Source organism: Roseateles sp. GW821-FHT09H10, assembly GCF_059415865.1.
This window is the reverse complement of record NZ_JBWKOB010000001.1, coordinates 1,009,837-1,065,197: the sequence shown is the minus strand read 5'-3', so window position 1 is coordinate 1,065,197 and position 55,361 is coordinate 1,009,837. Positions and strand designations below refer to the sequence as shown.

General features: G+C 67.7%; 56 protein-coding genes (2 of these 56 only partly in view). 26 read left to right on the top strand and 30 right to left on the bottom strand.

What is annotated here, in order from left to right; translation table 11 throughout:
- From ilvC to AC07OY_RS04915, 3 genes are all read right to left on the bottom strand, one after another.
- Positions 1-498, bottom strand: the start of a protein-coding gene (gene ilvC / locus AC07OY_RS04925; protein ID WP_495041408.1) for a ketol-acid reductoisomerase. It extends 519 nt beyond the left edge of the window; 498 of the gene's 1,017 nt are visible here — the first part of the coding sequence; the start codon lies at positions 496-498; its stop codon lies off the left edge, out of view.
- A gap of 50 nt (positions 499-548) precedes the next feature.
- Positions 549-1,040 (bottom strand): acetolactate synthase small subunit, encoded by a 492-nt coding sequence (gene ilvN / locus AC07OY_RS04920; RefSeq protein WP_310261914.1) that lies wholly within the window; start codon positions 1,038-1,040, stop codon positions 549-551.
- 165 nt (positions 1,041-1,205) lie between these two features.
- Positions 1,206-2,993 (bottom strand): acetolactate synthase 3 catalytic subunit, encoded by a 1,788-nt coding sequence (locus AC07OY_RS04915; protein ID WP_495041407.1) that lies wholly within the window; start codon positions 2,991-2,993, stop codon positions 1,206-1,208.
- 229 nt (positions 2,994-3,222) lie between these two features.
- On the opposite strand from AC07OY_RS04915, the gene AC07OY_RS04910 reads away from it, so the two are divergent.
- The 7 genes from AC07OY_RS04910 to AC07OY_RS04880 all read left to right on the top strand — a co-directional run bounded on the left by AC07OY_RS04910 (position 3,223) and on the right by AC07OY_RS04880 (position 7,434).
- Positions 3,223-3,789: an RNA polymerase sigma factor gene (locus AC07OY_RS04910; RefSeq protein WP_495041406.1), complete on the top strand. Its 567-nt coding sequence runs from the start codon at positions 3,223-3,225 to the stop codon at positions 3,787-3,789.
- The gene (locus AC07OY_RS04905) at positions 3,786-4,256 is read left to right on the top strand and encodes a DUF3619 family protein (protein ID WP_495041405.1); all 471 of its coding nucleotides are present in this window, start codon (positions 3,786-3,788) and stop codon (positions 4,254-4,256) included. The genes AC07OY_RS04910 and AC07OY_RS04905 overlap by 4 nt, the downstream gene beginning before the upstream one ends.
- 181 nt (positions 4,257-4,437) lie before the next feature.
- Entirely contained in the window at positions 4,438-5,082 is a 645-nt protein-coding gene (locus AC07OY_RS04900; RefSeq protein ID WP_495041404.1) for a DUF3106 domain-containing protein, read from the top strand.
- Positions 5,079-5,582 (top strand): RDD family protein, encoded by a 504-nt coding sequence (locus tag AC07OY_RS04895; RefSeq protein ID WP_495041403.1) that lies wholly within the window; start codon positions 5,079-5,081, stop codon positions 5,580-5,582. The genes AC07OY_RS04900 and AC07OY_RS04895 overlap by 4 nt, the downstream gene beginning before the upstream one ends.
- Positions 5,579-5,956 (top strand): diacylglycerol kinase, encoded by a 378-nt coding sequence (locus tag AC07OY_RS04890; RefSeq protein ID WP_495041402.1) that lies wholly within the window; start codon positions 5,579-5,581, stop codon positions 5,954-5,956. The genes AC07OY_RS04895 and AC07OY_RS04890 overlap by 4 nt, the downstream gene beginning before the upstream one ends.
- An 18-nt stretch (positions 5,957-5,974) precedes the next feature.
- Positions 5,975-6,757 carry an AraC family transcriptional regulator gene (locus AC07OY_RS04885; protein ID WP_495041401.1) on the top strand — a complete coding sequence of 261 codons (783 nt, stop codon included), beginning with the start codon at positions 5,975-5,977 and terminating at the stop codon, positions 6,755-6,757.
- A gap of 65 nt (positions 6,758-6,822) precedes the next feature.
- Positions 6,823-7,434, top strand: a complete 612-nt coding sequence (locus AC07OY_RS04880; protein WP_495041400.1) for a LysE family translocator — start codon at positions 6,823-6,825, stop codon at positions 7,432-7,434.
- Here the strand turns inward: AC07OY_RS04880 and AC07OY_RS04875 are convergent.
- Both AC07OY_RS04875 and AC07OY_RS04870 read right to left on the bottom strand, forming a co-directional pair.
- On the bottom strand, positions 7,431-7,769 hold the full coding sequence (locus AC07OY_RS04875) for a P-II family nitrogen regulator (protein ID WP_056198291.1): 339 nt from the start codon (positions 7,767-7,769) through the stop codon (positions 7,431-7,433). The genes AC07OY_RS04880 and AC07OY_RS04875 overlap by 4 nt on opposite strands.
- Positions 7,770-7,802: 33 nt before the next feature.
- Complete coding sequence (locus tag AC07OY_RS04870) at positions 7,803-9,806, bottom strand: NAD(+) synthase (RefSeq protein WP_495041399.1); 2,004 nt, start codon at positions 9,804-9,806, stop codon at positions 7,803-7,805.
- Positions 9,807-9,860: 54 nt separating this feature from the next.
- Between AC07OY_RS04870 and AC07OY_RS04865 the strand changes: the two genes are divergently transcribed.
- Entirely contained in the window at positions 9,861-11,021 is a 1,161-nt protein-coding gene (locus AC07OY_RS04865) for a GNAT family N-acetyltransferase (RefSeq protein WP_495041398.1), read from the top strand.
- Positions 11,022-11,039: 18 nt separating this feature from the next.
- Here AC07OY_RS04865 and ppa read toward each other — a convergent pair whose 3' ends face one another.
- On the bottom strand, positions 11,040-11,570 hold the full coding sequence (ppa, locus tag AC07OY_RS04860; RefSeq protein ID WP_495041397.1) for an inorganic diphosphatase: 531 nt from the start codon (positions 11,568-11,570) through the stop codon (positions 11,040-11,042).
- A gap of 163 nt (positions 11,571-11,733) precedes the next feature.
- On the opposite strand from ppa, the gene AC07OY_RS04855 reads away from it, so the two are divergent.
- The gene (locus AC07OY_RS04855) at positions 11,734-13,896 is read left to right on the top strand and encodes a sodium-translocating pyrophosphatase (protein ID WP_495041396.1); all 2,163 of its coding nucleotides are present in this window, start codon (positions 11,734-11,736) and stop codon (positions 13,894-13,896) included.
- 94 nt (positions 13,897-13,990) lie between these two features.
- Entirely contained in the window at positions 13,991-14,833 is an 843-nt protein-coding gene (locus AC07OY_RS04850; RefSeq protein WP_495041395.1) for a hypothetical protein, read from the top strand.
- Positions 14,834-14,849: 16 nt separating this feature from the next.
- On the opposite strand, the gene AC07OY_RS04845 is transcribed toward AC07OY_RS04850, so the two are convergent.
- The 3 genes from AC07OY_RS04845 to AC07OY_RS04835 are packed head-to-tail and all read right to left on the bottom strand — an operon-like array spanning position 14,850 to position 18,589.
- Positions 14,850-15,287 carry a hypothetical protein gene (locus tag AC07OY_RS04845; RefSeq protein WP_495041394.1) on the bottom strand — a complete coding sequence of 146 codons (438 nt, stop codon included), beginning with the start codon at positions 15,285-15,287 and terminating at the stop codon, positions 14,850-14,852.
- 45 nt (positions 15,288-15,332) lie between these two features.
- On the bottom strand, positions 15,333-18,032 hold the full coding sequence (locus AC07OY_RS04840) for a protein kinase domain-containing protein (RefSeq protein ID WP_495041393.1): 2,700 nt from the start codon (positions 18,030-18,032) through the stop codon (positions 15,333-15,335).
- 2 nt (positions 18,033-18,034) lie between these two features.
- Positions 18,035-18,589: an ECF-type sigma factor gene (locus tag AC07OY_RS04835; protein WP_495041392.1), complete on the bottom strand. Its 555-nt coding sequence runs from the start codon at positions 18,587-18,589 to the stop codon at positions 18,035-18,037.
- A gap of 223 nt (positions 18,590-18,812) precedes the next feature.
- Here AC07OY_RS04835 and AC07OY_RS04830 point away from each other — a divergent pair, with 223 nt between their 5' ends.
- Entirely contained in the window at positions 18,813-19,325 is a 513-nt protein-coding gene (locus tag AC07OY_RS04830; protein WP_495041391.1) for a diguanylate cyclase, read from the top strand.
- Between the two features lie 87 nt (positions 19,326-19,412).
- On the opposite strand, the gene AC07OY_RS04825 is transcribed toward AC07OY_RS04830, so the two are convergent.
- The 6 genes from AC07OY_RS04825 to AC07OY_RS04800 form a co-directional block, all read right to left on the bottom strand.
- Positions 19,413-20,108, bottom strand: a complete 696-nt coding sequence (locus AC07OY_RS04825; protein WP_495041977.1) for an ABC transporter ATP-binding protein — start codon at positions 20,106-20,108, stop codon at positions 19,413-19,415.
- 94 nt (positions 20,109-20,202) lie between these two features.
- On the bottom strand, positions 20,203-20,982 hold the full coding sequence (locus AC07OY_RS04820; RefSeq protein WP_495041390.1) for an ABC transporter ATP-binding protein: 780 nt from the start codon (positions 20,980-20,982) through the stop codon (positions 20,203-20,205).
- Positions 20,979-22,277, bottom strand: coding sequence for a branched-chain amino acid ABC transporter permease (locus tag AC07OY_RS04815; protein ID WP_495041389.1), 1,299 nt, complete (start codon positions 22,275-22,277; stop codon positions 20,979-20,981). The genes AC07OY_RS04820 and AC07OY_RS04815 overlap by 4 nt, the downstream gene beginning before the upstream one ends.
- Positions 22,277-23,239 carry a branched-chain amino acid ABC transporter permease gene (locus tag AC07OY_RS04810; protein ID WP_495041976.1) on the bottom strand — a complete coding sequence of 321 codons (963 nt, stop codon included), beginning with the start codon at positions 23,237-23,239 and terminating at the stop codon, positions 22,277-22,279. The genes AC07OY_RS04815 and AC07OY_RS04810 overlap by 1 nt, the downstream gene beginning before the upstream one ends.
- Before the next feature lie 134 nt (positions 23,240-23,373).
- Positions 23,374-24,621, bottom strand: coding sequence for a branched-chain amino acid ABC transporter substrate-binding protein (locus tag AC07OY_RS04805; RefSeq protein WP_495041388.1), 1,248 nt, complete (start codon positions 24,619-24,621; stop codon positions 23,374-23,376).
- 84 nt (positions 24,622-24,705) lie between these two features.
- Positions 24,706-26,352: a 3-(methylthio)propionyl-CoA ligase gene (locus AC07OY_RS04800; RefSeq protein WP_495041387.1), complete on the bottom strand. Its 1,647-nt coding sequence runs from the start codon at positions 26,350-26,352 to the stop codon at positions 24,706-24,708.
- Between the two features lie 134 nt (positions 26,353-26,486).
- Between AC07OY_RS04800 and AC07OY_RS04795 the strand changes: the two genes are divergently transcribed.
- From AC07OY_RS04795 to AC07OY_RS04770, 6 genes are all read left to right on the top strand, one after another.
- Positions 26,487-27,935: a protein adenylyltransferase SelO gene (locus AC07OY_RS04795; protein ID WP_495041386.1), complete on the top strand. Its 1,449-nt coding sequence runs from the start codon at positions 26,487-26,489 to the stop codon at positions 27,933-27,935.
- The gene (gene msrB / locus AC07OY_RS04790) at positions 27,932-28,351 is read left to right on the top strand and encodes a peptide-methionine (R)-S-oxide reductase MsrB (protein ID WP_495041385.1); all 420 of its coding nucleotides are present in this window, start codon (positions 27,932-27,934) and stop codon (positions 28,349-28,351) included. The genes AC07OY_RS04795 and msrB overlap by 4 nt, the downstream gene beginning before the upstream one ends.
- Before the next feature lie 56 nt (positions 28,352-28,407).
- On the top strand, positions 28,408-29,040 hold the full coding sequence (locus AC07OY_RS04785; protein WP_495041384.1) for a septation protein A: 633 nt from the start codon (positions 28,408-28,410) through the stop codon (positions 29,038-29,040).
- Positions 29,041-29,042: 2 nt separating this feature from the next.
- The gene (locus AC07OY_RS04780) at positions 29,043-29,300 is read left to right on the top strand and encodes a BolA family protein (protein WP_495041383.1); all 258 of its coding nucleotides are present in this window, start codon (positions 29,043-29,045) and stop codon (positions 29,298-29,300) included.
- 74 nt (positions 29,301-29,374) lie between these two features.
- Positions 29,375-30,178: a peptidylprolyl isomerase gene (locus tag AC07OY_RS04775; protein WP_495041382.1), complete on the top strand. Its 804-nt coding sequence runs from the start codon at positions 29,375-29,377 to the stop codon at positions 30,176-30,178.
- Between the two features lie 70 nt (positions 30,179-30,248).
- A complete protein-coding gene (locus tag AC07OY_RS04770; protein WP_495041381.1) occupies positions 30,249-31,478 on the top strand; it encodes a cystathionine gamma-synthase family protein in 1,230 nt (409 codons plus the stop codon).
- Here the strand turns inward: AC07OY_RS04770 and AC07OY_RS04765 are convergent.
- Complete coding sequence (locus AC07OY_RS04765; RefSeq protein ID WP_495041380.1) at positions 31,475-32,146, bottom strand: ABC transporter ATP-binding protein; 672 nt, start codon at positions 32,144-32,146, stop codon at positions 31,475-31,477. The two genes, AC07OY_RS04770 and AC07OY_RS04765, sit on opposite strands and share 4 nt — an antisense overlap.
- A gap of 49 nt (positions 32,147-32,195) precedes the next feature.
- Here AC07OY_RS04765 and AC07OY_RS04760 point away from each other — a divergent pair, with 49 nt between their 5' ends.
- A complete protein-coding gene (locus AC07OY_RS04760; protein WP_495041379.1) occupies positions 32,196-32,798 on the top strand; it encodes an arylesterase in 603 nt (200 codons plus the stop codon).
- An 86-nt stretch (positions 32,799-32,884) separates the two neighbouring features.
- On the opposite strand, the gene AC07OY_RS04755 is transcribed toward AC07OY_RS04760, so the two are convergent.
- Positions 32,885-35,029, bottom strand: a complete 2,145-nt coding sequence (locus tag AC07OY_RS04755; RefSeq protein ID WP_495041378.1) for a DUF6600 domain-containing protein — start codon at positions 35,027-35,029, stop codon at positions 32,885-32,887.
- Between the two features lie 73 nt (positions 35,030-35,102).
- On the bottom strand, positions 35,103-35,642 hold the full coding sequence (gene def / locus AC07OY_RS04750) for a peptide deformylase (RefSeq protein ID WP_495041377.1): 540 nt from the start codon (positions 35,640-35,642) through the stop codon (positions 35,103-35,105).
- A 46-nt stretch (positions 35,643-35,688) separates the two neighbouring features.
- Between def and AC07OY_RS04745 the strand changes: the two genes are divergently transcribed.
- The 6 genes from AC07OY_RS04745 to AC07OY_RS04720 all read left to right on the top strand — a co-directional run bounded on the left by AC07OY_RS04745 (position 35,689) and on the right by AC07OY_RS04720 (position 43,624).
- Complete coding sequence (locus AC07OY_RS04745) at positions 35,689-36,654, top strand: MBL fold metallo-hydrolase (protein ID WP_495041376.1); 966 nt, start codon at positions 35,689-35,691, stop codon at positions 36,652-36,654.
- 302 nt (positions 36,655-36,956) lie between these two features.
- Positions 36,957-39,476 carry a nitrite reductase large subunit NirB gene (gene nirB, locus AC07OY_RS04740; protein WP_495041375.1) on the top strand — a complete coding sequence of 840 codons (2,520 nt, stop codon included), beginning with the start codon at positions 36,957-36,959 and terminating at the stop codon, positions 39,474-39,476.
- 13 nt (positions 39,477-39,489) lie between these two features.
- Entirely contained in the window at positions 39,490-39,813 is a 324-nt protein-coding gene (gene nirD / locus AC07OY_RS04735; RefSeq protein WP_495041374.1) for a nitrite reductase small subunit NirD, read from the top strand.
- Positions 39,814-39,842: 29 nt separating this feature from the next.
- Positions 39,843-40,655, top strand: a complete 813-nt coding sequence (locus AC07OY_RS04730) for a formate/nitrite transporter family protein (protein WP_495041373.1) — start codon at positions 39,843-39,845, stop codon at positions 40,653-40,655.
- Between the two features lie 7 nt (positions 40,656-40,662).
- Positions 40,663-42,390 carry a bifunctional protein-serine/threonine kinase/phosphatase gene (locus tag AC07OY_RS04725; RefSeq protein ID WP_495041372.1) on the top strand — a complete coding sequence of 576 codons (1,728 nt, stop codon included), beginning with the start codon at positions 40,663-40,665 and terminating at the stop codon, positions 42,388-42,390.
- Positions 42,391-42,514: 124 nt separating this feature from the next.
- Complete coding sequence (locus tag AC07OY_RS04720; protein WP_495041371.1) at positions 42,515-43,624, top strand: EAL domain-containing protein; 1,110 nt, start codon at positions 42,515-42,517, stop codon at positions 43,622-43,624.
- Here the strand turns inward: AC07OY_RS04720 and AC07OY_RS04715 are convergent.
- The 12 genes from AC07OY_RS04715 to AC07OY_RS04660 all read right to left on the bottom strand — a co-directional run bounded on the left by AC07OY_RS04715 (position 43,621) and on the right by AC07OY_RS04660 (position 55,072).
- Complete coding sequence (locus tag AC07OY_RS04715) at positions 43,621-43,863, bottom strand: DUF2789 domain-containing protein (protein WP_495041370.1); 243 nt, start codon at positions 43,861-43,863, stop codon at positions 43,621-43,623. The genes AC07OY_RS04720 and AC07OY_RS04715 overlap by 4 nt on opposite strands.
- Positions 43,864-43,897: 34 nt before the next feature.
- A complete protein-coding gene (yddG, locus tag AC07OY_RS04710; protein ID WP_495041369.1) occupies positions 43,898-44,779 on the bottom strand; it encodes an aromatic amino acid DMT transporter YddG in 882 nt (293 codons plus the stop codon).
- A 39-nt stretch (positions 44,780-44,818) separates the two neighbouring features.
- Positions 44,819-46,291, bottom strand: a complete 1,473-nt coding sequence (ntrC, locus tag AC07OY_RS04705) for a nitrogen regulation protein NR(I) (protein ID WP_495041368.1) — start codon at positions 46,289-46,291, stop codon at positions 44,819-44,821.
- 34 nt (positions 46,292-46,325) lie between these two features.
- Complete coding sequence (gene glnL, locus AC07OY_RS04700; protein ID WP_495041367.1) at positions 46,326-47,423, bottom strand: nitrogen regulation protein NR(II); 1,098 nt, start codon at positions 47,421-47,423, stop codon at positions 46,326-46,328.
- Positions 47,424-47,449: 26 nt separating this feature from the next.
- Positions 47,450-47,947 carry a hypothetical protein gene (locus AC07OY_RS04695; protein WP_495041366.1) on the bottom strand — a complete coding sequence of 166 codons (498 nt, stop codon included), beginning with the start codon at positions 47,945-47,947 and terminating at the stop codon, positions 47,450-47,452.
- A 99-nt stretch (positions 47,948-48,046) separates the two neighbouring features.
- Positions 48,047-49,462: a type I glutamate--ammonia ligase gene (gene glnA / locus AC07OY_RS04690; protein WP_495041365.1), complete on the bottom strand. Its 1,416-nt coding sequence runs from the start codon at positions 49,460-49,462 to the stop codon at positions 48,047-48,049.
- Positions 49,463-49,627: 165 nt separating this feature from the next.
- Positions 49,628-50,419, bottom strand: coding sequence for a competence/damage-inducible protein A (locus AC07OY_RS04685; RefSeq protein ID WP_495041364.1), 792 nt, complete (start codon positions 50,417-50,419; stop codon positions 49,628-49,630).
- A gap of 4 nt (positions 50,420-50,423) precedes the next feature.
- Entirely contained in the window at positions 50,424-51,257 is an 834-nt protein-coding gene (locus AC07OY_RS04680) for an EI24 domain-containing protein (protein ID WP_495041363.1), read from the bottom strand.
- On the bottom strand, positions 51,257-52,231 hold the full coding sequence (locus AC07OY_RS04675; protein ID WP_495041975.1) for a sterol desaturase family protein: 975 nt from the start codon (positions 52,229-52,231) through the stop codon (positions 51,257-51,259). The genes AC07OY_RS04680 and AC07OY_RS04675 overlap by 1 nt, the downstream gene beginning before the upstream one ends.
- Complete coding sequence (locus AC07OY_RS04670; protein ID WP_495041362.1) at positions 52,231-53,058, bottom strand: polysaccharide deacetylase family protein; 828 nt, start codon at positions 53,056-53,058, stop codon at positions 52,231-52,233. Before AC07OY_RS04670 ends, AC07OY_RS04675 begins: the two co-directional genes overlap by 1 nt.
- A 141-nt stretch (positions 53,059-53,199) precedes the next feature.
- Positions 53,200-54,183 carry a YncE family protein gene (locus tag AC07OY_RS04665; protein ID WP_495041361.1) on the bottom strand — a complete coding sequence of 328 codons (984 nt, stop codon included), beginning with the start codon at positions 54,181-54,183 and terminating at the stop codon, positions 53,200-53,202.
- 70 nt (positions 54,184-54,253) lie between these two features.
- The gene (locus AC07OY_RS04660) at positions 54,254-55,072 is read right to left on the bottom strand and encodes a TIGR00266 family protein (RefSeq protein WP_495041360.1); all 819 of its coding nucleotides are present in this window, start codon (positions 55,070-55,072) and stop codon (positions 54,254-54,256) included.
- Between AC07OY_RS04660 and AC07OY_RS04655 the strand changes: the two genes are divergently transcribed.
- Positions 55,071-55,250, top strand: coding sequence for a hypothetical protein (locus tag AC07OY_RS04655; RefSeq protein ID WP_495041359.1), 180 nt, complete (start codon positions 55,071-55,073; stop codon positions 55,248-55,250). The genes AC07OY_RS04660 and AC07OY_RS04655 overlap by 2 nt on opposite strands.
- Positions 55,251-55,298: 48 nt before the next feature.
- Positions 55,299-55,361, top strand: partial view of a GbsR/MarR family transcriptional regulator gene (locus tag AC07OY_RS04650; protein ID WP_495041358.1) — the 5' portion only. The gene runs 522 nt beyond the window's last position; the window shows 63 of its 585 coding nt (coding positions 1-63); its start codon is at positions 55,299-55,301; its stop codon lies off the right edge, out of view.

Below are 55,361 nucleotides of genomic sequence, written 5' to 3'. Positions count from 1 at the left end.
GCTCAGCGCCAGGTCACGCGCCTTGCCGGTCTTGTCGGCATAAATGGCGATCAGGTGGGGCACGCCGCCGCCTTGGCGGTAGGTGTTGCGAACCGTGTGGCCCGGGGCCTTGGGGGCAACCATCCAGACATCCAGGTCTTCACGCGGCTGCACCTGGCCGTAATGGACGTTGAAGCCGTGGGCGAAGGCCAGCGAAGCGCCTTGCTTGATGTTGGGTTCGACTTCCTTCGTGTAGACGTCGGCGATCTGCTCGTCGGGCAGCAGGATCATGACCACGTCGGCCGCCTTCACGGCCTCGGCGATCTCGGCGACCTTGAGGCCAGCGCCTTCGGCCTTGGACCACGACGCGCCGCCGCGACGCAGGGCGACGGTGACCTTGCAGCCGCTGTCGTTCAGGTTCTGCGCGTGGGCGTGGCCTTGTGAGCCGTAGCCGATGATGGTGACGTTCTTGCCCTTGATGAGGCTGAGATCGGCGTCCTTGTCGTAGTAGACGTTCATGATGGGTCGCTCCAGGAAAAAACTGTGAATGTGTGGGGTGTGAAGACGGATCAGACGCGCAGGATGCGCTCGCCGCGGCCGATGCCGCTGGCACCCGTCCGTACGGTTTCGAGGATGGACGCGCGGTCGATCGCGTCGATGAAGGCGTCGAGCTTGCTCGCGTCGCCGGTCAGCTCGATGGTGTAGGTCTTCTCGGTGACGTCGATGACGCGGCCGCGGAAGATGTCGGCGGTGCGCTTGATCTCCTCGCGCTCCTTGCCGACGGCGCGCACCTTGATGAGCATCAGCTCGCGCTCGGTGTAATTGCCCTCGGTCAGGTCGACGACCTTGACCACCTCGATGAGGCGGTTCAGATGCTTGGTGATCTGCTCGATGACTTCATCGGAGCCGGTGGTCACGATGGTCATGCGCGAGAGGGACGGGTCTTCCGTCGGCGCGACGGTCAGGCTCTCGATGTTGTAGCCACGGGCCGAGAACAGGGCCACGACGCGCGACAGCGCGCCCGGCTCGTTCTCGATGAGCAAAGCAATGATGTGTTTCATGGGTTCTTCGTCCTTCGCGCTCTTCAGTGCCGACGGCGGTAACCGCCGGACCTTGGCTGCGGGTTCGATTCAAAGAAAGGGACTGCCTTCGTCGGCTGCGCCCGTCATCCGCCGTGAGCCTCGACGTGCGCGGTAGCGCACGGCAAAACCCGCGGCTTCAGCCGATCACAAGTCTTCCGAGCCCAGCAGCATTTCCGAGATGCCCTTGCCCGCCTTGACCATGGGCCAGACGTTCTCGGTCGGATCGGTACGGATGTCGAGGAAGACCGTGCGGTCCTTCAGGCGCATCGCTTCCTTCAGCGCCGGCTCCACGTCCTGCGGACGCTCGACCAGGATGCCGACGTGGCCATAGGCCTCGGCCAGCTTCACGAAGTCGGGCAGCGCGTCCATGTAGCTGTGCGAGTAGCGGCCACCGTAGTCCAGTTGCTGCCACTGGCGCACCATGCCCAGGTAGCGGTTGTTCAGCGAGACGATCTTGACCGGCGTCTTGTACTGGAAGCAAGTCGACAGCTCCTGGATGCACATCTGGATGCTGCCCTCGCCGGTGATGCAGAAGACATCCGAGTCCGGCTTGGCCAGCTTGATGCCCATCGCATACGGCAGGCCCACGCCCATGGTGCCCAGCCCGCCGGAGTTGATCCAGCGGCGCGGCTCGTCGAACTTGTAGTATTGCGCGGCCCACATCTGGTGCTGGCCGACGTCCGACGTGATGTAGGTGTCGCGATCGCGGGTCAGCTGCCAGAGCTTGTCGACCACCATCTGCGGCTTGATGACTTCGTCCGAGCCCTTGAAGGCCAGACAGTCGCGGCCGCGCCATTCATTGATCTGGCTCCACCAGGCGTTGACGCTGTTGGCATCGGGCTTGGCCTGGGCTTCCTTCAGCTGGGCGATCAGCTCCTGCAGCACGTCCTTCACATCGCCCACGATGGGGATGTCGACGCGCACGCGCTTGGAGATCGACGAGGGGTCGATGTCCACGTGGATGATCTTGCGCTCGACCGAGCCGAAATGCTTGGGGTTGCCGATGACGCGGTCGTCGAAGCGCGCGCCCACGGCCAGCAGCACATCGCAGTGCTGCATGGTCATGTTGGCCTCATACGTGCCGTGCATGCCCAGCATGCCCAGGAAGCGCGGGTCGGTGCCGGGCATGGCGCCCAGGCCCATCAGCGTGTTCGTGCAGGGGAAACCCAGCATGTCCACGAGTTGACGCAGTTCCGCCGTCGCTTCACCCAGGATGACGCCGCCGCCCGTGTAGATATAGGGGCGCTTGGCTTGCAGCAGCAACTGCACGGCCTTGCGGATCTGGCCGCTGTGGCCCTTCTTGACCGGGTTGTAGGAGCGCATCTCGATGCGGTCCGGGTAGCTGAAGGTCGTCTTGGCCAGCGACACATCCTTGGGGATGTCCACCACGACCGGGCCGGGGCGACCGGTGCGGGCGATGTGGAAGGCCTTCTTCAGCGTCAGCGCAAGGTCGCGCACATCCTTTACCAGGAAGTTGTGCTTGACGATGGGGCGGGTGATGCCGACGGTGTCGCATTCCTGGAAGGCGTCCAGGCCGATGGCGGGCGTGGGGACCTGACCCGTGATGATCACCATCGGGATCGAGTCCATGTAGGCGGTGGCGATGCCGGTCACGGCATTCGTCACGCCCGGCCCCGACGTGACCAGCGCCACCCCGACTTCGCCGCTTGCGCGGGCAAAACCGTCGGCAGCATGGACGGCGGCCTGCTCATGGCGGACGAGCACGTGCTGGATGCTGTCCTGCTTGTAGAGGGCGTCGTAGATGTAGAGCACCGCGCCGCCGGGGTAACCCCAGAGATGGCGCACCCCTTCGGCCTGCAGGCAGCGAACGAGGATCTCGGAGCCGTTGAGCTCCGCGGTGGGGGAATTGGGGGATTGGGAATTCGGCTGCGCCAGGGCGGCGCGCTTGATATCCGCGGCAGACATGTCCATTTTTCGAACCTCTGTGAATTTCTCTAACGAAAAACCATTGGTGCCCCTCTTCTCGCCCTCGTGAGGCGGATTCGGAACCTGCGCGATCAACCGGTGGGGCCCCAGTCGGGCGGCCACGGTGAGAGCTTTACTCTTTGTGCGAAGCAGCATTATGCCGAGCAAAAACGCGTGAGCCTTCGTATCAGACGAATGCCATAATCCGCATTGCTATCCGGATACGATTTCCGCCTTGGCCACCGACAAAGAACTCAACGACTTCCTGCGCACCGTGGACCGTCGCGCCTTCAAGCGCACGGCCTATCTGGTTCGAGACGACGATTCCGCCCTGGACATCGTGCAGGACGCCATGATCAAGCTGGCCGAGAACTACTTCGACCGTCCCGCGGCCGAACTGCCCCTGCTCTTCCAGCGCATCCTGTCCAACGCGACGATGGACTACTTCCGTCGCCAGAAGACGCGCAAGGCGGTCATGACGAATATGTCTGACTTCGAGGGCGCCGATGCGGACGGCGATTTCGATCTGCTCGAGATCCTGGAAACCCAGGATGGCGCCATGGGAGCTCTGAGCGCCGCCGACGAAGTCAGCCGGGCGCAAATCTTGCAGTCCATCGATGCGGAAGTCCAGCAACTCCCAACGCGTCAACGCGAAGCCTTCCTGCTGCGTTACTGGGAGGAACTGGATGTTGCAGAGACCGCCTCTGTGATGGGTTGCTCGGAAGGCAGTGTCAAGACCCACTGCTCCCGGGCGGTTCATTCACTGGCGAAGTCGCTCAAGGCCAAGGGGATCACGTTATGAAGTCGCCGCAAAATTTCTCCGCCCTCCCTGCTGACCTCGACGCTCGCGTTACACGTTTCGGCCTGCGTGTTGCTGCCGGCCTGACCGAGCGCAATGCAGCCCTGCCGCATGACGTGTCCGAGCGCCTGCGCTTTGCCCGCGAACAGGCCATGGCCCGCGCCGCCCAGGCTCGCGCCGCGCGCACCGTGACGAGCACCGCCAGCCCCGAGGTGGTGCAAATGGGTTCGACGCTGGCCCTGAGCGGCGGCCCGCGCGGTGGCGAAGGCAGCGGCCTGTGGGCCAAATTGGTGTCTGCCCTGCCCTTGCTGGCGCTGTTGGCCGGCCTGCTGCTGATGCAACAAGGCCAGATCCATGAACAGATCGTCGCTGCCGCCGAGGTCGATACCGCGCTGCTCAGCGACAACCTGCCGCCCTCCGCCTTCAGCGACCCCGGCTTCGCCGAATTCCTGAGAGATGGTCAAGAATGACCGGATGCCCATGAGTCGAGCCGCGCGGACCGCTTCCGCCTCCCTCTGCCCCTTGATGGCCCTGCTGCTCGCCGCAGCGGGGTTTTCTGCTTTTGCGCAGGCGCAGGAAGCAGCCTCTGCGCCCGAATCGACCGCCGCAAGCGCCCCCGCAGCAGTGGCGCCCCGGCCCGCAACGCCGGTCATGCCCCCTGTTTCCGCCCTGGCCGCCGTGCCGACCTGGCAGGCGCTCACCCCCGCCCAGCGCGATCTGCTTGCGCCGTTGGCGAAGGATTGGGACAAATTGGGCCCCAACCAGCGCAGCAAATGGCTGAACGCGACGCCGCGGCTGGCCACGCTGCCGCCGGCGGAACTCGCCCGCCTGCACGAGCGCATGCGTGACTGGGCCCATCTGAGCCCGGGCGAGCGCGTGGACGCCCGCATCGGCTTCCAGGTCGCCAAGCAGGTGGACGCCGAGCAGCGCCAAGCCAAATGGGAGGCCTACCAGGCGCTGCCACCGGAGAAGCGTCAGGAGCTGACCGACAAGGCCACTGCACGCCGTCAGGCGCAGACCAAGGCTCCCACGCCGACGCACAAGCCGCTGGCGGCCGTACCCAAGTCCAATATCGTGCCGGCAGCGCCCAAGCTCGTCACGCCCATCCCGGTGACGGGCAGCCTGGTGCAGGCCAAACCCGGCGCCACGACAGTGCTGATCACGCGCGGGCTGACCCTGCCCGCCCACCATGCGGCGGGCCAGACCAAAGTCGTCGCCGATCCCGCCCTGGTGGATCCCAAGACGCTGCTGCCCAAATCGCTGAAGGCGCCGCCCGCGTCCGTGCCGCGGACATGACGGCAGGGGTGGACGAGAGCGCCGTGCCCCCGGGCCTGGCGCGGCGCTACGCAGCCCTGCTGTACGAAGGCGTGCTGCTGTTCGGCGTGCTGTTTTTCGCCTGCTTCCTCTATGTGGTCCTGACGCAGCAGAAGGATGCGCTGTTCGGGCTGCCAGGCTATCTGTTCGCGTTTGGCGTGCCGGCCCTCTATTTCGTCACGTTCTGGACGCGCTCGGGCCAGACACTGGCCCTGAAGACCTGGCATCTGCGCATCGTGGACGCCAACGGCCAGTTGCTCGGCGTGGGCAGGGCCCTTGCACGCTATGTGCTGAGCTGGCTGTGGGTGCTGCCCGGATTGAGCCTGTGGCTGCTGGGCGTGAAGGGCTGGTGGCTGGCCGCGGGCCTGCTGGCCTGGATACTGGTCTACGGCCAGCTGGCGCGCCTGCTTCCGCGGCGACAATTCCTGCACGATGCGATCTGCGGCTCGCGCGTCATCACCCAACTTCCTGCGCGCACATGAGCAACCCGCACAAGGGCCGGACCGGCCTGGACCGCATCATCCATGCTGCCGGCTATTCCTGGGCCGGCCTCAAGGCGGCCTACACCGGCGAAAGCGCCTTCCGCCAGGAGACCTGGCTGTGCATCGTCGCGGCGCCGCTGGCGTTCTGGCTGGCCAGGACCTGGGAACAGGCGGCCTTGCTGCTGGGCTCCCTGCTGCTGCTGCTCATCGTTGAGCTGCTGAATTCCGCCATCGAGGCCGTCGTCGACCGGGTGTCCTTCGAGCGACATGAGCTTTCCAAGCGCGCCAAGGACATCGCCAGCGCCGCCGTGCTGATGGCCCTATTGCTGGCCGCCGGCATCTGGGGCTCGGCCATCTGGCAGCATCTGCGCTGACCTGCGACAGTCGGGCCCATGAAGGCCCGCGATTTCACGCTGATCCCCTGCCCGGTCGAGGGCATGAACGTGGTCGTGGCCGACTCCGCGCTGTCCTTCGGCCGTCACACCCATGACGAGTTCGGCATCGGCCTCATCGAGCGTGGTGCGCAGAAGTCAGCAAGCGGCTGCGGCGTTGTGGAGGCCGGAGCGGGGGACCTGATCACGGTCAACCCCGGCGAAGTGCATGACGGCAAGCCCTTTGACGCCAGTGGACGGCGCTGGCGGATGCTGTATGTCGACCCGGCCCGGCTGCATGAGGCGGCAGCGGACATCACGCCGGGCGCATCCTTCGAGTTCCGGGCCCCCGTCATCCGCGATGCCCTGCTGGCGGCGCGCTTTCGCGAGCTGTTCGACGCCGCGACGGCCGACGATGCCCTGCAATCCGACACCGCGCTGCTGGCGCTGGCGGCCCGGCTGCTGAGGCCGGCCAACGCCGAGCGGCCCGCCGTGGTTGCCGGCGTCGTCGCGGCACGCGAGCGCATCAACGACGATCCCGCGAGTGGTCAGACGCTGGCCGATCTGGCGGCCGGCGCGGGCCTGAGCCGCTACCAGTTTCTGCGCGCCTTCACCCGCCTCACCGGCCTGCCGCCCCACGCCTATCTGCTGCAGCGCCGCGTGCAGCATGCGCGTGGCCTTGTGAGGGGCGGCATGGCCCTGGCAGACGCCGCGACCGTCAGCGGCTTTGCGGACCAGAGCCACATGACGCGCTGCTTCGTCCGCAGCTTCGGGCTGACGCCTGGCTCATTCGCGCAGCGCTGAAATTTCGTTCAAGACGGGCCCACAGCCTCGGCCCCAGCATTGCGCCCATTCCCAGGAGCGCCTGCATGAACCTCGAATTCCTGACCGTTTCCCTGCTCGTCGTTGCCTCGCCCGGCACAGGCGCGGCCGTGACCATCGCCACCGGCCTGTCGCGCGGCGCGCGCACGGCCGCCGTTGCGGCCCTCGGCTGCACGCTGGGCATCGTGCCCCACATGCTGGCGGCCGTGACCGGCCTGGCCGCGCTGCTGCACGCCAGCGCCCTGGCCTTCGAGACGGTGAAATTCGCCGGTGTCGCCTACCTGCTCTATCTGGCGTGGATGACCTGGCGCGAGCGCGGCGTCATGCAGATCGAGGCCGATGGCGCGCAGCGCTCGGACTGGCAGGTCATCCGGCACGCCGTGCTGGTGAACCTGCTCAACCCCAAGCTGTCGATGTTCTTCCTGGCCTTCCTGCCGCAGTTCATCGCCAAGGACGACCCGGCGCCGACGGCGACCATGCTGCAACTCTCGGCCATCTTCATGGCCATGACCTTCGCGGTGTTTGCCGTCTACGGCGCCTTTGCGGCGCGCATGCGCGAGCATGTGCTCGGCAGCCCGACGGCCATGGCCTGGCTGAGGCGCAGCTTTGCGGCCACCTTCGTGGCCCTCAGTGCGAAGCTCGCACTGACCCAGCGTTAAACAGCGGCCTCGTCGGTCTCGCCGGTGCGGATGCGCACGACCTGCTCGACCGGCAGCACGAAGATCTTGCCGTCGCCGATCTTGCCGGTCTTGGCCGCCTTCAGGATGGCGTCGATGCAGCGATCAACCTCGTCGTCCTTCACGACCACCTCGACCTTGACCTTGGGCAGGAAGTCGACGACGTACTCGGCGCCACGGTAGAGCTCGGTGTGGCCCTTCTGGCGGCCAAAGCCCTTGACCTCGGTGACCGTCAGGCCTGAGGCGCCCACCTCGGCCAGCGCCTCGCGGACCTCGTCGAGCTTGAAGGGTTTGATGATGGCGGTGATCTGCTTCATGGGGCGCGGCTCCTGATTTCGTCTGTTGACGATTTAAGCACGTTCATCCGGGATCCGGTCCACGTCGGCGAGCCAGACAACAGCTTCGGAATCACTGGGCGCGCGCCAGTCACCACGCGGCGACAGCGAGCCGCCGCTGCCCACCTTGGGCGCGTTCGGAACGCAGCTGCGTTTGAATTGGCTGCCCTTGAAAAAGCGCTGCACAAAGATGCGCAGCACGCGCTTGATCTCGGCCAGCGCGTAGACCTCGCTCCAGGCATGGCGCGCCAGGAAGGCGATCTTGGTCGGCGTGTAGCCGTGGCGCAGCGTGTAGAACAGGTTGAAATCCTGCAGCGCATAGGCGCCCACGGTCGCTTCCGTGCTCTGCAGGCTGCCGGGCACCAGTTCGGGGCTGATCTCGGTGCCGAGGATATCCAGCAGCACCTGGGCGTCGGTGCCGGCACCGAGTTGCCCCGTCTCGGCGACCCAGCGCACCAGGTGCTGGATCAGCGTCTTGGGCACGCTGGCGTTGACGTTGTAGTGCGACATGTGGTCGCCCACGCCGTAGGTGCACCAGCCCAGGGCCAGCTCGGACAGATCCCCCGTGCCCAGCACCAGGCCGCCGCTCAGGTTGGCCAGACGGAAGAGATGGCTGGTGCGCTCACCGGCCTGCACGTTCTCGAAGGTGATGTCATAGACCGGCTTGTCATCGCGATGCGGGTGGCCGATGTCCTGCAGCATCTGCGCGCAACTCGGCCGGATGTCGATCTCGCGCGCCTCGCAGCCCACGGCCGCCATCAGGCGCAGGGCCTGCTCGCGCGTGCGCTCGCCCGTGGCGAAGCCCGGCATGGTCACGCCGATGATGTTGGTACGCGGCAGGCCCAGGGCATCCATCGCGCGCGCGGCCACCAGCAAGGCATGCGTGGAATCCAGCCCACCCGAGATGCCGACGACGAGCTTCTTGATGCCACTCGAAGCCAGGCGCTGGGTCAGGCCCTGGACCTGGATGTTGTAGACCTCCTGGCAGCGCTCGTCGCGACGGCTGTGGTCTGCCGGCACATACGGGTAGCGCTCGACGCGGCGGCGCAGGGCCAGCGCCTGGTCGCGCTCAAGCTCCAGCTTGAAGTGGACCTGCCGGAAGGCGCCCACCTGCGCCGCATGCAGGCGCACCGAATCGCCAAAGCTGGTCTGCCGCATGCGTTCGCGGGCCAGGCGCTCCAGGTCCACGTCGGCCGTCACGAGCTGCGAGCCGCGCAGGAAGCGCTCGGACTCGACGAGCAACTCGCCGTTCTCGCAGACCAGGGCCTGGCCGTCCCAGGCCAGGTCGGTCGTCGACTCACCGGCGCCGGCCGACGAATAGACATAGGCCGCCAGGCAGCGCGCCGACTGCTGAGACACCAGCTGGCGCCGGTAGGCCGCCTTGCCGATGACGACGTTGGACGCCGACAGGTTGACCAGCACGGTGGCGCCGGCCAGGGCCGCGAAAGAGGACGGCGGGATCGGCGTCCACACGTCTTCGCAGATCTCCACATGCAGGCGCAGCAGGGGCAGGTCCTCGGCCGCGAAGATCTGCCGGCTGCCAAAGGGCACCTGCTGACCCAGCAGCGTCACGCTGTCGGCCGTGGCCTCCTCGCCCGAGCAGAACTGGCGCGCCTCGTAGAACTCGCCGTAGTTGGGCAGAAAGGTCTTGGGCACCACGCCGAGGATGCGGCCGCGCAGCAGCACGACGGCGCAGTTGAACAGGCGCTGCTCGACGCGCAGCGGCATGCCGACGATGGCCACGAGAGGCAGCTGTGTCGTCGCCGCCAACACGTCGGCCAGGGCCGCCTCGCAGCCGTCGAGCAGGGCGCGCTGGTGAAAGAGATCGTCGCAGCTGTAGGCCGACAGGCCCAGCTCGGGAAAGGCGATGACGGCCACGCCCTCAGCCGCGGCCTCCTTCAGCAGGGCGATCGTCTGCCCGGCGTTGAAGGCGGGATCGGCCACGCGGCACTGGGGCACGCCCACGGCGACGCGGGCAAAGTCATGGCTGTAGAGGTTGTCGAAACGCATGGGCGGCATCAGCAAAACCCCAGTCTAGTGCGGCGTTCCGCGGCTGCATTCCAATAGGCCGCCATGCCCACCCTCCGCGTCCACCATTCGCCTGCCGATCTCCCCCGTGACGCCTGGAATCGCCTGCTCGCCGCGTCGCCGCGGCCCACGCCCTTCATGCGCCACGAATATCTGCAGGCCCTGCATGACTCGGGCTCTGCCGTGGCCAAGACGGGCTGGGAACCCAGCTTTCTGGGCGTGTGGGAAGACGAGCAGTTGATCGCCGCCTGTCCCGCCTGGCTGAAGGCGCACAGCTATGGCGAATACGTGTTCGACTGGGCCTGGGCCGAGGCCTATCACCGCCATGGGCTGAGCTACTACCCCAAGCTGCTCGTCGCCGTGCCCTTCACGCCGGTGCCGGGCAGCCGGCTGCTTGCGGTGGACGATGAAGCTCGAGCCCTGCTGGCTCAGGCACTGCGGGCGCTGGCGAAGGAGACGCAGGCCTCGTCCCTGCATGTGCTGTTTGGCGATGAGGCCGACCAGGCGGCGCTGGCCGCTGCAGGCTGCATGGCCCGGGCCGGCGTGCAATTCCACTGGATGGCCGAGGGCGATGCCGATTTCGCAGGTTTCCTGGCAAGGCTGCATCGGGACAAGCGCAAGAAGATCCAGCAGGAGCAACGCCGCGTGCGCGAGGCTGGCGTCGTTTTCAAGGCCGCGACCGGCGCCGACTTGACGGCAGAGGACTGGGACTTCTTCTACCGCTGCTACCAGCAGACCTACCGCGAGCACCACAGCAAGCCCTATCTGAGCCGCGACTTCTTCGCCCGCATGGCCGGCGACATGCCACAGAACTGGGTGATGTTCACGGCCCGTCGTGGCGGCGAACGGGTCGCGGTCTCATTGGTTGCACTGGACCCCGAGCGCCGCGCCGCCTTCGGCCGCTACTGGGGCGCCATCGAGCACATCCCCAACCTGCACTTCGACGCCTGCTACTACCAGCCTCTGGCCTGGTGCATCGCCCACGGCTACGACCGCTTCGAGGGCGGCGCCCAGGGCGAGCACAAGATGGCTCGCGGCCTGATGCCCACGCCGACGGCCTCCAGCCACTGGCTGGCTCACCCGTCATTCGCTGATGCGGTCAACGACTTCCTGGCCCGCGAGGGCGAGGCCATGTCGGGCTATATCGACGAACTGGGCGAACACGCCCCCTTCAAAAAACAAAACGCCGCGGATGCGGCGTCTTGAGCGAAGCGAAAAACCGGATCAGGCCTTGGCGTAATTGGCCATGCCGTCGGTGATTTCCTTCTTGGCGGCGTCCGGGCCTTCCCAGCCCTTGACCTTGACCCACTTGCCCTTCTCCAGGTCCTTGTAGTGCTCGAAGAAGTGCTGGATGGCGGCCAGGCGGGCCGGGTTCACGTCCTCGATCTTCTGCCAGTGGTCGTACATGGGCAGGATCTTGCTGGTGGGCACGGCCAGCAGCTTGGCGTCGCCGCCGGCTTCGTCGTCCATCATCAGCACGCCCAGGGGGCGGCAGGTCACGACGACGCCAGGCGTCAGCGCGAAGGGGGTGATGACCAGCACGTCCACCGGGTCGCCGTCATCCGCCAGCGTCCTGGGGATGTACCCGTAGTTGCACGGGTAGTACATAGGCGTCGTCAGGAAGCGGTCGACGAAGATCGCGCCGCTCTCCTTGTCCACCTCGTACTTGATCGGGTCGGCATTCATCGGGATCTCGATGATGACGTTGAACTCGTCAGGCACCTTGGCGCCGGGGGTCACGTTGTGCAGGCTCATGGTCGTCTTTTATTGGCTAAGGAAAACCCGCATTCTAGGTTTCCCGTACTGCACTGGTAAACGTGCAATCCGACCGTCAAACCCGGCCCTTAAGCTCGGCCGCCGAGCCCAGGCATACCCTGCCCCCGGGCCACAGATGACACGCTAAACAGGAGACTCGTACATGTCGACGGAAATGGCGCTGTATTTCGCGCTGGCTTGCGGCCTCGCGGCCGTTCTTTATGGCTTCATCCAAAGAAGCTGGATCCTGAGTCAGGATGCGGGCAATCCCCGCATGCAGGAGATCGCCACGGCGATCCAGCAAGGGGCCGCCGCCTATCTGGGCAGGCAATACCGCACCATCGGCATCGTCGGCGTCGTGCTGGCCATCGCCATCGCGGTGGTGCCGGGTCTGGGCACGACGACGGCCATCGGCTTCGTCATCGGCGCGGTGCTGTCCGGCATCTGCGGCTTCATCGGCATGAACATCTCGGTGCGCGCCAATGTGCGCACCGCACAGGCGGCCACCAAGGGCATCGGCCCGGCGCTGGACGTGGCCTTCAAGGGCGGCGCCATCACCGGCATGCTGGTGGTGGGCCTGGGCCTGCTGGGCGTGGGCGGCTTCTACCTCGCCATCGGCGGCGGGCATGACAGCGCGGCCCTCAAGCCCATGCTGGGCCTGGCCTTCGGCTCGTCCCTGATCTCCATCTTCGCCCGCCTCGGCGGCGGCATCTTCACCAAGGGCGCCGACGTCGGCGCCGACCTGGTCGGCAAGGTCGAGGCCGGCATTCCGGAAGACGACCCCCGCAACCCGGCCGTCATTGCCGACAACGTCGGCGACAACGTCGGCGACTGCGCCGGCATGGCCGCCGACCTGTTCGAGACCTACGCCGTCACGCTGATCGCCGCCATGGCACTGAGCGCCCTGATGGTCACGGGCTCGAGCGCGCTGGCCGGTGTGGTCTACCCGCTGGCCCTGGGCGGCGTTTCCATCATCGCCTCCATCATCGGCTGCTACTTCGTCAAGGCCAGCCCCGGCATGAAGAACGTGATGCCGGCTCTGTACAAAGGCCTGATCGTGGCCGGCGTGCTGAGCCTGATCGCCTTCTTCTTCGTCACCAAGGCGATGTTCCCCGGCACCATCGAGCTGACCGGCGGCGGCACGACCAACGCGATGGCCCTGTTCGGCGCCTGCACCGTCGGCCTCGTGCTGACGGCCGCGATGGTCTGGATCACCGAGTACTACACCGGCACCCAGTACCACCCGGTACAGCACGTGGCGCAAGCCTCGACGACCGGCCACGGCACCAACGTCATCGCCGGCCTGGGCGTGTCGATGAAGTCCACCGCCTGGCCGGTGCTCTTCGTCTGCGCGGCCATCTACGCCGCCCATGCGCTGGCGGGCCTGTACGGCATCGCGGTGGCCGCCACCTCCATGCTGAGCATGGCCGGCATCATCGTGGCCCTGGACGCCTACGGCCCCATCACCGACAACGCCGGCGGCATTGCCGAGATGGCCGAGCTCCCTGCTTCGGTGCGTGATGTCACCGACCCGCTGGACGCCGTGGGCAACACCACCAAGGCCGTCACCAAGGGCTATGCCATCGGCTCCGCCGGCCTGGCCGCCCTGGTGCTGTTCGCCGACTACACGCACGCGCTGGAAGCGCGCGGCATGCATGTCGCGTTCGACCTGTCCGACCACAAGGTCATCCTGGGCCTCTTCATCGGCGGCCTGATCCCCTATCTGTTCGGCGCCATGGCCATGGAAGCCGTCGGACGCGCCGCCGGTGCCGTCGTCGTCGAGGTGCGCAAGCAGTTCGCCGACGGCGCCATCATGGCTGGCCAGCGCAAGCCCGACTACAGCGCCGCGGTCGACATGCTGACCACGGCCGCGATCAAGGAAATGATCGTGCCGTCGCTGCTGCCCGTGGCCGCTCCCATCATCGTCGGCATGACGCTGGGCCCCGCTGCCCTCGGCGGCCTGCTGATGGGCACCATCGTGACCGGCCTCTTCGTCGGCATCTCGATGTGCACCGGCGGCGGCGCGTGGGACAACGCCAAGAAGCTGATCGAGGAAGGCTTCAAGGACGACAAGGGCGTGGAGCACCGCAAGGGCGGCGAAGCGCACAAGGCCGCCGTCACCGGCGACACCGTGGGCGACCCCTACAAGGACACCGCCGGCCCGGCCGTCAACCCGCTGATCAAGATCATCAACATCGTGGCCCTGCTCATCGTGCCCCTGCTGCCCCTGCCAGCCGGCAGCAAGGCGCCCGAGGCGGCCCCGGCCGTCGTTGCGGCGCCGGCCGCCAGCGCGGCGGAATTGCCTGCCTCGGCGGCATCGCAGTAAATCTCTCGTAAATACCGTGTTCAACGGCCCGAGAAATCAGTTTCTCGGGCCGTTTCCACTTCCGGGCACGGCAAAATCGCCACCCATGGCGAGCATGGCGATCACGAGGCACGAACTGACGCGGCGACGCGAGCAGTTGCAGGACTTGCAGCGTTATCTCGCGGTGCTGGAGGCCGACCACGACGGCTCGCGGGCTAAGCTGCTGGGCTTCCGGCTGCGCTACCTCGAAGCGTTAGGCCCGCTGATGCGCGAGCTCGATGAGCTCGAGGCCCAGCTCCACCAGGCCACCGCCCTGCTGTCCGAGGCGCTCAAGCGCCAGGGCGTGGAGGCCCCCATGCCGGCGACACCGGCCGCCAAGGGCTGGCCCGACATCCCCGCCCTGCCCGACGCGACACCGCTTCCGCCCGAGCCCACCGGTCCGACCATGGACCTGCCGCCGCCCAGCCTGAAGACGCTGTACCGGCGCGCCGCCATGCGCTTCCACCCCGACCTGGCGCCCTCGGGCCCGGAGCGCGAGGTCTGCGAGCAGCGCATGATGGTCGTCAACGAGGCTTATGCGAACAGCGATCGCGCCCGGCTGGAAGGCCTGCTGCTGGCCGCCGGCGAGGCGCCCGAGAAGGTCATCGGCGGCCCGGCCGATGCCGTGCGCGCCTGGCTGGGACTGTGCGAGCACATGGTGCAGGGCCGCATCCGCGTCGTGCAGGCCCAGACGGCCCTGCTGCACAACCTGCAGATGCACCAGCTGCGCATCGCCATCGAGCGCGCCGAGACCGGCGGCATGCGTCCGCTGGACATCATGGCCACGCGGCTGCGCGCCCAGATCGCGGAGCGCCGCCAGGAGCTCTACATCGGCGAGCGCGTCGGCAGCGATGCGAGCCTGGCGGCGGACTTCCTGCGCCGGCGCTATCAGCGCCTGACCGGGCTGGGCCTGGGCTGAGGCTGCGCCCCCTGCCTCAGGTCTGGTCGTTCTGCGTCTGCGGATCGGCGCTGGGATAGAAATTGACCATCTCGCCCGAGGCATTGACCTGCGCGAACAGCAGCACGACGCCACGCTTGTTGTAGGCGCCCTCTGACCACGGGATCACGACACCATCCCGCCAGACGCCATCCGTCTGGGCCCGCGTGGCCGGCAGGTAGTTGTAGGGGTTCATGGTCGGATCGTGGTCGACCGTCTTCACGGCCGCGCCGACGAGACGGAGCTTCTTGTTGTCGACCGTCGCCTCGACGAAATTGAGGGGCAGTTGGCCGTCCTGCCCGGTGGGGGTCGTCGTGGTGAGGACGGTACCCGGAGGCACGGTCTTGCCGGTGCCATCGACATACATGCATTTGGCCAATCCGCCGAGGGTGCTGGTGACGGTGACGGTGTAGGGGGGAACATAGGTCGTCGGCATGGGGGGCTTTCGGTGGGTGGGGGGGAAAGGAGCGGAAGGCGGCGGCTACAGCGTGCGCTGACTGTCCAGCCAAGCGCGGCCGGCCTGCCAGTCGGCTCGGTCGATCGCTTGGGGATCCAGGCATTGCTGCACGTCGAGCCAGCGCTGGGTCAATTCGGCATGCGCCTGCAGCCACCCAGTGCGAAGTTGCAACAGCTCCCGGGCCTGGCCGCAGGCTGCCTCCCGCGCGGGATCGGCCGCGGTCCGCAGGTTTGCTTTCAGCAGCTGCAGCCACACCGCCGCGTTCAAGGCTTCCAGCGACACGGGAGGCTTGGCCATCACGGCGGCCATGCGCTGCTCGACACGCGCGATGGCCTGGTCGCGCGCTTCGCAATCGGTGCGCGTGCAGGCGGGATGGGCCGCCAGATCCAGCAGACGCACGGATCGAGGCAGCCAGCTGTCCAGCGGCGCCTTGCCCGGCCGCAGGCCTTCCAGCTTCTGCAGCAACGCCAGGGCCTGCTGCGAGCGCGCAGCCGGCGGCATGCTCTGCCCTTGCGCCAGCAGGTTGGCGTCGACCTCCAGAGCCAGGAAGGCCCAGCCCACGTTGGCGGGATCACCCCGCCGCAGCTGATCTGCCGCCGCCTTGGCCTGGTCGAGCACGGCCGAGGCACTCTGGCCGGCCGCCAGCTGGGCGTCGCTCAGGTTCAACAGCAGCCCCACCTCGCGCTTCAGCCACTCGAGTTCCGCGGGGCGCCGCTGGCGCAGCGACTGGATGGGCGGCAGCGCGCGGTTGATGGCCTGGGCGGCACTCGCATGCCGGCCCGACAACTGCAGCAGCCGCCCCAGCCAGCTCACCGTGTCCGCCCAATCGCTCTGCAGGCCTGCATCGTCAGGGCGCTGCGCGAGCAAAGCCTCCTTGAGTGCCAGGGAATGCCGGAACGCCGCTTCCGCCCGCGGGAACTGTCCCTGCCTCAACCACAGGCTGCCCAGGCTGTTCTCGGCATAGGACAGCTCCAGCTGAGCGTCCGCGTCCTTGGCGTCGGCCTGCAGCCATTGCGCGCTGACGTCGCGGTAGCGGGCCCAATGCTGCTCCGCCTTGTCGAGTTCGCGCTGGCGGAAGAACACCTCGCCCTGCCAGAACGCCGCGGCGCCCTGGGCCTTGCGCCATGCAGCCGTCATGTCGGCAGTCGGCGGATCGCCCCGCAGCAGCTCGCTGGCCGATTCCAGCGGCTCCAGAGCACTCTCCAGCTCTCGCTTGGACACCCGCACCTCGCCGATCACCGTGAGGGCCTTGGCGCGCTGCAGACGGTCCGCCGGGCTCAGCGCGGCGCCGCCATCCAGCACCTTCAAGGCCTTGCCGCCCACGCTGTCCAGCAGCTCCAGGCGGCCGATGGGGCGCAGCTTGTCGGCAAACTCGCCCAGCATGAAGCTCAGCACGTCTTCGGCCTGCTGGCGGCGAGCCTGAGCCTGCTGTTCGGCCTGTTCCGCACGGCGGGCCTGCAACAGGCTGGTCGTCGTCAGGGCCAGCAGCGCACCGACAGCGAGGGTGCCGGCGGCCACGGCCACACGGTGGCGCCGCACGAAACGGCCCAGCACATAGAGCCGGCTGTCCGGCCGCGCGCGGATGGGCTCGTGGTCCAGCCAGCGCTGCAAGTCCTCGGCCAGGGCCTGGGCATTGGCATAGCGCTCGGCCGGCGTCTTCTTCAGCGCCTTGGCGACGATGGTGTCGAGGTCGCCGCGCAGGCGCCGGGCCTGGCCCGCGATGACCGTGTCGTCCTGGCTGGCCGCCACGTCCGACAGCCGCCTGGGCACCTGCTCGACGACGGCCTTGAGCCGGTCGAGCTGGGTCTGGGTATCGTCGGCCGTCGGGTGATGGCCACCCAGCAGCAGATAGAGCAGCACGCCCAGCGCATAGACGTCGGTGGCCGTCGTCACGTCGGCCTGCTGCACCTGCTCGGGTGCGGCGAACTGCGGCGTGAAGGCACTGCCGGCGCGCTGCGTCAGCTCCGTGGCGGCAGCACCTTCGCTCGCCTGGGTCGCATCGGCGAGCAGCTTGGCGATGCCGAAATCCAGCAGCTTCACCTCGCCCTCGGGCGTGACGAGGATGTTGCTGGGCTTGAGATCGCGGTGCAGGATCAACCGCGCATGGGCGTGGGCCACGGCGGCCAGCACGTCCAGGAAGAGGCGCACCCGGGCCTCGACATCGAGCTGCTGCTGGCGGCAATGGACGTCGATGGGCCGGCCGTCCACATACTCCAGCACCAGATAGGGCTGCTGGCCCTGGTGGACACCGGCATCCAGCAGGCGGGCGATATGCGGATGCGACAAGCGGGCCAGGATCTCGCCTTCGCGCGCGAAGCGGCCGGCATCCCCGCGCCCGAACAGGCCGGCCATCAGGAACTTGACCGCCACCTGGCCCTCGAAGCGGCCGTCGGCGCGGCGCGCCAGCCAGACCGTGCCCATGCCGCCCTGCCCCAGCTGGCGCTCCAGCAGATAGGGGCCGATGGACTGGCCGGCGAGGTCGGGGGGCGCCGACACGCCGTCGGGCATGGACGCCAGCGCGTCCTGCCACTGGGCGACCACGGGCTCGCTCAGGAATCCCTGGCTCTGCAGTTCCCGCGCCCGCGCCAGCATGCGCCCCAGATGCTCGGCCGCCTCGGGATCCTCGGTGCGCAGTCGGCTCAGGCGCTCTTCGCGCCCGGCGTGCGACAGGTCCAGCAGTTCGTCCAGCAGAGGGCTCAGCGCGAGCCAGCGTTGCTTGTCCATGATCAGCCCGCCAGGCTCATGGACAGGAAGAGGCGGGCCTTCTGCCAGTCGCGCTGCACGGTGCGCTCCGTCACGCCCAGGGCTTCGGCGATCTCGGGCTCGCGCAGACCGGCGAAATAGCGCATCTCGACGACTTGGGCCAGGCGGGGCTCGATCTGGGCCAGTTCGTCCAGGGCCTCGTGCACGCGCAGCACGTCGGCGTCGCCCTGGGGCAGCTGGTCGGCCAGGGCCGTGTCCAGCGTCAGATGAGCCTCGCCGCCGCCACGCCGCTCGGCCCGCCGGGCGCGCACCAGGTCGACGACCACCGAGCGCATGGCCTGGGCGGCATAGGCCAGGAAGTGGCGCCGGTCGGGAAAGGCCGCGCCTTCAGCACCGGCCACGCGTAGCCAGGCCTCGTGCACCAGGGCCGTGGTGTCCAGCAGCGTCAGATGACCCGCGTCGCGCACATGCCGGCGCGCCAGGCGCTGCAGGTCGGCATAGAGCTGGGCCACCACCTGGTCGGCGGCGGCGCGGTCGCCCGAGCGGGCTGCCTGCAGCAATTGGGTGATGGCTTGCACGGGCCGGACTCTAACGGCTGGTAACACCGCATCGGCGGCTGCGGGCGCGGCGGCGATCCGCGGCCCGCAATTTTTTTTTCACGGCGATGTCGGGTTTGCCGGCCGGCCAGCGTTTAGGTGGAGGAGGAGCAAGGGTCAAGGCAGGCCAGGGAGCCGGCACAAGCCGGGGCCGCCCGGCCCTTGCGCCTCATCTCGCCGTGTGCCATTCAACCCCATTGATGCCATGTCCCAAGCTCCCCAGCTCGTCAACAACCTCCCCGCAGTCGAGCGTGCCGGCAGCTTCACGCAGCTGCCGCAGGTCGACTCCGCCGCCGCCTTCGGGCTGAGGGTTTCGCGCCAGTTCGCGCAATGCCGCCGAAAGGGGGAGGAGCTGGCCCTGCTCTGGCTGGAGATCGATCTGCTGGCGCTGCCTGGCTGCGGCTTGAGCCCCGCGGACAGCGACAACCTGATCCAGACCGTGAGCCTGCGCCTGCGCAACCGCGTGCGCGGCGCCGACGAGGTCGTGCACATGGGCGGCCCGTGTTTTGCGGTGCTGCTGGTGGCGGCCGGGACAGCGGCAGCGGGGCTGGTCGAGCAGCGGCTGCGCCAGGCCCTGCGCGGTGCCTACGGCGTCGATGGCCGGCTGATGCAGGTGGGGGTGCGCCTGGGCACCGCGGTCTACCCCGAAGCCGGGCGCAATGGCGCCGAGCTGGTGGAGGCGGCAAGAGGGAATCTGCCGGACGCTGGCGACGACTGAGCGTCTGGCTCTATGCCAAGCCGCTGGCAGGCGTCTTGGCGTTCGATGGGCGTCGGACAGCGCGCAGGCGCTGTCCTCGGTCCCATCTCACACCTCCAGCCACTCCTTGCGGATGTAGGCGTTGGCGCGCAGGTCGGCCGGCGAGCCCTCGAAGACGATGCGGCCGTGGCCCATCACATAGCAGCGCTCGGAGATCTCCATCGCGATGGCCAGCTTCTGCTCGACCAGCAGCACCGCGATGCCGCGGTTCTTGAGCTCCTTCAGGTACTCGGCCACCAGCTCGACGATCTTGGGCGCCAGGCCCTCGGTGGGCTCGTCGATCATGATGAGATCGGGGTCGCCCATCAGCGTGCGGCACAGCGTCAGCATCTGCTGCTCGCCGCCCGACAGCACGCCGGCCTCGGTGTGCTGGCGCTCGCGCAGCCGCGGGAACATCTTGTACATGTCCTCGAAGCTCCAGCGCGGGTTCTTGTTCTTCGTCTTCTCGCCCAGCATCAGGTTCTGGTGCACCGTCAGCTTGGGGAAGATGTCGCGGTTCTCGGGCACATAGCCCAGGCCCATGTGGGCGATCTCGTAGGCCTCGCGGCCGACCAGCTCCTGATCGCCCCAGCGCACCGAGCCCTTGGCGTCGACCTGGCCCATGATGGTCTTGACGGTGGTCGAGCGGCCGGCGCCGTTGCGGCCCAACAAACTCACGATCTCGCCCGGCTTCACTTCCATGCTGACGCCGTGCAGCACATGGCTTTTGCCGTAGAAGGCATGGACGTTGTCCAGCTTGAGGATTCTTCCATTCATATTTGCCCCTCGCCTTGCGAGTACGCCAGGCGGTCCCCCAGGGGGACGTGCGCCGGCTCGGGAGCGGCCCAGCGCTCGGCGCTCATGCCGCCGCCGCCTGCTGTTCAGCCAATACGGAGCCCAGATAGGCCTCCTGCACCCGCGCATTGGCACGCACCGCCTCGGGCGTGTCGAAGGCAATGACCTCGCCGTAGACCAGCACGGCGATCTTGTCGGCGAGGCCGAAGACGACGCCCATGTCGTGCTCCACGGTCAGCAGGGTCTTGCCCACCGTCACGTCGCGGATCAGCTGGATGAAGCGCTTGGTCTCGCTCTTGCTCATGCCGGCCGTGGGTTCGTCGAGCAGGATGACGCTGGAACCGCCGGCGATGGTGATGCCGATCTCCAGCGCCCGCGCCTCGGCGTAGGTCAGGTTCATGGCCAGCACGTCGCGGCGCTTGTCGAGCTTGATCATCTCGAGGATCTGCTCGGTGCGGTCGTTGGCGTCTTCGAGGTCGGCGAGGAACTTCCAGAAGGCATAGCGGTGGCCCAGGCTCCACAGCACGGCACAGCGGATGTTCTCGAATACCGACAGCCGCGTGAACAGGTTGGAAACCTGGAAGCTGCGCGACAGGCCCTGGCGATTGATCTCGTAGGGCTTCTTGCCGTCGATGCGCTGGCCGTGCAGATGGATCTCGCCCGAGGTCGGCGCGAAGCGGCCGCTGATCAGGTTGAACAGCGTGCTCTTGCCCGCGCCATTGGGGCCGATGATGGCGACGCGCTCGCCGGCCTGCACGGCCAGGTTGGCGCCGCGGATGATCTCGCTCTTGCCGAAGCTCTTGCGGACGTCGCGCAATTCAATGGCGTTGGAACTGCTGCTCAAAGCGCTTCCCTCCGCTTGATTTCCTTCTCGATGTCTTCCTGGATTTCGCCCCACTCGTGGACGTACTGGCGACGCACGAGTTCGAACAGGGCCACACCGACAAGGACCAGGAATCCCGCGCCGAACCAGGCATCCAGCCCGGCGCTGTTGAGCGTCGCGCCCATGAACTTCAGCTCCGGCCCCAGGGCCTCGTTGAGCTGGCGGTGGTAGAGCATCTCGATCATGGTCGCCGCGCCCACCAGGGCCGCCAGCGCCGTGCCGGCCAGGGCCAGGTAGGAGGTCCAGAGCTTCTTCAGCTTGCCGAAGGCCGCGACGCGCAGATTCATCAGGATGAGGCTGGCGAAGCCGCCCGGCGCATACATGACCATGAAGAGGAAGATCAGGCCCAGATAGAGCAGCCAGGCCTTGGTCAGCTCGGACAGCAGCACGCCGCACAGCACCATCAGCACGGCGCCGATGATGGGGCCGAAGAAGAAGGTGGCGCCGCCCAGGAAGGTGAACAGAAGATAGGCGCCCGAGCGCGCGGCGTGCAGCACGTCGCTGCCGTTGACGATTTCGGCGTTGATGGCGCCCAGCCCGCCCGCGATGCCAGCGAAGAAGCCGGAGATCGTGAAGGCCATGAAGCGCACCCAGTGGGTGTCATAGCCGACGAACTCGACGCGCTCGGGGTTGTCGCGCACCGCATTGAGCATGCGGCCCAGCGGCGTGCGCGTCAGCGCGAACATGGCGGCCGTGCAGATGAAGCAGTAGACGGCCACGAGGTAATAGACCTGGATCTGCGGGCCGAAGCTGATGCCCATGAAGGGCTTGCCGATGACGCGGTTGCTGGACACGCCGCCCTCGCCGCCCGAGAACTCGGGCAGCATCAGCGTCAGCGCGAACACCAGCTCGCCAATGCCCAGCGTGATCATCGCGAAAGGCGTGCCGGCCTTCTTGGTCGACACATAGCCAAGCAGGGCCGCGACCACGAGGCCTGCGAAGCCACCCACCAGCGGGATGAGGCTGACAGGAATGCCCAGCGTGCCCGCGCCGGCCATGTTCAGCGCATGGATGGCCAGGAAGGCGCCCATGCCGCTGTAGACCGCGTGGCCGAAGCTCAGCATGCCGCCCTGGCCCAGCAGGATGTTGTAGGCCAGGCAGGCGATGACGCCGATGCCCATCTGCGTGAGCATGGTCTGGGCCAGACCCGTCGTCCAGATGCGCGGGGCGACGAACAGGATCAGGGCGAAGAAGCCCCAGATGACCCAGCGCCCGACGTTGTGGGGCTTGAAATGGAATTCCTTGGCCTGGCTCATCAGTCTTCTCGCGTACCGAGGAGGCCCTTGGGCCGGAAGATCAGGATCAGCACCATCAGCAGATAAGGCAGGATGGGGGCGACCTCGGCCATGGTCAGGCGCAGCAGCGGATAGCCCGGCGTGCTGGCCGTGACGGTGAAGCCCATCGAGGTCAGCAGCGTGGCCAGCGAGCCGTTGACCGTCAGCGGCAGCGTCTGCAGCAGGCCGACGACGATGGAGCCGACGAAGGCACCGGCCAGCGAGCCGATGCCGCCGACGACCACGGCGACGAAGATGATGGCGCCGATGAAGGCCGCCATATTGGGCTCGGTCACGATGGTGATGCCGCCGATGACGCCGGCCAGGGCCGCCAGCGCGCAGCCGCTGCCGAACACCAGCATCAGCACGCGCGGCACGTTGTGGCCCAGGGCCTCCACCATCTCGGGATGCGTCAGCGAGGCCTGGATGATCAGGCCGACGCGGGTGCGCGTCAGCAGCAGCCACAGCGCCAGCAGCATCAAGAGGGCCACCAGCATCATGAAGGCCTTGGTGGCCGGGAAGGTCGAGCAGTTGACCGCCGCCGCGCAGACCTCAGCCGAGGCCTTGCCCAGCACCAGCGACATGCCCCGCTCGGCATGCGACACGATGGTCAGCGCCGAGCCCTCCAGCAGCGCGGGCGGCGTGAAAGGCACCGCCGTGCGGCCCCAGACCAGCTGCACCAGCTCCAGCACCACATAGGACAGTCCGAAGGTGATGAGCAGTTCGGGCACATGGCCGAACTTGTGCACCCGCCGCAGCGCCAGGCGCTCGAAGCCGGCGCCCATCATGCCCACGATCACCGGCGCCAGCAGCAACGAGAGCCAGAAGCCCAGCACGCCGACCAGCGAATAGGCGATGTAGGCGCCCAGCATGTAGAAGCTCGCGTGAGCGAAGTTCAGCACGCCCATCATGCTGAAGATCAGCGTCAGGCCCGAGCTCAGCATGAAGAGCAGCAGGCCGGACGAGAGGCCGTTCAGCAGGTTGATGAAGACTTGATCCAAGGCGGTGGCCGGCAAAGTCAGAAGGATCGCGCCGCCGCTCGCGGGCGGGGCGCGGTCGAGTCAGGAACCCCGAAAGTTCAGGGCCGCTTCATCTGGCAGGAGGTGGGCGTCGACGACACATAGCTGTCGTACTGCTTGACCGGCGCCAGCGTCATGCCCGTCTTCTCGGGGCTGTAGGGGTACTTGGCGTCGGCCTTCTGCCAGACCGAGATGAACAGCGGCTGCTGCAGCTGGTGGTCGGTCTTGCGCATCGTCACTTCGCCGTTGAAGCTCTTGACGCTCAAGCCTTCCAGCGCCGCCGCGACCTTGACCGGGTCGGTGGACTTGGCGTTCGCCATGGCCTGGCTCAGCAGCGTGTAGATGTGCTGCACGCTGAGCGTGTACATGTCGTCGTTGAACCGCTTGTTGTATTCCTCGCCGTTCTTCTGCGCCTCGCCGCCCATGTTGTAGTGGCTGTAGGCGACCTGGAAGACGCGGCCCGCGCCGCCCGTGCCCAGGGCCGTCGGCGTGCCGGTCACGCCGGTGTAGTAGGTGAAGAACTTGCCGTTGTAGCCAGCCTCGTTGGCGGCCTTGACGAGCAGGGCCAGGTCGGAGCCCCAGTTGCCGGTGATGACGGTGTCGGCGCCGCTGGCCTTGATCTTGGCGACATAGGGCGCGAAGTCGCGCACCTGGGCCAGCGGATGCAGGTCCTCGCCGACGACCTGGATGTCCGGGCGCTTGCGGGTCAGCATCTCCTTGGCGTACTTGGCGACCTGGTGGCCGTGCGCGTAGTTCTGGTTCAGCAGGAAGACCTTCTTGACGTCGGGCTGGTCCTTCATGAAGGTGGTCAGCGCCTCCATCTTCATGGAGGTGTCGGCGTCGAAGCGGAAGTGCCAGTAGCTGCACTTGCTGTTGGTCAGGTCGGGGTCCACCGCCGAGTAGTTCAGGTAGACGATTTCCTTGCCCGGATTGCGCTCGTTGTGCTTTTGCACGGCGTCGCTCAGGGCCAGGGCCACGCTGGAGCCGTTGCCCTGCATGATGTAGCGGATGCCCTGGTCGGCGGCGGCCTTCAGCAGGTTCAGGGATTCGGCGGGGCTCAGCTTGTTGTCGAAGGTGACGACCTCGAACTTCACGCCGGCGGGATTGCTCTTGTTGAACTTCTCGCCGAGGAACTGGAAGGTCTTGACCTGGTTCTGCCCCACCGGGCCCATCAGGCCGGACAGCGCGTCGATATAGGCCAGCTTGACCGTCTCGCCCTTCTGCGCCTGGGCGGCGCCGGCGGCCATGGCCAGCACGGCGGCGGCCGTCAAGGCACGGGGGAAGCGGGCCGAAGTGATGTCGAACATGCTTGTCTCCTGTTGTGGATCTGAATGTGAACGGAAGTTAATCGAGCCCGGCTGCCGTGCAGTCCCGGGCTTACCCCAGACGGTTCAAACGGTCGGCAGCTTGTGGGTCAGGAACTGGTCACGCAGCTTGAGCTTCTGCACCTTGCCGGTGGCCGTGTGCGGGATCTCGGCGACGAAGACGACGTCATCCGGGATCTGCCATTTGGCGATGCGGCCGTCGTAGAAGTCCAGCAGTTCCTCGCGCGTGACGGCGGCGTCGGGCTTCTTCACGACGACCAGCAAAGGCCTTTCATCCCACTTCGGGTGCTTGGCGGCGATGACGGCGGCCTCGTGCACGGCCGGGTGGGCCATGGCGACGTTCTCCAGGTCGATGGAGGAGATCCACTCGCCGCCGGACTTGATGACGTCCTTGCTGCGGTCGGTGATCTGCATGAAGCCATCGGCGTCGATGGTGGCCACGTCGCCGGTCGGGAACCAGCCGGGCTCGCCATCCACGCTGACCAGCGGCGACTCGTCGTGGTTGAAGTAGCGGGAGATGACCCAGTGGCCGCGCACGACCAGATTGCCCGAGCTCTGGCCGTCCCAGGGCAGGGAGCGGCCCTCGTCGTCGATGATGGCCATGTCCACGCCGTAGACGACGCGGCCCTGCTTCTCCAGCAGGCGCTGCTGCGCTTCAGCCGGCAGGTTGAGCTGGCGGGTCGTCAGCTTGGACAGCGTGCCCAGCGGCGACATCTCCGTCATGCCCCAGGCATGGATGACCTCGACGCCATAGTCCTGCTGTAGCGACTTCATCATCGCCGGCGGGCAGGCCGAGCCGCCGATGACGGTGCGCTTGAAGGTCGAGAACTTGAGGTTGTTGGCCTTGACGTAGTTCAGCAGGCCCAGCCAGACGGTGGGCACGCCGGCGCTGAAGTTGACCTTCTCGGACTCGAACAGCTCGTACAGGCTCTTGCCATCGAGATGCGGGCCGGGCAGCACGAACTTGCAGCCGACGATGGCGGCGCTGTAGGGCAGGCCCCAGGCGTTCACATGGAACATCGGCACGACGGGCAGGATGACGTCGCGACTGGAGCAGTCCATCGCATCCGGCAGGGCCGCGGCATAGGCATGCAGCACGGTGGAGCGGTGGCTGTAGACGGCGCCCTTGGGATTGCCGGTGGTGCCGGACGTGTAACAGATGCTGGAAGCGGTGTTCTCGTCGAACTGCGGCCAGGCGTAGTCGCCGGTCTCGGCGGCCAGCAGGTCCTCGAAGCACAACAGGTTTGGAATGGCGGTGTTCGCGGGCATGTGGGCCCGCGAGCTCATCAGCACGAAATGCTGCACGCTCTTCATCAGCGGCGCGATCTTCTCGACCAGGGGCAGGAAGGTGGCGTCGAAGCAGAGGACGCGGTCCTGGGCGTCGTTGGCGATCCAGACGATCTGCTCGGGAAACAGGCGCGGGTTGATGGTGTGGCAGACCAGGGCCGAGCCCGAGGCGCCGTAATAGATCTCCATGTGGCGGTGGCCGTTCCAGGCCAGCGTCGCGACGCGGTCGCCGGATACGCAACCCAGGCGTGCAAAGGCCTGCGCGGCCTGGCGTGAACGGCGCGCCACTTCGCGCCAATTGCTGCGGTGCAGGTCGCCCTCGACCCGCTTGCTGACGATCTCGGTCTCGCCCGAATGCCGCTCGGCGTGCTTCAGCAGCGACGAGATCAGCAGCGGATCCGACATCATCCGGCCCATCAATGCCATGGTTGTCTCCTGGCGGTCTTATCGACCCAGTCTAGTCGCCACTGTGTTGACTGAAACGTCACAACCGCGACCCTCGGACCCCGGGGAAACACCCGGGTGAGCGAGGTCATGGGCCCCCTCACTAAACTGGTGCGATGAACCCGTTCGAAGGTCTCGCCTGGACCAACCGTTTCGCTGGCCTCGGGCCTGACTTCTTCACCGAATTGCCGGCCCAGGGCCTGCCCGATCCGCACTGGGTGGCCGACAGCCCCGCCTGCGCGCAATTGCTGGGTTTGCCCGCCGACTGGACCGCGCGCGCCGAGGCGCTCGCCGCCCTGTCCGGCAACGGCGTCTGGCCCGGCATGCGGCCGCTGGCCTCGGTCTACAGCGGCCACCAGTTCGGCGTCTGGGCCGGCCAGCTCGGCGACGGCCGTGCGCTGTGGCTGGGCGAGGTGGATACGCCGGCCGGCCCGCAGGAGCTTCAGCTCAAGGGCGGCGGCCTGACGCCCTACTCCCGCCGCGGCGACGGCCGCGCGGTGCTGCGCTCGTCCATCCGCGAGTTCCTGTGCTCGGAGGCCATGGCCGCGCTCGGCGTGCCGACGACGCGGGCCCTGTGCATCACCGGCTCGCGCCTGCCCGTCATCCGCGAGACCGTCGAGACCGCCGCCGTCGTCACCCGCGTCGCGCCCAGCTTCGTCCGCTTCGGCCACTTCGAGCACTTCGCCCACCACGACCAGCTCGACGCGCTGCGCCGCCTGGCGGACTGGTTCATCGCCCATCACGCCCCCGAATGCGCGGACGCGCCCGAGCCCGCCGTCGCGCTGTTGCGCAAGGTGTCCCTGCAAACGGCCGACCTCATCGCGCATTGGCAATCCATCGGTTTCTGTCACGGCGTCATGAACACGGACAACATGTCCATGCTCGGCCTGACCCTGGACTACGGGCCCTTCGGCTTCATGGATGCCTTCGACCCCGGCCACGTCTGCAACCACAGCGACGACCGCGGCCGCTACGCCTATGCCCGCCAGCCGGCGGTGGCCTTCTGGAACCTGCATGCCCTGGCCCAGGCCTTGGTGCCGCTGCTGGAGGGCGAACAGGAGGCCGCCGGCGAGCGCCTGCTGGAGGCTGTCGAGGCCTACCGCGAGCGCTTTGCCAGCCAGATGCTGGGCCGGCTGCGCGCCAAGCTCGGCCTGGAGGGCGAGGATGCGATCGACCAGGCCCTGGCCGACGATTTCCTGAAGCTGATGGCCGCCTCGCGCGCCGACTTCACGCAGAGCTTCCGCCGCCTGTCGCGCGCGCTGACGACCCCTGAGCCGCTGCGCGATCTCTTCATCGACCGCGACGCGCTGGACGCCTGGCTGACCCGCTGGCGCGCCCGCGTGACGCCGGGCGCCGAGGCGCGCATGCTGGCCGTCAACCCGGCCATCGTGCTGCGCAACCACCTCGCCGAGGGCGCCATCCGCGCCGCCCAGCGGAACGATTTCACGGAGATCGAGCGCCTGCTGAAAGTTCTGGGCCGCCCGTTCGACGAACCCGCTCTTCCCAGCGACGCGGCCCTGCCGCCAGACTGGGCCTCCACTCTCGAAGTGTCCTGTTCATCATGAGCCACGACAGCAGCAAGACCTACCCCGTCCAGAAGACCGATGCCGAATGGCGCGAGCAACTGGATGCCACGCAATACCAGGTTGCCCGCCACGCCGGCACGGAGCGCGCCTTCACCGGCAAGTACTGGGACCATTTCAAGGACGGCCACTACAACTGCATCGGCTGCGGCACGCCGCTGTTCGAGTCCGACACCAAGTTCGACGCCGGCTGCGGCTGGCCCAGCTACTGGGCGCCGGTCAACAGCGAGGTCATCGAGCGCATCGTCGACCGCAGCCACGGCATGGTGCGGGTCGAGGTGCGCTGCAACAAATGCGGCAGCCATCTCGGCCATGTCTTCCCCGACGGCCCCGAGCCCACGGGAGAGCGTTACTGCATCAACTCGGCCTCCATCGACTTCGTGAAAGACAATACTTGAACTCGGGGACAGACCGCCCGAGCGGAGCGAGTAGCTCTGTCCTCGACTGATCCAATATGAAGCTGCTGCTCGACTTTCTCCCGCTGATCCTGTTCTTCATCGTCTTCAAGGGCGCCGAAGGGCATGCCGATGCCGCGGCCGCCTTCTCGACCGAGCATTTCGGCTTCCTCGTCTCCGGCGGCGTCGTCGGCGCGCAGGAGGCGCCGGTGCTGCTGGCGACGCTGGTCGTCATGATCGCCACGCTGACCCAGGCCGCCATCCTGAAGTTGCGCGGCAAGAAGATCGACCTGATGCTGTGGATCAGCCTCTTCCTCGTCGTCACGCTGGGCGCGGCGACGGTCTGGTTCCACAACGAGACCTTCATCAAGTGGAAGCCCACCGGCCTGCACTGGGCCATGGCGCTGACCTTCTGGATCTCGCAGGCCTGGTTCGGCAAGAACCTGATCCAGTCCATGCTGGGCGCCGAGCTGGCCCTGCCCGACGCGATCTGGCTCAAGCTCAACCGCGCCTGGGTGCTGTTCTTCGCCGTCATGGGCATCGTCAACCTCTACGTCGCCTACAACTTCTCGACCTCGGCCTGGGCCAATTTCAAGGTCTTCGGCGTCACCGGCCTGATGCTGCTGTTCACGCTGGCCCAGGGCCTCTACCTCGGCAAGCACCTGCCGCCGGAAGAGGACAGCAAGACGTGAGCATGGCCGCCGAGATCGAGGCGCGCCTGCGCGCCGAGCTGGCGCCGTCCGCGCTGACCCTGCGCGACGACAGCGCCCAGCACGCCGGCCATGCTGGCGCCCGCGAGGGCGGCCACTTTCATGTGACTGTCGTGTCGGATCGCTTTACCGGCCTGCAAAGACTGGCCCGCCACCGCCTCGTTTATCATTGTTTGTCCGACCTGATGCAGCGCGGCATCCACGCGCTGGCGATTGACGCCCGCGCTCCGGGTGAACCCTGAACACGTCGAGCGTGATTGAACCGCGCGCCCTGCACCGGGCGCGATTTTTTTAGCCTGACTCACATTCCCCACCCATGAAGAAGCTTGCGCTCGCCGCCGTCGTCGCGGCCACCGTTTCGGCACTGGTTCCGGCCGCTGCTGTTGCGCAGAACGTCACCACCGTCAACGGCAAGCCCGTGCCCAAGGCGCGCGTCGAGACGCTGATCCAGCAGGTCACCAAGAGCGGCCAGCAGCAGCGCACGCCGGAACTGGAAGCCCAGGTCAAGGACGAAGTCGTCCGCCGCGAGATCTTCATCCAGGAAGCCGAGAAGCGCGGCGTGCCGCAAGGCTCCGACTACAAGACCCAGATGGATCTGGCCCGGCAGATGCTGCTGATCCGCGGCCTGATGGACGACTTCAAGACCAAGAACCCCGTCAGCGACGGCGACGCCCAGACCGAGTACGACAAGTTCAAGGCCGCCAACACCGGCAGCGAATACCGTGCCCGCCACATCCTGGTCGACAAGGAAGAAGACGCCAAGGCCCTGATCGCCCAGGTCAAGGGCGGCGCCAACTTCGAGGAGCTGGCCAAGAAGAACTCCAAGGACACCGGCTCTGCGGCCAACGGTGGCGACCTCGACTTCGCCAACCCGAACAACTTCGTGCCCGAGTTCAGCAAGGCCATGGTCGCGCTGGAGAAGGGCCAGATGACGCAGGAGCCGGTGAAGAGCCAGTTCGGCTATCACATCATCAAGCTGGAAGACGTGCGCCCCGCCACCTTCCCGGCCTTCGACGACGTCAAGGCCCAGATCAAGCAGCGCATCGAGCAGCAGAAGTGGGCCGAGTTCCAGCAAGGCCTGATCGACAAGGCCAAGACCGACTACAAGTTCAGCAAGTAAGCCGCAGCGCGGTTCGCTTAGCCCAAGACCCGCTCCGGCGGGTCTTTTGCCATCTGGATCCGGGAAGACCATGTCAGACGCTCTCAGCACCCGCCTCGTCCACGCCGCCGGCGGCGACCGCCAGTTCGGCGGCGTCCACACGCCCGTCCACCCCTCGGTGCAATACGCCTACGAGAACGTGGAGGACCTGATCGGCGTCTTCCAGGGCAAGGTCAAGGGCAGCTTCAACTACGCCCGCCAGGGCACGCCGACGACGGCCGCGCTGGAAGCCGTCGTCACGGAGCTGGAAGGCGGCATCGGCACGGTCAGCTTCGCCACCGGCATGGCGGCTCTGAGCGCCCTCTTCCTGACGCTGTTGAAGGCCGGCGACCATCTCGTCACCAGCGCCCGCGTCTTCGGCAACACCAACAGCCTGTTCCAGACGCTGGAGGGTCTGGGCATCGCCGTCAGCCGCGTCGATGCCGGCGATGTCGCGGCCATCGAGGCGGCGCTGCGCCCCGAGACCCGCCTGGTCTTCGTCGAGACCATCGCCAACCCCAGCACCCGCATTCCCGACCTCGAAGGCCTGGGCAAGCTGTGCCGCGAGCGCGGCCTGCTCTATGTCGTCGACAACACCGTCACCTCAGCCGCCTTGTGCCAGCCGAAACGCTTCGGCGCCGGCCTGGTCATGAACTCGCTGACCAAGACCCTGGCCGGCCACGGCGAGGCCCTGGGCGGCGCCGTCACCGACACGGGCTGCTTCGACTGGTCGGGCTATCCCAACATCTTCCCCGCCTACCGCCAGGGCGACCCGCGCGGCTGGGGCCTGCAGCAGATCCGCAAGAAGGGCCTGCGCGACATGGGCGGCACCCTGTCCAGCGAGGCGGCCCACCGCATCCTCGTCGGCGCCGAGACCCTGACGCTGCGGCTGCAGCGCAGCAGCGAGACCGCCCTGGCACTGGCGCGCCACCTGGCCGCTCATCCAGCCATCGAGCGCGTGCACTACCCGATGCTGGAAAGCCACCCCGAGCACGAGCGCGCCCGCGCCTGGTTCGGCAACAACGGCTCCTGGATGCTGAGCTTCGAGCTGCGCGACAGCGAGCGCCTCGTCGAGGTGCTGAACCGCCTGCGCCTGCCGCTGAAGGCCACCGGCCTGGCCGACACGCGCACGCTGATCATCCCGGTGGCGCCGACCATCTTCTGGGAGATGGGCCGCGAGGCGCGCGCCGCCATGGGCATCGCCGAAGGCCTGGTGCGACTGTCGGTCGGCCTGGAAGCGGCTGAAGACCTGACGGCCGACTTCGACCAGGCGCTCGCTTAGGCCGCGAGCCGTCCCGCTTCGATCTTCAGCTGGCGCTCGCAGCGCGCCGCGATCTCGCGGTCGTGGGTGACGAGTACCAGCGTCGTGCCGGCCTCGCGGTTGAGCTCGAACATCAGCTCCATCACCGAGGCCCCCGTCGCAAAGTCCAGGCTACCCGTCGGTTCGTCAGCCAGCAGCAGGGCCGGCCGCTGCACGAAGGCACGCGCCAGCGCCACGCGCTGCTGCTCGCCGCCGGACAGCACGCGGGGGTAATGCCCCAGGCGTTCACTCAGGCCCACGCGGGCCAGCATGGCCGCGGCCTGCTCGCGGGCGTCGCGCGCGCCGCGCAGCTCCAGCGGCAGCATGACGTTCTCCAGCGCGGTGAGATTCGGCAACAGCTGAAAGCTCTGGAAGACGAAGCCCAGCTCGCGTGCCCGCACGGCGGCGCGCTCATCCTCGTCCAGCGCGAACAGGTTCTGGCCGCGCAGCGTCACCGAGCCGTCGCTGGGCGTGTCCAGGCCCGCGAGGATGGCCAGCAAGGTGCTCTTGCCCGAGCCCGAGGCGCCGACGATGGCGACCGATTCCCGCTCGGTCAGCGTGAAGCTGATGTCATGCAGAATCGTCAGCTCCCCGGTGGCGTCACGAACGCGCTTGGTGATCTGGTCAACTTGAACAAGGGCTTCGGGCATGTCGGGACTGCGGCGGCGATGGGTGTTGGCGCACTTTAGCCTGGGGGTGATGGCCAGCTTTTTGTCATGGATCTCAGGGGCGGCCGCCGCGGCGGAGGCGCCCGTCATCCTGGTCGTCGGCGACAGCCTGTCGGCCGAATACGGCCTCAAGGCCGGCGACGGCTGGGTCGCCCTGCTGCAGAAGCGCCTGGCCGAGCAGAAGAAGCCGCATCGCGTCGTCAACGCCAGCATCAGCGGCGACACGACGGCCGGCGGCCGCAGCCGGCTGCCCGTGGCCCTGCGCACCCACAAGCCGGCCATCGTCATCCTGGAACTGGGCGGCAACGACGCGCTGCGCGGCCTGCCGCTGTCCAGCACGCGCGACAACCTGCTCACCATGGCCAAAGCGGCCCAGCAGGCCGGCGCCAAGGTCATCATCGCGGGCATGCAGGTCCCGCCCAACTACGGCACGGCCTACGGCAAGGAGTTTGCCGAGTCTTTCGAGCAGGTGGCCAGGCAGGCCAAGGCGGCCCTGGTGCCCTTCCTGCTCAAGGGCGTGGCGGACCGGGCGGACGCCATGGACTGGTTCCAGGGCGACCGCATCCACCCGCTGGCCAAGGCGCATCCCCTCATGCTGGACAACGTCTGGCCGGCCCTGAAGCCGCTGCTGTGAGCCGGGACCGAGGACATGCACTGCTGCATGTCCGACGCCTGGCGAACGGCCAACGCCCTGCGAGGCGTTGGCCATAAGCAGCCGACTTACCTTTCATTCTGGCGCGGTCCCTCGCCGCGCCTGTCCTTGGGCGGGCCGTCCTGGCGGCCGCGTTGCGGCCCCTCTTCACGCGGCTGGGCGCGAGGCTGGGCCTGGGGTTGCGGCTGCTGCTGGGGCAGCTGCATGCGCGGCGGCTCGGCCTGACGCTGCGGCTCGGGCTGCGGCATGCGGCGCTGCTGCTCACGCTGCTGCATTTCGCGTTGCTGCATTTCGCGCTGCTGCTGCTCGCGTTGCTGCATCTCACGCTGCTGCATCTCGCGCTGCTGCTGCTGCTGCTGCTGCTGCTGCTGCTGCTGTTGCTGTTGCTGCTGCTGCTGCTGCAACTGTTGTTGCTGCTGTTCGCGACGCTGCTGCATCTCGCGTTGCTGGGCATCACGCTGCTGCAGCTCGCGCTGTTGAGCGTCCCGATGCTGGGCTTCGCGCTGCTGGGCTTCGCGCTGTTGTGCCTCGCGCTGCTGGTGGTCCCGCTGCTGCATGTCGCGCTGCTGTTGCTCCCTTTGCTGCGCTTCACGTTGCTGCTGGGCACGCCAGGGCATGTTGTCGCCGCCGCGCGGAGGCTGATCGGCGCCCGGGCGCGCCTGGGGCTGCTGTTGTTGCGGCTGCGGCTGCGGCTGCGCAACGACGCTGGGCAGGGCCGGCTGGGCCACGGCGGGCTGCGGCTGCTGGGGTTGGTTCTCGGGGCCGCGGTGGTCGCGACGCTGCGGTCCCTGGCCTTCGCTGCGCCAGCCCATCTGGCCATCAGACGGCCGCGGAATGCGGCGCGGCAGTTCGGTCTCGGGCGTGCGGGTCGGCGCGGCAGGCAGCACGGCCGCCAGGTCGCCCCGGCCCGGCGCCGTCGGCAGCGGGCGGTTCCAGCCCGGGTCCGGCTTGCGGTCGGGGCCGCGCACCGGCATGGGCTGAATGGCCGCGCCCGGCGCCGGCAGCGTGCTGACGGCATTGGGTGCATCGCGGTAGCGGTGCGGACGCTGCACGGTCACGGGGTCGCGCACATCACGCGGATCGTTGATGCGATTCACATAGCGGTGGCTGTGGTGGTAGCCCGGGCGATAGACCTCGCGCGGCGCCAGCGGATACCAGCCATAGCGCGGCGGCGGCGGGCGGCTGCCGACCGTGACGCCCACGCTGACGGCTCCGCTGCCCACCCAGCCCACCAGGGCCGGCGCGTAGACGGGCCGGTGCACATAGGCGCCCGGCGTCCAGCACCAGCGGCCGCGCCAGTTGACCCAGCGCCCGTAGTGGAAGGGCGCAAAGCCCCAGGGCGCGTCATCCACCCAGGTCCAGCCCCAGTGGCGCGACCAGGCCCAGCGGCCGTAGCGGTAGGGTGCCCAGTCGGCCACGACGACCGTCGTCGGGATCCACACGCTGCCGTACTCGGGCGCGGTTTCCCAGCGGCCATAGCGGTCCAGGTCCTCGGCGCCCGTCATCTCGGGCGACACGTAGCGGGCCGTGCCGGCCACCAGGCGCTCGCCCTCCTCACGGTTCTCGGCCAGCACCCAGTCGCCGAAGCCGTCGCTGTACAGCGCCGAGCGCTCGGCGCGGGGACCGTCGGGCCACCAGAGCTCGACCTGTTCACCGGTGCCCAGATGCACGGGCGAGGCGCCGCGCGCCCATTCAAAGCGCATGCGGCCCTGCCAGACATAGACCTTGCTGCCGCGGTCCAGCTGCTCGACGCGGTAAAGGCCCTCGCGCTCGGGCTGGGCCGTGCCCTCGCGGGTGCGCAGCCGCGTCTCGGCGGCGTTTTCGGCGGAGCGCAGTCGCACGGCGACATCGCCGCGGTCGATCTGCAGCAGGGTCTGGCCTTCGTCGAGCTGGCTCAGTTCCAGGTCGCTGCGCTCGTCAACCCAGATCGTCGTGGAGCCGGTGCGCAGGCTGACCCGGGCGCGTTCGTCGGTGCGCACGCGGTCGCCCTCGCCGACGGTCTGGTTGCGCGTCAGCCGCGTCCATTCGCGGGTGTCGTGGTCGAACAGCCAGGCGTCGCCGACGACGTCGACGATACGGGCGGCTCGGGTGGGCGGGTCGCGCTCGGTGTCCTGGGCCTGGACGGCCGGTGCGATGGCGACCAGCAGCGTCAGGGCCAGCATGCGCCAGCGGCTGCGGTTCAGCACAAGCTTGGATTCGGGGGACGTGGTCATGAGCCAATGCTCCTTTGCGCCTGCGCAACGCACAAGCCCGCGGTACGGTGGACCGCGCTTACAAGTTTTGCAATCAATCGTCGTCGGAATTCGGGTCCAGCTCGGGGAACAGTACCGAGGTGTAGCCGAAGCGCGTGAAGTCCTTGACCCGCATGGGGTAGAGGATGCCGTCCAGATGGTCGCACTCGTGCTGCACGACGCGGGCATGGAAGCCATCCACGCTGCGATCGATGGGCGCGCCGTCGGCATCGAAGCCCGTGTAGCGGATGCGCTCGTCGCGCTCGACGACGCCGCGCAGGCCGGGCACGGACAGGCAGCCCTCCCAGCCCTCGGTGCGGCCACCGTCCAGCACCTCGATGACCGGGTTGATCAGCACGGTGGGCGGCACGGGCGGCGCGTCCGGATAGCGCACATTCTTCGTGTAGCCGAAGATGACCAGGCGCAGGTCCACGCCGATCTGCGGTGCCGCCAGGCCCGCGCCATTGGCGGCGGCCATGGTCTCGAACATGTCGGCGATCAGCGCCTTCAAGGCGGGCGTGCCGAACTCGGTGATCGGCTTGGCGACGCGCAGCAAGCGCGGGTCGCCCATCTTCAAAATCTCGTGAACGGCCAAGCGGGCCTCCTTCGGCTATCGTCGGCCGATTCTAGAAACGCCTTCCATGCAGTTGCCCGAATTCCTCGAAGACCTCGGCCATGGCATCTATGCCATCGATACCGGCTTCCAGCGCCCGCGCTTCGACGCGGCCTATCTGATCGTCGAGAACGGCCGCGCCGCCTTCATCGACACCGGCACCAACCATGCCGTGCCGCGCCTGCTGGCCTCGCTCGCCGCCCTGGGGCTGGCGGTCGACGCCGTCGACTGGGTCATCCCCACCCATGTCCATCTGGACCATGCCGGCGGCGTGGGCCTGTTGATGCAGTCCCTGCCCCAGGCCCGCGCCCTGGTGCATCCGCGCGGCCTGCGCCATATGGTGGACCCCAAGGCCCTGTGGCTAGGGGCCCTGGCCGTCTATGGCGAAGAAGAGATGCAGCGCAGCTACGGCAAGCTGGTGCCGGTGCCGGCCGAGCGCGCCGAAGCCACCCATGACGAGCAGATCGTCCATCTCGCCGGCCGGCCGCTGCGCTTCATCGACAGCCCGGGCCACGCCAAGCACCACCACGCCATCTGGGACGAACGCAGCCGCAGCTGGTTCACCGGCGACACCTTCGGCCTGTCGTATCGCGCCTTCGACGTCGACGGCCGCGCCTGGATATTGCCGACCAGCACGCCGGTGCAATTCGAGCCCGACGCCTTGAAGGCCACCGTGGCCCGGCTGCTGGCCGCCGAGCCCGTGGCCATGCAGGTCACCCACTACGGCCGCATCGGCGGCTCGGTGGAAGAAGTGCAGCGCCTGGCCGCGGTGATGCTGGAGCAGGTCGACGAGATGGTCGCCCTGGCCCAGCTGCTGAAAGACGTGCCCGAACGCCACGAGAGGCTCAAGGGCGGCCTGCTGGCCGCCTATCTGGCGCGGGTGCAGGGTCATGGCTATCGCGGCAGCATGGCGGACGCCGCCGACTGGCTGGCCCTGGACGCCGAACTGAACGCCCAGGGCCTGGAAGTCATGCTGGACCGCCCGGCCCGCTGACGGGGCAGCACGCCCCGCACCGGTGCGGGGCGCCGCACCGCGACAGTGCCGGCCCGCCGCAGGCCACAACCACTTTCCTGGGGAGAACGCTTTCGTCAATGCAGGCACGCGTCTTGCGTTGAGCTGATCGAGAGGTCGCGCCGCAGCGATCCCTCCATCGCCAAAGACGGCGAATCTCAGCGCTCAAGCGCACCCCGCTGGCCCCGTTCGAACAGACAGCTGTTCACGGGGCCTTCTCTTTTGCACCACCGACCTGGCCGCCCGCGCGGCCCGGTCGGCGGCGCCTGCCCGCAGTCAAGACCATGCACATCGTCCTCATCGGCCACGGAATGGTCGGCCAGAAGTTTCTCGAATCGCTTGCCGAAGGCCCCGCGGCGGCCGACGTGCAGGTGACGGTGCTGTGCGAAGAGCCGCGCGCCGCCTACGACCGCGTGCACCTGTCCGAGTTCTTCTCGGGCAAGTCGGCCGAGGACCTGTCCCTGGTGCCGCCAGGCTTCTTCGAGAAGACCGGCTTCAAGCTGCGCCTGGCCGCCAAGGCCGTGGCCATCGAGCGCCGCGACCACACCATCACGCTGGCCGACGGCGAGGTCGTGCACTACGACAAGCTGGTGCTGGCCACCGGCTCCTACCCCTTCGTGCCGGCCGTGCCGGGCCGTGACCGCCCGCACTGCCATGTCTACCGCACCATCGAAGACCTCGAAGCCATGCAGGCCAGCGGCTCTGTGTCAAAGAGCGGTGTCGTCATCGGCGGCGGCCTGCTGGGCCTGGAATGCGCCAAGGCCCTGCGCGACATGGGCCTGCACACCCATGTCGTCGAGTTCGCGCCGCGGCTGATGGCCGTGCAGATCGACGAGACCGGCGGCCGCGTGCTGCGCACCAAGATCGAGGAACTCGGCGTCGAGGTACACACCAACCGCAACACCGTCGAGATCACCGACGGCGTGACGGCCCGCCACCGCCTCGTCTTCACCGACGGCACCTGGCTGGAGACCGACATGCTGGTCTTCTCGGCCGGCATCCGCCCGCGCGACGAGGTGGCACGCCAATGCGTGCTGGCCATCGGCCCGCGCGGCGGCGTCGTCATCGACGACCACTGCCGCACCAGCGACCGCAATGTCTACGCCATCGGCGAGGTGGCGGCCTGGAACGAGCAGACCTATGGCCTGGTCGCCCCCGGCTACGAGATGGCCCGCGTCGCGGCCCGCCACATCGCCGGCGACGCTGAAGCCGCCTTCCCCGGCGCCGATCTGTCCACCAAGCTCAAGCTGATGGGCGTGGACGTGGCCAGCATCGGCGACGCCCATGGCAACACGGCCCACTGCCGCAGCTACCAGTACGTGGACGAGCGCAAGCAGGTCTACAAGAAGATCGTCGTCAGCGAGGACGGCCAGTTCCTGCTCGGCGCCGTGCTGGTGGGCGACGCGGCCGAGTACGGCACGCTGCAGCAGATGGCGCTCAACGGCATCAAGCTGCCGGCCGACCCCGAGTTCCTCATCCTGCCCAGCAGCGATGGCAAGGCCAAGGTCGGCATCGGCCCCGACGCCCTGCCTGACAGCGCCCAGCTCTGCTCCTGCAACAACGTCAGCAAGGGCCAGATCTGCGCCGCCGTCGGCGAAGGCTGCACGACCATCGGCGCCATCAAGGCCTGCACCAAGGCCGGCGCCACCTGCGGCGGCTGCGTGCCCCTGGTCACGCAGGTCATGAAGTTCGAGATGGCCAAGCGCGGCATGGCCGTCAACAACCACATCTGCGAGCACTTCCCGCATTCGCGCCAGGAGCTGTACCACCTGATCCGTGTCGGCGGCATCAAGACCTTCAGCGACCTGATGGCCAGGCACGGCAAGGGCCTGGGCTGCGACATCTGCAAGCCGGCCGCCGCAAGCATCTTCGCGTCCTGCTGGAACGACTTCGTCCTCAAGCCCGAGCTCGCCGCCCTGCAGGACAGCAACGACTACTACCTCGGCAACATCCAGAAGGACGGCAGCTACTCGGTCGTGCCGCGCATGCCGGGCGGCGAGGTCACGCCCGACGGCCTCATTGCCGTCGGCCAGGTGGCCAAGAAGTACGGCCTGTACACCAAGATCACCGGCGGCGCCCGCGTCGACATGTTCGGCGCCCGCGTCGAGCAGCTGCCCTTCATCTGGGAAGAGCTGATCGCGGCCGGCTTCGAGAGCGGCCATGCCTATGGCAAGTCGCTGCGCACCGTGAAGAGCTGCGTGGGCAGCACCTGGTGCCGCTACGGCGTGGACGACTCGGTCGGCCTGGCCGTCGAGATCGAGAACCGCTACAAGGGCCTGCGCGCGCCGCACAAGATCAAGTTCGGCGTCTCCGGCTGTACGCGGGAATGCGCCGAGGCCCAGGGCAAGGACGTCGGCATCATCGCCACCGACAAGGGCTGGAACCTCTATGTCTGCGGCAACGGCGGCATGAAGCCCCGCCACGCCGAGCTGATCGCCAGCGACCTGAGCAAGGCCGAGCTGCTCAAGCTCATCGACCGCTTCCTGATGTTCTATGTGCGCACGGCCGACCGCCTGCAGCGCACCAGCACCTGGCGCGAGAACCTCGACGGTGGCCTGGACTATCTGAAGCAAGTCCTCATCAACGACAGCCTGGGCCTCGCGGCCGAGCTGGAAGCGCAGATGCAGGCCGTCGTCGACACCTATCAATGCGAATGGAAGACCGCCGTCGAGACGCCCGAGGTGCGCCAGCGCTTCCGCAGCTTCATCAACAGCGAGAAGCGCGACGAGCAGATCGTCTTCGTGCAGGAGCGCGGCCAGATCCGTCCCGCGCGAGCCGAAGAGCGCGATGAAGCCACGGCCTGATCAAGGAATGACCATGACCTACACCGCCATCTGCAGCGTCGACGACATCCTGCCCAACACCGGCGTCGCGGCCCTCGTGGGCGACCGCCATGTGGCCGTGTTCCGCATCGGTGCGGACCGCTTCCACGCCATCGACAACATCGACCCGCGCTCCGGCGCCAGCGTGCTGTCGCGCGGCCTCATCGGCAACCTGGGCGAGCGCACCGTCGTCGCCTCGCCCCTCTACAAGAACCACTTCGACCTCAGCACCGGCGAATGCCTGGAAGCCCCCGAGCAATCGGTGCGGGCGCACGCCGTGCAGGTGCAGGGCGGTCGAGTGCTCGTTGCACTGAACTGATTTTTTGAAGGCGCTAGAGGAGACAACCCATGGCCTATGTCGTACCCACCGAGTTCGTCACGAAGATGGTCGACTCCGGTGAATCCAAGCTGCTGATGTCGACGCGCGACACGCTGATCCGGGCCTATATGGCCGGCGCCATCCTGGCGCTGGCCGCGGCCTTCGCGATCACGGTCAGCGTCAATACCGGCAATCCGCTCGTCGGGGCCCTGCTCTTCCCGGTGGGCTTCATCCTGCTCTACCTGATGGGCTTCGACCTGCTGACCGGCGTGTTCACGCTGGTGCCGCTGGCCGTGCTGGACAAGCGCCCCGGCGCCACCTGGGCCGGCGTGCTGCGCAACTGGACGCTGGTGTTCTTCGGCAACTTTGCCGGCGCGATGACGGTGGCCGTCTTCATGGCCATCATCTTCACCTTCGGCTTCAGCGAGGCGCCCAATGCCGTCGGCCTGAAGATCGGCAGCATCGGCGAAGGCCGCACGGTGGGCTATGCCGACCACGGCGCCGCCGGCATGCTGACCCTCTTCATCCGCGGCGTGCTGTGCAACTGGATGGTCTCGACCGGCGTCGTCGCCGCCATGATGTCCACGTCCGTCTCGGGCAAGGCCATCGGCATGTGGATGCCCATCATGGTGTTCTTCTACATGGGCTTCGAGCACAGCATCGTCAACATGTTCCTGTTCCCCTCGGGCCTGATGCTGGGCGGCAAGTTCACCATCATGGACTACCTGATCTGGAACGAGATCCCCACCGTCGTCGGCAACCTGGTCGGCGGCCTGACCTTCGTCGGCCTGACGCTTTACTCGACACACTACAAGACGGCCCCAAAGCGAGTTCTCAGCTGAGCCCGCCATGGGCGCAGCCCTGAGGCTGACGCTGGGCCAGCACTCCGAGGCTGGTGCCAAGCCGCTGAACCAGGATTTCCACGGCATCGCCCAGCCGACCGAGGCGCAGCGCCGCTCGCGCGGCATCGCGCTGGCGATTGCCGACGGCATCAGCAGCAGCCCCGTCAGCCAGGTCGCCAGCGCCGCCGCCGTACGCGGCTTCCTGGAGGACTATTACGGCACCTCCGAGGCCTGGACGGTGCGCCGCGCCGCCCAATGCGTGCTGGCCGCCACCAATGGCTGGCTGCATGCGCAGACCCAGCGCGGCGACGGCCGCTTCGACAAGGACAGAGGCCATGTCTGCACCTTCAGCGCCCTCGTCTTCAAGGGCCGCGAGGTGCATCTGCTGCATGTCGGCGACACGCGCGCCTACCGCGTGCATCCCACCGCGCTGGAGCAGCTGAGCCACGACCACCGCGTGCGCCTGGATGGCGGCCAGACCTATCTCGGCCGGGCGCTGGGCATCAGCCCGCATCTGGAGATCGACCACGCCTGCTGGCCCACCGAGGTCGGCGAGACCTATCTGCTGGCCACCGACGGCGCCTACGAGCACCTGGACCCGCTGCTGGTCGTGAGCACCCTCGCCCGCCACGGCGACGACCTGCAGGCCGCGGCGCAAGCCCTGGTCACGGCCGCCCTGGCCAAGGGCAGCCGGGACAACGCCACCGTCATGCTGGCCCGCGTCGAGTCCCTGCCCGACCGCCTGGCGCCTCCGGTGCGCCGTGAAGGCCTGCGCCTGCCGCCGCGGCTGCTGCCGCGCATGGAGTTCGAGGGCTACCGCGTCATCCGCGAGCTCTACACCAGCGCACGCAGCCAGGTCGTGCTGGCCGTCGATGCCCAGCAGCGCGAATGGGCGCTCAAGCTGCCCTCCGCCGAGATGGGCAGCGACGCCCCTGCCCTGGATCGCTTCGCCACCGAGGAATGGGTGGCACGGCGCGTCGACAGTCCCCATGTCATCAAGGCCGCACCGGCCGAGAAGCGCCGCGAGCATCTCTTCACGGCGATGGAATTCATCACCGGCCAGACCCTGGCGCAGTGGATGACCGACCACCCCCAGCCCGGCCTGGATGAGGTGCGCCAGCTCGTCGACCAGATCGCGCGCGGCCTGCAGGCCCTGCATCGCAAGGAGATGCTGCACCAGGACCTGCGGCCCGAGAACCTCATCATCGACCGCCGGGGCACCGTGGTCCTGATCGATCTCGCATCCGCCCATGTCGCGGGGCTCAGCGAAGCCCGCGGCGATGCCAGGTCGCGCGAGATCGCCGGCACGCTGCAGTACACCGCCCCTGAATACTTCACCGGCGATGGCGGCACGCCGGTGTCCGAGCTGTTCTCCCTGGCCGTGCTGGCCTACCAGATGCTGACCGGCGCCCTGCCCTATGGCCTGCAGGTGCCGTTGGTGCGCGGCGCGCGCGACCTGCACAAGCTGCAATATGTGCCGCTGCGCACCCGCCGCCCGGACCTGCCCGAATGGCTGGACCGCGTGCTGCGCAAGGCCTTGCACCCACAGCCGGCGCGGCGCCAGCAGGCTCTGTCGGAGTTCGCCCACGACCTCCATGCCCCCGGTCCCGAGTTCATGGGTCGCGACCGCACGCCGCTGCAGCAGCGCCACCCCCTGCTGTTCTGGCAGGTGCTGACCCTGCTGCTGAGCCTGTCGACGCTGGGGCTGCTCGGCCTATATGTAACGGGACACTAGCCCCCAAACCGAGGGAAGCACCGGTACTCAGGCCCCGCGAATGTGTTTCAGAATGTGCTCATCCCGCAGCGGGCACCGAGGGTGCAGCGCCGCCGATTTGCGGCGGGGGGCGTGGAGGGCATGAATGGGCAGTACGCCGTGGTTTCTGGAGAGCGTGGCCGCCGACGGTTCACGCGTCACGCATCGCATCGACCGGCTGCCGTTCAGCGTGGGTCGCGATGTCGGCAATGACCTGACCATCGAGTCTCAGGGCCTGTCGCGGCGGCATGCCGAGCTGCAGGCGGATGAGGCGGGTGGCCTGCTGGTGGTCGACCTGGGAAGCACCAACGGCACCTTCGTGAACCACGAGCGCCTGGCGGGCTCGCGGCCGCTGTCGCCCAACGACATCATCCATTTCTGCACCGCCGAGTTCCGCCTGACCCACGACGAGACGGTGGCGGCGGCCACCATCTCGGAGCCGCGCCCGATGCGCACGATGGTGGTGTCGAGCAGCAACCCGCTGAGCCAGAACTTCGTCCGCAAGGAAGCGCAGTTCATGGAGTTCCTGGCCGGCCGCGGCCTGACCGCGGCGGCCCAGCCCATCGTCGATGCCCGCACCGGCCGCCTGCTGGCCTACGAACTGCTGGGCCGCTGCACCCACCCGGATCTCCCCGGCTCGCCCATGCACCTGTTCATGATGGCCGCGACGCTGCGACGCGAAGCCGAGCTGAGCGAAGCCTTCCGCTCCTACGGCGTGAGGGCGCTGTCGCCCAAGGCCCAGGGCGTGCACGTCTTCGTCAACGCCCACCCGAGCGAGACCTTCTCGGAAGAGTTCTTCCAGTCCCTGCATGTGCTGCTGGCCCTGCCGGTGCCGCCCAAGCTGGTGGTGGAGGTGCACGAAAGCGCGGTGGTCGAAGTCGACCGAATGCGTGAGCTGGCCGAGCGCCTCAAGAGCATCGGCGTGGCCTTCGCCTACGACGACTTCGGCGCCGGCCAGGCGCGCCTGAACGAACTGGCCGAGGTGCCGGCCCATTTCGTCAAGTTCGACATGGGCATCGTGCGCAATCTGCATGAGGCCAGCGACCGCAAGCAGCGCATGGTGCGCGACCTGGTTCGCATGGTGCTGGAGCTGGGCTCCATCCCGCTGGCCGAAGGCGTGGAGCAGGAAGCCGAGGCCGAGATCTGCCGCGACATGGGCTTCCGTCTCATCCAGGGCTATCTGACCGGCAAGCCGGTGATGGTGGACCAGCTCTAGTCTGGCGACCGCTGCAAAGACGCGCTGAGCCTGTCCACCACCTCGGCCCAATCGGCGTCTTCAAGCAGTTCCTCTTTCAGCAGGGCGGCCTGGGCGGGAGTCCAGAACGGGGCCTCCGCCAAAGGCACACCGGCGCCTAGCGGCGCATGGGCGCGCAGGAAAGCCGCAATGCCGGCATCGTCGGCCGGCAGGCCGAGCTGGCGAAACAGGTCGGAGAACTTGTGAAATGGGCTGTCCATGGTCTCGATTCCTCCGTGCGATGACAGTATGGACCTAGCTCCGGCGTCCCGCGATGGCCGAACCGACCACCACCAGGGCTGCACCGGCCCAGAAGCTCAGCGGCAAGGCTGTGCTCAGCCACAGCGACGCGAACAACGCCGACAACAGCGGCGTGCCATTGGCCGCCAGGCCCAGGGTGCCGACATTGCCGCGCAGGATGGCCAGATTCCACAGCGCATAGGCCGCGCCAACGGCACTGCCGGCCAGCAGCACCTGGCTGACCGCGGGCAGCGACCACTGCATGGCGCTGGCGCCGGGCTTGATCAGGTAGAGCACCCAGAAGGCGACGGCGCTCAAGGCCATGAAGAGCCAGACGCCATTGCAGCCCCGCGCCAGCCGGTTGGTGACCGTGCAGTAGAGGGCCCAGGTGATGGCAGCACCCAGGGCCAGGCCGTAGCTGAGGGGATTGCCCGCGGCATGGGCCATGAAGCCGGCCAACGAGAAGCCCTGGGCCGGCATGCAGGCCACCACGACACCGGCGAAGGCCAGCGCCAGGCCCGCCAGCATCAGGCCGCCGACGCGTTGGCGCAGCGCGAGGGCCGAGCACACCACCGTCAGGCTGGGCCACAGATAGTTCACCATGCCGACCTCGATCGCCTCGGCACGGCTGCGGGCCAGGCCCACGGCCAGCGCAAAGCAGAGCTGATAGCCCACGAAGAGGGCCGTGCCCAACAGCAGATACAGGGGCGGGAAGGACTGCAGCGGCGTGCGCTTCGTCAATGCGAACAGCAGCAGCGCGCTCAGCGTGTAGAGCACGGCGGCACCACCGGTGGCCCCGAGATGCTCGGTGATGCCGCGCATCGTGCCGACCGAGGTGCTCCACAGCAGGATGGCGCCCAGGCCCATGGCCAGCGCAGCGCGAGAAGAAACGGCCACTCAACAACTCCCCGGCAGACCGGGGAGTCGGTCATGCGCTCAAACGTCCAGACCCAGCTCCTGGATCTTGCGCGTGATGGTATTGCGGCCGATGCCGAGCTTCTGCGCCGCCTCGATGCGGCGGCCGCGGGTGATGTCCAGCGCCGTCAGGATGAGCTGGGCCTCGAACTTCTTGGTCAGCGCATCCCACACGTCGGGCTCGCCGGCGAGCAGGCGGGCGCGCGCGTCGGCGGCCATGTCGGCCAGCCAGCCTTCGCCGCTGCTGGTGCTGGCCGGTGCCGCGGCGGGCGCGGGTGCGGCTGCGCTGGGCTGGGCAGCAGGCGTGCTCGTCATCGCCGTCGTGGATGGCGCCGGCACGTAGCCGGGCTGCACCTCGTCCGGCAAGTCCTTGGGCTCGACGACCTGGCTGGGCGCCATGACGCTGAGCCAGTGGCAGATGTTCTCCAGCTGGCGGACGTTGCCGGGGAAGTCGAAGTTGGTCAGCACCGTCAGCGCCGCATCGGACAGGCGCTTGGGCTCGACGCCCAGCTCGGTCGCGCTGCGCTGCAGGAAGTGGCGGGCCAGCGAGGGCACGTCCTCGCGGCGCTCACGCAGCGGCGGCAGGCGCAGGCGGATGACGTTGAGGCGGTGGAACAAGTCCTCGCGGAACACGCCCTGGCGCACGCGGTCTTCCAGGTTCTGGTGGGTGGCGGCGATGACCCGCACATTGCTGCGCATTGGGCTGTGGCCGCCGACGCGGTAGAACTGCCCGTCGGACAGCACACGCAAGAGGCGCGTCTGCAGCTCGAAGGGCATGTCGCCGATTTCGTCGAGGAAGAGGGTGCCGCCGTCGGCCTGCTCGAAGCGGCCGCGCCGCGAGGCCTGGGCGCCGGTGAAGGCGCCGCGCTCATGGCCGAAGAGCTCGCTCTCGAGAAGGTCCTTCGGGATGGCCGCGGTGTTGATGGCCACGAACGGCCCTTCGCCACGCGGGCTGTGCTTGTGCAGGGCGCGGGCCACCAGTTCCTTGCCCGAGCCGCTCTCGCCCGTGATCATCACGGTGACATTGCTCTGCGACAGCCGGCCGATGGCGCGGAAGACGTCCTGCATGGCCGGCGCCTGGCCCAGCATCTCGGGCACCTGGGCCGCGGCCTCCTGCTCGCCGGCCTCGCGCTGGCTTTCCTCCTGCGCGCGGCGGATCAGCTCGACGGCGCGCGGCAGGTCGAAGGGCTTGGGCAGGTATTCAAACGCACCGCCCTGGAAGGCCGACACGGCGCTGTCCAGGTCGGAATAGGCCGTCATGATGATGACGGGCAGGGCCGGCAGGCGGGCCTTGACCTTGGCCAGCAGCTCCAGGCCCGAGCCACCCGGCATGCGGATGTCGGACACCAGCACCTGCGGTGAATCGTCGTCGAGCGCAGCGAGCATGTCGCGCGCATTGCTAAAAGACCGCACCGGCAGGCCTTCGCGCGCCAGGGCCTTCTCGAGCACGAAGCGGATCGAGTGGTCGTCGTCAACAACCCAGATGGATTTCATGCGGTTCCTCAGCCCCTCCCGTCGGCTTGTGGCGTCAAGGCAGGGGCAGCGTGATTCGGAAATTCGTCAGGCCTGGCTCGCTCTCGCAATCGATCATCCCCTGGTGCTGTTGGGCGATCGTCTGCGCGAGCGTGAGTCCGAGTCCCGAGCCGCCCTCCCGCCCTGAGACCAGGGGAAAGAAGATGCGATCCCGGATCTCGGCGGGGACGCCGGGACCGTTGTCCTCGATATGCAATTCCAATGCCAAGCGCCAGCGCTGCTTGCCGATGGTGACCTGGCGGGAGACGCGGGTGCGCAGCACGATCTGGGCGTCGCCGGCCGCCATGCGCGAACCCAGCACCTGGGCGGCGTTCTGCACGATGTTCAACACCATCTGGATCAGCTGCTCGCGGTCGCCGCGGAAGTCGGGCAGCGAGGTGTCGTAGTCGCGCGGGATGATGAGGCCCTTGGGGTGCTCGATGAGCACCAGGGCCCGCACCCGCTCGCAGATCTCGTGGATGTTGACGTCGCCGACGACATGGGCGCGGCGGTGCGGGGCCAGCAGGCGGTCGACCAGGCTTTGCAGCCGGTCCACCTCATGGACGATGACCTGGGTGTATTCGGTCAGCTCGGCCTGGCCGGTCTGCAGCTCCAGCGCCAGCAGCTGGGCCGCGCCGCGGATGCCGCCCAGCGGGTTCTTGATCTCGTGGGCCAGGTTGCGCGTCAGCTCCTTGGTGGCCTGGACCTGGTCGAGGCTGCGCTCGTCGCGGTCCTGGCGGGCCTGCTGGGCGATCTCGATGAGCTCGACGAGGACGCGCGGCTCGCCGTCGTCGCCGGCGTCCATCTGCGACACGATGACGTGCACCGGCAGTCCGTCCTCATGGGCCCAGGCGCCGCGGCGCAGCAGGGCATCGAAGCGGCTGCTGGAATAGTGGTTGGCAGCCACGCCGGCCAGGGTCTCGAGCAGGCGCTGGGCGTCGTCGAACCAGTCGGACAGCTGGGCCTTCTGCACCGTGCGGCGCGACAGGCGCATGCCGTTCTCGAAGGCCGCATTGGCGAACAGGCATTCGCCGTCGGCACGGGCGACGACGACCATGGTCGCCAGCAGGTCCAGGCCGGCGAACTCGGCCGGCAGCAAGGGGGTATCAGTCATGGCGCACACCGGCGCCAGGCCGATGTTCAGGAGGGGAGTTTGGCGATCTCGCGCTTGAGCGCCTGGATGTCGGCCTCGTGGCGGGCGATGCTGTCCTTGAGCTCGGCCATGCGGTCCAGATACTTCTGGTAGTTGCGCTCGTCGCCGCGGCGTTCGCCCTGGCCGTTGTTGAATTCCTTCTGGGCGGCGGCGAGGCGCTCCTCGGCGGCGCGCAGTTCGGTCTGCAGCACGCGGCGGCGTTCGTCGTCGCGCACGCGCTGCTGGCCGGCATCGATGCGGCTCTCAGCACCGCGCTGCCCCTCGGCCACCGGCGGGGCCGTCGTGCTGGGCGCGCGCGGCTTGGGCGACTGCAGCACGGTGATGGGCGTGCCTTCGATGGTGCGGCAGCCCTTCTCGTGGGCTTCCTTGGCGGACAGCGCGTCGGTGTAGAGCACCGGCGGGCCGGGGCAGCGGTAGACCGTGCCCTGGGCTTGCGCACCCAGGCTGGCCAGGACGAGCAGCGGTGCCAGCAATCGATTCAGCATGGCGGGATTGTGGCTCAGCGCGGGCAATGAAAAAGGGGCCGCGCCAGCGGCCCCCTTGCGTGGGGATGACACAGGCAGCGGAAGTGCTGCCCATGGCCATCACAGCGCGTAGTACATGTCGAACTCGACCGGGTGGGTCGCCATGCGGAAGCGCGTCACTTCCTGCATCTTCAGCTCGATGTAGGCATCGATGTAGCTGTCGGTGAACACGCCGCCCTTGGTCAGGAAGGCACGGTCCTTGTCCAGATAGTCCAGGGCCTGGTCCAGGCTGTGGCAGACGGTCGGGATCTTCGCGTCTTCTTCCGGCGGCAGGTGGTAGAGGTCCTTGGTGGCGGCTTCGCCCGGGTGGATCTTGTTTTCCACGCCGTCCAGGCCAGCCATCAGCAGGGCCGAGAAGGCCAGGTAGGGGTTGGCGGAAGGATCGGGGAAGCGCGCTTCGATGCGGCGGCCCTTGGGGTTGCCGACATACGGAATGCGGATCGAGGCCGAGCGGTTCTTGGCCGAGTAGGCCAGCTTGACCGGGGCTTCGAAGCCAGGCACCAGGCGCTTGTACGAGTTCGTGCCGGGGTTGGTGATGGCGTTCAGGGCACGGGCGTGCTTGATGATGCCGCCGATGTAGTACAGGGCGAACTCGCTCAGGCCGGCGTAGCCGTCACCGGCGAACAGGTTCTTGCCGTCCTTCCAGACGGACTGGTGAACGTGCATGCCGCTGCCGTTGTCGCCCACCAGAGGCTTGGGCATGAAGGTCGCGGTCTTGCCATAGGCGTGGGCGACGTTCTGGATGATGTACTTCTGCAGTTGCAGCCAGTCGGCGCGCTGGACCAGCGAGCTGAACTTGGTGCCGATTTCCATCTGGCCGGCGTTCGCCACTTCGTGGTGGTGCACTTCGACCGGGATGCCCATCTGTTCGAGGATCAGGCACATCTCCGAGCGCATGTCCTGGCCGCTGTCGACCGGGGGCACGGGGAAGTAGCCGCCCTTGACGGTGGGACGGTAGCCGCTGTTGCCGTGCTCGTACTCCTTGGAGGAGTTCCAGGCGCCTTCTTCGGACTCGATCTTGAAGAACGAGCCGGACATCTCGTTGCCCCAGCGCACGCTGTCGAAGATGAAGAACTCGGGTTCCGGACCGAAATAAGCCGTGTCGCCCAGGCCGGAGGCCTTCAGATAAGCCTCGGCGCGCTTGGCCAGCGAACGCGGGTCGCGCTCATAGGCCTTGCCGTCGGCGGGGTCGACCACGTCGCAGGACAGGATCAGCGTCGGCTCTTCGAAGAAGGGGTCGATGTTGGCCGTGTTCGGATCGGGCATCAGCAGCATGTCCGAGGCTTCAATGCCCTTCCAGCCGGCGATCGAGGAACCGTCGAAGGCGTGACCCGACGTGAACTTGTCTTCATCGAAATGGGAGACGGGCACGGAGACGTGCTGCTCCTTGCCACGGGTGTCGGTGAAGCGGAAATCAACGAACTTGATTTCGTTGTCCTTCACCATGCTCATCACATCGGCGACGGTCTTGGCCATCAAAAGCTCCTAGCGGGATCGATCAGGGGTGGGTTGCCGCCGCCGACGCACACGCGCCTGCGGCCACGGGGGTATTCAAAGCAGATTGCATGCCAGATGCACCGACATGGGTTGCTGCCCGGCAGCGCCGGGCATTATGTGGCGACCCCGGTTACGGAGCGAGAACTATCGCACCAGCTCAGTGCTGATTGATGCACCAAACTGGATCACGCCCCGTTTGAGGGCGTCGTAGGCCGACGAGAGGAGTTCTGCCTCTCCCTTCACCCCGAGCTCGATGCAGCGGCCCCACTGCGGGTGGTCGACGCTCGGCAGGCTGAACACCTTGATGCCGGTGAAATCGGTCTCGATGGCTTCCATCAGCGGCGTCAGGCTGGCTTCCATGGCGCCCTGCACGATCAGCGAGCGCTCGATGACACCGACCGTGCGGTGCAGCTGCGGGTAGCGGTCCAGCACCCAGGCCATCATCGGATGGGCCATGACGGGGAAGCCGGGCACGAAGTGCACGTTGCCGACGTAGAAGCCCGGGATCTTGTTGAAGGGGTTGGGCACGATGCCGGCGCCTTCGGGGAAGACGCCCATCTCGAAGCGGCGCAGGCTGTCGGGCTCGTCGATGGTGACCGTCTTGCCCTGCTCGGCGGCCATCTGCTGGATGCGCTGCCAGATCAGCTCCTGCGCCTCGGGGTGCAGTGCCAGCGGCCGGCCCAGGGCCATGGCGGCGGACTGGCGGGTGTGGTCGTCGGGCGTGGCGCCGATGCCGCCGCAGCTGACGACGAGGTCACCGCTGGCGAAAGCCTCGCGCAGGCGGCCGACCAGCAGCTCGCGGTCGTCGCCCAGGTACTGGGCCCAGGCCAGCTGCATGCCGCGCTGGGACAGCAGCTCGATGAACTTGGCCAGATGCGAGTCCTGGCGTTTGCCGGACAGGATCTCGTCGCCAATGATGATCAGTCCAACTTGCATGCGTTCAACCCTCTATGAGGACGGCCGACTCGGCCACCGGTTCCGCTGCCCTGCGCGCCTGCAGGGCGGCCAGCGCGTAATGTGTGAACCAAGCCGTGGAGAAGGCGAACACCAGCGTGTAGAGCCAGATCGCCAGCAGCACGACGAAGGGCGCAAAGATGATGGCCGTCACGCCCGCCACGGCCCAGATCAGCGAAGGCAAGGCGCCGAGATAGCCGCAGACCACGCCCATGGTCAGCATGGGAATGCGATGCTCCTTCAGCAGCGCGCTGCGCTCCTCGGACGAGGCATGGTCGGCCAGCACGTCGAAGCCGAAGACGCGGTAGGTCAGCCAGCCCCAGATCAAGGGCGGCAGCACCATGATCAGCGGCGGGATCAGCCACAGCGGCATCGACAGGATGAGCAGCACCAGGGCGATCAGCGTTGCCCCCAGCGAGGCCGCGACGCTCTGCACCAAGGTGCCGCCGCGCTTCTTCTCCAGCAGCGGGAAGCGGCGCTGGCCGACAAGGCGGACGATGGCCGGCGTCATCAGCAGCGCGACGAGCAGCAAGGAGAAAAGGATGACGACGGGCAACAGGCCCGCCAGCACGACCATGCCGGTCAGCACGGTGCGGAAGGACTGCAGGCCGAAGCTGTCCAGCCATTGCAGCAGGCTCTCGATGAGACGCCAGCTCTCCAGCGTCGCGCGCACGGCGGCGTTGGCGTCCTCCCAGAAGAACAGCATGAAGCCGAATGCCAGCGAGCCGCAGATCAGCAGCGGCAGCAGCGACAGCCCGATCACGCGCGGGTGCAGGCAGTAGGCGGCGGCGCGCCAGAAGGAGTCGACGAGACCTTGCATCAAGCAGTTTTCCTGAAGGAGCCCAGCAGCCGGGTCAGCCCCAGCCATTGCTGATGCCAGAAGCCGCGTCCGTAGTCGCGGCCGCCCTCGTCGGGCAGCTGGTCGCGCACGCCGGTGGCATCGAATCGGTTCTCGAAATTGGCCGTGCGAAACAGCAGGTCCCAGACCGGCAGCAACACGCCGAAGTTGTGCCCGCCCAGGGTGCCACGGCCGCCGGATTCATGGCCGATGCCGATGCTGTGGTGCAGGCGGTGAAAGCGCGGGCTGACCAGCAGCCGCTCGCCGATCATGCCGAAGCCGACGCGCGCATTGGCGTGCTGCAGGCTCTCGTGCAGCTGGGTGATGACGGTGATGGCGACGAACTGGCCGGGCCCCACGCCGATCAGGCGGGCCAGCAGCGCGAAGGCTGTGCCCAGGATGATGTCGTCCAGCAGGTGGTTGCGGTTGTCGCTCCACATCGTCATCTGGCGCTGGCTGTGGTGCAGGCTGTGCAGGGCCCACCACCAGTTGAAGTGGTGCTGGGCGCGGTGCAGCCAGTAGCCGGCGAAGTCGAAGACGACCAGGTAGAGAGCCAGGCTGACCCAGGCGATGTCGGTCACGCCCGGCCACAGGCCATCGAGCTGCCAGGTCGACAGGCCGGCCAGGCGCAGCTCGCCGGCCGCGGCGTCCCACAGCGGGTCGATGGTGAAGAACATCGCCAGGCGCACCAGGCCGAGCTTGTGGATCAGCGTGTACAGCACATCCACGCGCACGGCGGCATGGTCCGTGACCGGCTCGACGGGCCAGCGGCGCTCCAGGATGCCGATGCCCAGCAGGATGACGGCGATCTGGATCAGGCCGAGCAGCAGCCAGCCCGTCGCATCGAAGGCGTCCTCCAGCAGATTGCCGAAACCCAGACCGAACACCACCGGCTGCACGACGGACTCATAGAGCCACAGCTGCAGGCTGTCGAAGGTGTTGGAGATCCAGTCGATCACGGCTTGCGGGCGTAGGTCTTGGGCTCGGCCTTCAGGGCGACCTTGGTTTCAGGAGTCTTGAACAGGCTGGCATAGCGCGGGTGTTCGCGCAGCGGTGCAAAGCATAGGCCCCGCTGCTCCAGCCCGGTCAGCAGCGGCTCCAGCACCGCCGGCGCCCAGGGGTCCTGGCGCTCCCAGATGCCGAGGTGGGCAAGCAGGATGTCGCCGGGCTTGATGTCACGCAGCGCCTTCTCCAGCAGCGCGGCATTGGGGTTGCTCTGGCTGGGCAGCTCGTCGCCCAGGAAGCCGGCGCGGCTCCAGCCCACATGCGTGAAGCCACAGGCCTTGGCGGCGTGCAGCAGGGCCGTCGACGAGCGGCCGGCGGGCGCGCGGAAGATGGGCCCCAACGGCTTGCCCGTCATGGCCTTGAAGCGCTCGCCGACCTTCTTCAGGCTTTCGCAATACTGCTCACCGGTGAGTTCACGCACCACGGGCGGGTTGACGCCAGCCTGGGTGCGGAACTTGAAGCGCGTGACCTTGCCCTCGGCATCCGGCACATCCTCCATGAAGATGTCGTGGTCCCAGGTATGGGAGCCGAAATCATGGCCCTCGGCCGCACGCTCGCGCCACCAGGGCGCCCAGGTCTCGTCCAGCGTCGTGCCGCCGGTCAGCGTCGGCTCGCTGGCGAGGAAGAAGGTTGCACGGGCGTTGTGCTTCTTCAGCGTCTCGGCGATCAGCGGCGCAACACCCATGTGGCCGGTGTCGAAGGTGAGATAGACCGGCTTGTCGCAAGACGGCTGCGCCGTGGCCGCGGTGGCCACAAACGCCAGGATCCAGGCTTTCATGTCAACTTCTCTTCTCGGGCCGTGCGCCGGGCCGCTCCCAAGCCGGCCCGCTATGGCGATGTGCTTGCCGGTCGATCCGGCAAGCATCGCCGTCCCCGCGGGGGACCGGCCAAGGTAATCCTTGGACGAGGGGCACCATGTCTATAGGCGCGGCTGATGATCCAGCGTCCAGATGCCATGCGGCGACTTGCCGACCTTCACCTGCTTCACGACCTTGCGTGTCGTGGTGTCGATCTGCGTGACCTTGCCGACCCAGCGCGAGGTGACCAGCAGGGTCTTGCCGTCGGTCAGCAGCTCCATGTCGTCAGGGCCCGCCGGCGCCGGGTACTGGTCGACGACGGCCAGCGTCGTCAGGTCGATCTTGCTGATGGTGTTGGCCGCGCGGTTGCTGACCAGCACATGGCGCTTGTCGCCCCAGGCGCGGAAGGAGTGGGCGCCGGCGCCGGTCAGGATGCGCTTGGCGAGCTTGGGCGTGGGGCCGCTGACGTCCCAGACTTCGACGACCTTGTCGCCCGTCAGGCCGATGAGGATGAAGCGGTCGTCCGGCGTCAGGTAGATGTCGGCCGGCATCTTGCCAACAGCCTGCTTCCACTTGATGTTCTGCGTCCCCAGATCGATGGCCAGCAGTTCGTCGCTGTCCTGCAGGCTGGCGTAGAGCGTCGTGCTCTTGGAGTCGATGTTCAGGTGGCTGGGCGTCTTGGGCGCGGGAATGCGCTTGACCAGCTGCAGCGGCTCGGTGGCCACGCTGCCCTGCCAGCGGTAGAGGTCGACGCGGTCCAGCCGGTTGGAGGCGGCGACGAACCACTTCATGTCCGGCGAGAAGCGCAGGTGGTAGGGGTCGGGGATGCCGCGCACGACGCGCTGGACCTCGGCCGTGCGCGGGTCGATGAAGGTCAGCGAGTCGCCCAGGGCATTGGCGACGATGAGGGACTTCTCATCCGGCGACAGATAGAGGTGGTGAGGCTCCTTGCCCGTCGGGATGCGCTTGACGACGGTGAAGCTGACGGGGTCGACGACGGAGATGTCGGCGTCCAGGGAATTGAGCACGAAGACCGGCGGGCGGCCATTGGCCTGGGCCAGCCCCGCCAGCAGCATCAGGAGCGCGAACGCGCTGCGACGAAACATTCAGGAGTCCTTGCAAAGCAAAAAGGGCGGCAGTCGCCGCCCTCCACAACGCCGCAGTTTACCGGGGCGCTCAGTCGTCGCTGCCACCCAGGATGCCGCCCAGCAGGCCGCCACCGGCAAAACCACCGAGAACGGAACCCTCTTCGCGGCCACCGCCGCCGGTCTGGGGCGCGGCCGCGAAGATGCGCGAGGCCAGGCGCGAGAAGGGCAGGCTCTGCAGCCAGACCTCGCCCGGGCCGGTCATCTTGGCCAGGAACAGGCCCTCGCCGCCGAACAGCGCCGTCTTGATCTTGCCGACGTACTGGATCTCGAAGTTCACGTTGGGCGTGTAGGCCACCACGCAGCCGGTATCGACGAACAGCGTCTGGCCGGGCTGCAGCGTGCGGCGCACGACGGTGCCGCCGGCATGCACGAAGGCCAGGCCGTCGCCCTCGAGCTTCTGCATGATGAAGCCCTCGCCGCCGAAGAAGCCGGTCGACAGCTTCTGCTGCAGGGCGATGCCCAGCGAAACGCCGCGCGCCGCGCACAGGAAGGCGTCCTTCTGGCAGATCAGCGTGCCGCCGAGCTGGCTCAGGTCCATCGGCAGGATCTTGCCGGGGTAAGGCGCGGCAAAAGCCACGCGCAGCTTGCCCGCACCCTGGTTGGTGTAGATCGTGGTGAACAGCGATTCGCCGGTGATCAGGCGCTTGCCGGCACCCAGCAGCTTGCCGAAGAAGCCGCCGCCCTGGTTGGCCGAGCCGTCACCGAACACCGTGTCCATGTTGATGCCGGCGTCCATGAACATCATGGAACCGGCCTCGCCGATCGCCGCCTCGCCGGGGTCCAGTTCGACCTCGACGAACTGCATCTCGGCACCCTTGATCTCGTAATCGACTACATCCATGCCCATGCTCATACTCCTGGCAGAAAAATCCGGCGCGGATCATAGTGAAGTCGCGAGTCACCTGGATGAGAGCCCGCGATGCAGGCGCCCGCCCGAGCAGGTGCTGGACGGCCGCATCCAGGCCTTCAGCACTCTCGGCCAGGGCAGCCGCTTCGTCATCGATCTGCCGCTGGCCGCACCCTGAAGTCATTTCTCTGTTGACAGAAATTACAGACGGCGTACGCTTGGCGCCATGGAACTCACCGACATCGCGCGCCGCTTCATCGTCCACTGGGGCGAGATGGGCTCCAACTGG

Bases quoted from the DNA above. Each gene is read 5' to 3' on its own strand.
- AC07OY_RS04660 (WP_495041360.1), bottom strand. From the start codon at position 55,072: ATGGGCATGGATGTAGTCGATTACGAGATCAAGGGTGCCGAGATGCAG.
- AC07OY_RS04765 (WP_495041380.1), bottom strand. From the start codon at position 32,146: ATGCCCGAAGCCCTTGTTCAAGTTGACCAGATCACCAAGCGCGTTCGT.
- nirD (WP_495041374.1), top strand. From the start codon at position 39,490: ATGACCTACACCGCCATCTGCAGCGTCGACGACATCCTGCCCAACACC.
- AC07OY_RS04775 (WP_495041382.1), top strand. From the start codon at position 29,375: ATGAAGAAGCTTGCGCTCGCCGCCGTCGTCGCGGCCACCGTTTCGGCA.
- AC07OY_RS04810 (WP_495041976.1), bottom strand. From the start codon at position 23,239: ATGCTGAGCTCGGGCCTGACGCTGATCTTCAGCATGATGGGCGTGCTG.
- AC07OY_RS04780 (WP_495041383.1), top strand. From the start codon at position 29,043: ATGGCCGCCGAGATCGAGGCGCGCCTGCGCGCCGAGCTGGCGCCGTCC.
- AC07OY_RS04900 (WP_495041404.1), top strand. From the start codon at position 4,438: ATGCCCCCTGTTTCCGCCCTGGCCGCCGTGCCGACCTGGCAGGCGCTC.
- AC07OY_RS04725 (WP_495041372.1), top strand. From the start codon at position 40,663: ATGGGCGCAGCCCTGAGGCTGACGCTGGGCCAGCACTCCGAGGCTGGT.
- AC07OY_RS04720 (WP_495041371.1), top strand. From the start codon at position 42,515: ATGGGCAGTACGCCGTGGTTTCTGGAGAGCGTGGCCGCCGACGGTTCA.
- glnA (WP_495041365.1), bottom strand. From the start codon at position 49,462: ATGGCCAAGACCGTCGCCGATGTGATGAGCATGGTGAAGGACAACGAA.
- AC07OY_RS04915 (WP_495041407.1), bottom strand. From the start codon at position 2,993: ATGGACATGTCTGCCGCGGATATCAAGCGCGCCGCCCTGGCGCAGCCG.
- AC07OY_RS04655 (WP_495041359.1), top strand. From the start codon at position 55,071: ATGCTCATACTCCTGGCAGAAAAATCCGGCGCGGATCATAGTGAAGTC.
- AC07OY_RS04695 (WP_495041366.1), bottom strand. From the start codon at position 47,947: ATGCTGAATCGATTGCTGGCACCGCTGCTCGTCCTGGCCAGCCTGGGT.
- nirB (WP_495041375.1), top strand. From the start codon at position 36,957: ATGCACATCGTCCTCATCGGCCACGGAATGGTCGGCCAGAAGTTTCTC.
- AC07OY_RS04795 (WP_495041386.1), top strand. From the start codon at position 26,487: ATGAACCCGTTCGAAGGTCTCGCCTGGACCAACCGTTTCGCTGGCCTC.
- AC07OY_RS04745 (WP_495041376.1), top strand. From the start codon at position 35,689: ATGCAGTTGCCCGAATTCCTCGAAGACCTCGGCCATGGCATCTATGCC.
- AC07OY_RS04850 (WP_495041395.1), top strand. From the start codon at position 13,991: ATGGCGATCACGAGGCACGAACTGACGCGGCGACGCGAGCAGTTGCAG.
- AC07OY_RS04685 (WP_495041364.1), bottom strand. From the start codon at position 50,419: ATGCAAGTTGGACTGATCATCATTGGCGACGAGATCCTGTCCGGCAAA.
- ppa (WP_495041397.1), bottom strand. From the start codon at position 11,570: ATGAGCCTGCACAACGTGACCCCCGGCGCCAAGGTGCCTGACGAGTTC.
- AC07OY_RS04715 (WP_495041370.1), bottom strand. From the start codon at position 43,863: ATGGACAGCCCATTTCACAAGTTCTCCGACCTGTTTCGCCAGCTCGGC.
- AC07OY_RS04905 (WP_495041405.1), top strand. From the start codon at position 3,786: ATGAAGTCGCCGCAAAATTTCTCCGCCCTCCCTGCTGACCTCGACGCT.
- AC07OY_RS04855 (WP_495041396.1), top strand. From the start codon at position 11,734: ATGTCGACGGAAATGGCGCTGTATTTCGCGCTGGCTTGCGGCCTCGCG.
- glnL (WP_495041367.1), bottom strand. From the start codon at position 47,423: ATGACTGATACCCCCTTGCTGCCGGCCGAGTTCGCCGGCCTGGACCTG.
- ilvN (WP_310261914.1), bottom strand. From the start codon at position 1,040: ATGAAACACATCATTGCTTTGCTCATCGAGAACGAGCCGGGCGCGCTG.
- AC07OY_RS04665 (WP_495041361.1), bottom strand. From the start codon at position 54,183: ATGTTTCGTCGCAGCGCGTTCGCGCTCCTGATGCTGCTGGCGGGGCTG.
- AC07OY_RS04730 (WP_495041373.1), top strand. From the start codon at position 39,843: ATGGCCTATGTCGTACCCACCGAGTTCGTCACGAAGATGGTCGACTCC.
- AC07OY_RS04785 (WP_495041384.1), top strand. From the start codon at position 28,408: ATGAAGCTGCTGCTCGACTTTCTCCCGCTGATCCTGTTCTTCATCGTC.
- AC07OY_RS04895 (WP_495041403.1), top strand. From the start codon at position 5,079: ATGACGGCAGGGGTGGACGAGAGCGCCGTGCCCCCGGGCCTGGCGCGG.
- AC07OY_RS04770 (WP_495041381.1), top strand. From the start codon at position 30,249: ATGTCAGACGCTCTCAGCACCCGCCTCGTCCACGCCGCCGGCGGCGAC.
- AC07OY_RS04865 (WP_495041398.1), top strand. From the start codon at position 9,861: ATGCCCACCCTCCGCGTCCACCATTCGCCTGCCGATCTCCCCCGTGAC.
- msrB (WP_495041385.1), top strand. From the start codon at position 27,932: ATGAGCCACGACAGCAGCAAGACCTACCCCGTCCAGAAGACCGATGCC.
- ntrC (WP_495041368.1), bottom strand. From the start codon at position 46,291: ATGAAATCCATCTGGGTTGTTGACGACGACCACTCGATCCGCTTCGTG.
- AC07OY_RS04755 (WP_495041378.1), bottom strand. From the start codon at position 35,029: ATGACCACGTCCCCCGAATCCAAGCTTGTGCTGAACCGCAGCCGCTGG.
- AC07OY_RS04830 (WP_495041391.1), top strand. From the start codon at position 18,813: ATGTCCCAAGCTCCCCAGCTCGTCAACAACCTCCCCGCAGTCGAGCGT.
- AC07OY_RS04870 (WP_495041399.1), bottom strand. From the start codon at position 9,806: ATGCCGCCCATGCGTTTCGACAACCTCTACAGCCATGACTTTGCCCGC.
- AC07OY_RS04760 (WP_495041379.1), top strand. From the start codon at position 32,196: ATGGCCAGCTTTTTGTCATGGATCTCAGGGGCGGCCGCCGCGGCGGAG.
- AC07OY_RS04875 (WP_056198291.1), bottom strand. From the start codon at position 7,769: ATGAAGCAGATCACCGCCATCATCAAACCCTTCAAGCTCGACGAGGTC.
- AC07OY_RS04805 (WP_495041388.1), bottom strand. From the start codon at position 24,621: ATGTTCGACATCACTTCGGCCCGCTTCCCCCGTGCCTTGACGGCCGCC.
- AC07OY_RS04840 (WP_495041393.1), bottom strand. From the start codon at position 18,032: ATGGACAAGCAACGCTGGCTCGCGCTGAGCCCTCTGCTGGACGAACTG.
- AC07OY_RS04885 (WP_495041401.1), top strand. From the start codon at position 5,975: ATGAAGGCCCGCGATTTCACGCTGATCCCCTGCCCGGTCGAGGGCATG.
- AC07OY_RS04890 (WP_495041402.1), top strand. From the start codon at position 5,579: ATGAGCAACCCGCACAAGGGCCGGACCGGCCTGGACCGCATCATCCAT.
- AC07OY_RS04680 (WP_495041363.1), bottom strand. From the start codon at position 51,257: ATGCAAGGTCTCGTCGACTCCTTCTGGCGCGCCGCCGCCTACTGCCTG.
- AC07OY_RS04800 (WP_495041387.1), bottom strand. From the start codon at position 26,352: ATGGCATTGATGGGCCGGATGATGTCGGATCCGCTGCTGATCTCGTCG.
- AC07OY_RS04815 (WP_495041389.1), bottom strand. From the start codon at position 22,277: ATGAGCCAGGCCAAGGAATTCCATTTCAAGCCCCACAACGTCGGGCGC.
- AC07OY_RS04845 (WP_495041394.1), bottom strand. From the start codon at position 15,287: ATGCCGACGACCTATGTTCCCCCCTACACCGTCACCGTCACCAGCACC.
- AC07OY_RS04880 (WP_495041400.1), top strand. From the start codon at position 6,823: ATGAACCTCGAATTCCTGACCGTTTCCCTGCTCGTCGTTGCCTCGCCC.
- AC07OY_RS04670 (WP_495041362.1), bottom strand. From the start codon at position 53,058: ATGAAAGCCTGGATCCTGGCGTTTGTGGCCACCGCGGCCACGGCGCAG.